The following is a 57,671-nucleotide window of genomic DNA, read 5'->3' as shown; positions in this document are numbered from 1 at the left end:
TTAATACCGCACCACCCAGAGCACCAGCACCGGCGCCAATGGCGGTGTTACGGTCACGTTTAGACCAGTTAGAGCATGCGCTCAGGGACATTGCTACAGTGATTGCCAGAACAGCGGCAGCTAATTTCTTGCTGGTTAAGGTCATAATACTTTCTCCTGAATTATCGATTCACGGAAAGAAGTGCTTTTTAAGTATAGTCAATTTGAATACTTAAATTCCATTTTCCGTAAAAGCTGGTCGCGCAGGGGTTAACATGATCACGCAGGTGATAGTCACTTCCTGTTATATCGCTAACATTAATTTTACGTCTTTATTTTAGCTTATACAGGTAAAAACTCTTAAAGAAATACCAGGATTAATCTCAGAGGCGAGGGCGTGCGCCCGGGAACCGGACGCAAGGGGGGGGCTACAGCGCGTTGTCCACGATATCGACCGTTAAGCCAGCATGTTCAAGCTGAAGGCGATGTTCGTTACTCAGGCGTTTGTCGGTGATCACCCGGCTAAAGCGCGACAGCGGGCCCATGGTGTAAGGATGGACAGCGCCAAATTTAGAACTGTCAGACAACACAATGGCTTCGCACTCTTTTTCCAGCACCGCGTTCACCACGTCAGAACGCATCATGTCTCTGCCGGTGAAGCCAGTTTCAGGCTGCCAGCCATCGATACCAATAAAGGCCTTGGTAAAATGCACCTGCTGAACGTACTGGCGGGTCAATGGGCCTACCATGCTTTCGCTTTTTTTCTGGTAGATACCGCCTAACAGAATCACTTCACAGCGCGTTTCCTTCAGCAGATGCGCGATGTAGCTGCTGACGGTAATAATCGTTACGTCTTTCTGCTCAGCCAGCGTGCGCGCCAGCAGGGCATTACTGCTGCCGTTTTCAATGAACACCGTTTCGCCGTTGTTCACCAGGGATGCCGCAAACTCCGCCAGCTCGCGCTTAAGGGCGTAATTGTTCATCATGCGGGTTTCGACGTCCTCACTGTCCAGCGGAACAGCATAGCCGTGGGCACGACGCAGATAGCTCTGCTTTTCGAGAAGGTTAAGATCCTGACGGATTGTGACTTCGGAAACACCGGTGGTTTTCGCGAGATCGACCACGCTCACGCGTCCCTGATCGATGACCATCTGCAAAATGATTTGTTGTCGAGAATTCATAGCATCCAATACAAAAATGAAACGGGATCAGAAACGCCGTGGCTACACTTCCCACGGGGCTTTAGGTTGAGGGTTTTGTGATGCGGTCTCCGTGCCTTTTTGAGCTAATAACTCCGCTTTTAAGATCTCAAGATTACGGATCGCGGAGTGATAGTCGCCAGCAACCAGAATATCCAGCACAGTATCAATACGTTGTGCCACGGTCAGCACATCAATGTTAGCCATAATCCCACCCCGGAAGCGAAAAGTTAATATTTTCAATGATGCAGAAAATAGGCTCAAAAGAGAAGGGAAAAAATGCACTAACCAAATTACATAAATGAAAGTGATAAATTTCTGTGCCCACATACAGGGGGTTGAATGCGTGGATTAGTCTAAAACTGCGCGCAAGGCGCTTTATTCTATGAGGATTCAGACTATGACAGTTATCAACCAGGCTACCTGTACACTGTTTACCGATACTGAACGTTTCACGCAACTGGCAGGCTATTATGAGCAGGAGCGTCGCACGGTATGGATGATGTTGCGGGCGCAGCCACGCCCCTGTTTTAACCATGCGCTGATAGAAGAGATCATGAATCTCTCCTGGCTGGTTCGCCAGTCGGGGTTTGTGGTCGACTTTTGGGTGACCGGTTCCCTCGTGCCTGATATGTACAACGCAGGGGGCGATCTACAGTTCTTCGTGGAATGCCTGCAAAACGGGCGTCGGGAAGCATTGCGTGCCTACGCCCGCGCCTGCGTGGATTGCGTTCACGCCGCCTCACGGGGGTTTGATACGGGCGCAATATCGCTGGCGATGGTAGAAGGGAGCGCACTGGGCGGTGGATTTGAAGCCGCGCTCGCGCACCATTTCGTTCTGGCCCAACGCGATGCGCGCTTAGGCTTCCCCGAGATTGCGTTTAACCTGTTCCCGGGCATGGGGGGGTACTCCCTCGTGGCGCGTCGTGCAGGCATGAAGCTGGCGGAGGAGCTGATTTATAAGGGCGAGTCTCACACGGCGGAATGGTATGAGCAGCAGGGGTTAGTCGATCTGCTGTTCGAACCTGGCCAGAGCTACGTCTCCGTTCGCACCTTCATCGACACGCTCCAGCCGAAGCTGAATGGCGTACGGGCTATGCTTCGTGCCCGCACCCGCGTTTTACAGCTTCCACGAAGCGAGCTAATGGATATCACAGAGGACTGGGTCGACGCGGCATTTTGCCTTGAGCCGAAAGATATCGCCTACATGGAGCGTCTGGTGATGCTGCAAAACCGCCACCAGGCGGCGGGGCTGCGTAAAGCCAGCTAACGCATGTGTCGCGCCTGATAACGTTTTAGCCATCGCTCGAATGCGGCTGCGGGCATAGGCTTCGCAAAGAGAAAACCCTGCCGCTCGTTGACGCCATTCTTCGTGAGAAAGGCGTCTTCTTTCGCACTTTCCACCCCTTCCGCGATGACCTGCAAATTTAACGCCTGCGCGACGGCCACAATCGCTCTGACCAGCGACTGGGAGATCGACTGCTTATGAATATCCCGCACAAAAGACTGGTCCAGCTTGATGGCATCGATTGGGAAGCGCGCAAGCTGCGAGAGGGAAGAGTACCCGGTACCAAAGTCATCCAGATGGATCTGCGCGCCGAGCTGGCTAAACTGCTGAATGACGGAGAGCGCCAGCTCTTCATTTTCAATCAAACAGCTTTCGGTCAACTCAACGTCGATGGGACAGTATTCAAAGTTAAGGTCGCTCAGCGCCTGTTTTAAATCGCTAAAGATCGTCTGGTCGGCCAGCTGGCGGGCAGAGACGTTGACCGCTACGCGCAGGTTGATGCCTTTATCGCGCCATTTCGCGACCTGACGGACCACATCCAGCATCACCCAGCGGCCAAGCGGCACAATCAAACCAGACTCTTCGGCGTAAGAGATAAACTCCATCGGGGGGATCAGCCCGCGCTCGGGAGACTGCCAGCGTACCAGCGCTTCCAGGCTTCTGACTTCGCCGCGCCAGGTCATTTTCGGCTGGTAATGGATCAGCAACTGGTCATTATCCAGCGCTTTACGCAGGTTGGTATCCAGCCACAGATATTCAAACACGCGTTGGTTCATCTCCGGCGAGAAGACGCAGAACTTGCCGCGGCCGCTCTCTTTAGCGGTGTACATTGCGGTATCGGCGTTGCGAATGACGCTTTCCCGGTCGGTGCCGTGCTGCGGGGCGAGGGCGATCCCTAAAGAACAGCCGGTATAGACTTCGATTAAGCCGATGCGGAACGGTTGGCGTAAGCGCGTTAAAATGCGCGATGCCATCGCCTCCAGCGAACTTTGCGAGGTGTCAGAGGCCATAACGATAAATTCATCACCGCCGAGTCGGGCCAGGGTTTGGCCTTCATCCAGACAACTTAAAATCGCCAGGGCGACGGCCTGTAACAGCTGATCGCCAAACATGTGGCCATAGGCATCGTTTACCTTTTTGAAGTTATCAAGATCGAGGTACACGATGCCAACCTGCGTATCGCCGCGCGCGTTGATGGCATCGGAGATGAGTTCATGAATGGCATTGCGGTTCGGTAAACCGGTGATGGTGTCGGTATTCGCCAGCACGCGCAGACGCTCCTGGGCGCGGCGCTCCTCGGTAATATCCGTGCCGGAACAGATAAGGAAAATTTCATTTTTCCCGCTGCCGCTGTGAACGAATTTGTTCCTGAAGAGAAACAGCCGTTGCCCCTTGCGGGTTTTAATCCAGCGCTCCACTTCATAGGAGCTGCCGTTACGAAAGAACCCTGAAATATTGCGCTTTGACGCCGCCGCTTCGCTACGGCTCATAAACAGCTTGAAGACGTTCTGGCCAATCACTTCTTGTTCTTTCAGGCCGGTGTACTCTTCGCTCAACCGGTTGAAGCGCTGAATATTGCCGTGCTGATCGAGAATAACAATGACGGAGTTGGCCTCCGAGACAACCTGCTCAGCAAAAGAGAGACCCTGCGCGAGATCGCGCGCGACCGAAGGGGTGTCGTTCCAGGCAGACGCCGTGCCGGCCCACTCATGTTTATTGATTTTACGGCCCACAAGGTGAACCGGAACGTCCACGCCGTACAGCGAGAGCGTCATTGATATACTGGAGGTAATAACGGTCAACTGGCGGATCAGTTCTGCCTGCTCATCATCCAGCGCAACCACCTGCGTTATATCGGCGCTTTCGCTGGCCGCCAGATGCAGCGCATTGCTGTCAGCCGTTAGCCTCCACCAGGGGCTGTGCGTGCCCATGTAACGAAACAGCAAGTTTTGCTCCAGATCGTCCATCATGTTTTCTCCCGCAGCTGCACGTTAGCGCAAAAACTATTCATATGCAGTCGACTATTCCGTCGTTGAACAGCGTTAAAACCGAGGTGAAGTGGTTGTTTTTTCCACTTTTCTGATATTAAAACGGGTTTGAGCAAAAAGAGTGCATAACGTATAAAAATTCACGTAACCGAATATGTCGGTGCTCTTTTACTGTAGATAATTCTTGCGGGTTTTGGCGGATGGGCAGGGAAAATAGTCAGAAAAAAAGATGATTTTGCGACGTGCGACGGGCGAAAAAAATGCCGGCCTTCCCGAAAAGGAAACGGCCGACATTTTAACGGCTTATCAAGCGACAGGGCGCGCGATAACGCTGCGGGTTTCCATACGGACTTCCGCGATGTTTACATCGATCACATCCGTGACTTTGTAAACCGTTTCCCCTTTAATCTGCACGGTGCCATTTTCCTGGCTGCAAACCAGTTCATCACGCACTGCATGCAGGAACGGCGCAGGAATGAAGGCGACGGCTCCGTTATCCACCAGACGCACGCGCATACCACCGCGGCTGATATCAATGATCTCCGCCGGGAAGCGGGTATCGGTGCCAGCTTTGTCGTTCAGGAAACGGGCATACAGCCAGTCACCAACGTCGCGTTCTGCCATACGATTCAGGCGGCGGCGCTCGGCCATCTGCAGCGTGGTTTCATCCTGAGGACGCGCGATGGATTCCCCTTTGATGATGGCCTTCAGCAGACGGTGGTTCACCATATCGCCGTACTTACGGATTGGGGAGGTCCAGGTCGCGTAGGCCTCAAGGCCCAGCCCGAAGTGCGGACCCGGTTCGGTGCTGATTTCAGCAAACGACTGGAAGCGGCGAATGCGGCTGTCCAGGAAGCCAGACGGTTGCGCATCGAGTTCGCGGCGCAGTTTGCAGAACCCCGGCAGGGTCAGCACTTCTTCAGGATCGACATGCACGTCATGCGTTTTCAGCAGCGCCGCCAGCGCGTCGGTATTCGCCGGATCAAAGCCGGTATGCACGTTATAAATGCCAAAGCCTAATTTATCGCGCAGGATGCGGGCGGCACAGATGTTGGCCGAAATCATCGCCTCTTCAACGATGCGGTTCGCAATACGGCGCGGCTCTGCCACGATATCCAGCACTTCGCCTTTCTCGCCGAGTACAAAGCGATAATCCGGACGGTCTTTGAACACCAGCGCATGGGTTTTACGCCATTCGCTGCGGTTCAGGCAGACGCGGTGCAGCAGGCGGATTTGCGTGGCGATGGCCTCGCTGTCTGGCGTCCAGCTGCCGGTGTTGTCCAGCCAGTCGGAGACATTGTCGTAGGCGAGTTTGGCTTTCGATTCGATGGTCGCGGAGAAGAATTCAATATCGTCTTCAATGGTACCGTCCGCAGCAATCGTCATGCGGCAGGCAAGCACCGGGCGGACTTCATGCGGACGCAGCGAACAGAGGTCGTCTGAGAGCTCGCGCGGCAGCATAGGGATATTAAAGCCCGGCAGGTAGTTGGTGAATGAGCGCACTTTCGCCATTTCGTCCAGCTTGCTGCCTTCGACAATCCACGCGGTCGGGTCGGCAATGGCGACGGTCAGATGCAGTTTGCCGTCTGCCGCTTCTTCCGCAAACAGGGCATCGTCCATATCTTCGGTGCTAGCGCTGTCGATGGTGACAAAATCCAGGGCCGTCAGATCGCGACGCGTCAGACCTTCATCCTGCATGTCGGTCGCCACGCCGTCTGGTGCTTCTTTTTCAAGATTATGGCGCGCCAGCGTCACCCACCACGGCACGAAATGATCGTCGCCGTAGGTGATGAATTGGGTCAGCTCCGCGTAAAAACCGCGATCGCCTTTCAGAGGATGACGGCGCATTTCAGCTACGGCCCAGTCACCTTCTTTAAAATCATGCTCAACGCCACGCTCGGCACGGCACGGGATGGCATCTTTGAGCAGAGGGTGATCCGGCACGATGGAGAGACGATCGTCTTTCTTGTGTACCTTGCCAACGAAACGCGTCAGGAACGGTTCGATGAGTGCTTCCGGCTCGGCGGATTCCCGTTCCTTTTCAGTATGAATGACGGCTGAAATGCGGTCGCCATGCATCACTTTCTTCATCTGCGGAGGCGGAATAAAGTAGCTTTTCTGACCGTCAACTTCAAGGAAGCCAAAGCCCTTTTCCGTGGCTTTTACGATCCCTTCTGCACGCGGCGTCTGGGAATGCAGTTGCTGTTTAAGCTGCGCTAGCAGCGGGTTGTCCTGAAACATAATGTTCTATTTTCGTAGCCATTGAGCGGCTGACAGTTTTACGCGAATCTCACTGCTACAGCAAGCGGTCTTTGGGTAATGAGTAAGGTTATTCCTCCTGACCGAGCGCGATGCGAAGGCGGTCGAGCCAGCCATAAAACGCGCTGCGTATCAGCAGGTTCAGCGTTACGCTATGAGGCAACCCGCTCGCTCCCAGCGCGGTTAAATGCGCGGCGCTAAAGCGATCCGGCGAGCTGTTTAGCAGCGCCACCGCCGTGGTGAGCGCCGGGAAATCCGGCTCGGCCTGGTCAGGAAGCATGATCAGGATATCGCCCAACCTGTCGAGCAGTGCAGGCTCGTGGCAAAGCACCGTAACCAGCGGTCCGAGCGCCGTTTCCGCCTGCCAGCGCGCAAGTGAGCGGCGTTGTTCGGGGCTGGCATAACGCAACTCGACAGCGGGTAACAGGGAGACCCATACCTGGATGTGCGCGGGCACCGTATGGGGCGATATATGATGCCCGGGCAGCCACCGCACGGGATGGCCAAGCGCCGCCTGAAACACCGCCACGGTGCGCGCCTGAAAACCGATAAAGCCGATTATCTGGTTGATTAACACGATGTCATGCACCGTCAGGCCCACTTCATCGAGCTGCAGCAGGGCCTTATCGCCGATCACGTCGGGAGAACTGGCAAGCTGGCGGGCGTACTGGGTGATTTGGGCGAGGCGTCGGTTACTTTCGCGGGAAGAGTCCGGGCCGGGAAGCGGTGCGAGCAGGGCGGCGTAGTGGTTACAGAGGCGCTGCACGCCACAGGCTTGCGCGACCGTCAGCGCCGTGCTCAACCGGTCATAGGCGCTAAGGGTGCGCAACCGGTTGACCGGCGTATCCAGCGGGAACAGCTGGTGACATAAGGCTCTGGCCGGGGCTAACCAGCCCTGAGCGGCGAGCGCAATCGCGTCAGGGAGCGCTAAGTCAAGCAAAAAACGGTCGTCGACGTTAGCGGCTTCGGGCACCAGAGGCAGCACATCCGACTGCGAATGATTAGACTGGGTCTCGTGATACCAGTGGCCTTTGCCGGAAAAACGGCGCTGTTCCATGGGCGTTCCTTGATCTCAAAAGGGCGATCAATATCCTGGCGTAAGGTGGGTGAGGGGAAAAATATTGTTAGGTGATAACAAATAGCAGAACGGAATAACGACGGGCAGGGCGGGAGAGAGAACTCTCTTCCCTGACGGGAAGAGAGTGACAGCTTATTTAATTTCCAGCTCGTTCATTGCCGCGATGTTGAAACCGCCGTCAACGTGAACCACTTCGCCGGAGATACCCGCGGAGAGGTCAGAGCACAGGAATGCTGCAGAGTTACCCACATCTTCAATGGTAACGGTACGACGAATTGGCGTAACCGCTTCGCAATGTGCCAGCATTTTACGGAAATCTTTGATGCCGGAAGCGGCCAGGGTGCGGATTGGGCCAGCGGAGATACCGTTGACGCGCACGCCTTCAGGACCCATCGCGTTCGCCATATAGCGCACGTTGGCTTCCAGAGAGGCTTTAGCCAGACCCATCACGTTGTAGTTAGGGATAGCGCGCTCTGCGCCCAGGTAGGACAGAGTCAGCAGGGCAGAGCTTGGGTTCAGCATGGTACGACAGGCTTTCGCCATCGCCACGAAGCTGTAGGAGCTGATGTCGTGCGCGATTTTGAAACCTTCACGGGTTACCGCGTTAACGTAGTCGCCGTCCAACTGATCGCCAGGCGCGAAGCCGATGGAGTGAACGAAACCGTCAAACTTCTCCCACGTTTTTGCAAGTTCAGCAAACATGCCATCAATGCTTTCGTCTTGTGCAACGTCGCATTCCAGAACAATGCTGGAACCCAGCTGCGCGGCAAACTCTTCAACGCGGCCTTTCAGCTTGTCGTTCTGGTAGGTGAACGCCAGCTCAGCGCCTTCGCGATGCATAGCCTGTGCGATGCCGTATGCGATGGACAGTTTGCTGGCTACGCCAGTAACCAGAATGCGCTTACCGGAAAGAAAACCCATAGCTTTAATCCTTATATTCATTGCTTATTTTGCCTTGTAATTCATAGTGTTACAGGCAGTATTTCAAAATCATTCGAAATTAGCTCGAAATTATAGCCCACTCACAGCCCCATGTGTCACGATATTTCTCGCCGATCTCCAGAGACGAATGCCCCAGAAGGTGAGGCGCGGGTTCAAAATTTCAGCATTCGTCCAGTATATCACCCGGCAGCAGCTTCACCTCATCCAACCAGCGCGGATGCGCGATCCCTCACGATAGTTACCCTTTTTAACCTTTCCTCGCGCTTTCTAAGAAACGCGCGATGACAATAAAGAACACCGGGACGAAGAAGATCGCGAGAAGCGTACCGCTAATCATGCCGCCAAATACGCCGGTGCCGATGGCGTGTTGTGTACTGTTACTAGCGCCACTGGCCAGCATTAAGGGAACCACCCCCAACGTAAAGGCTAACGATGTCATCAGAATAGGGCGCAGGCGCTGGCTTGCGGCCTGTATCGTTGCCGCCAGGAGGGGGAGCCCTTGACGGTGCAACTGCCGTGCAAACTCCACAATCAATATGGCGTTCTTGGCAGACAGGCCTATCAGGGTAATAAGACCGACTTTAAAGAAAACATCATTTGTCATGCCGGCAACGGACACAGCCACGACTGCTCCGATAAGTCCCAATGGAACCACCAGCATGACTGCGAAGGGTATTGACCAGCTCTCATACAAGGCGGCGAGCACCATAAACACGACCAGTATCGACAGGACGATCAGACCCGGGAGCTGCGACTGAGATTTTATCTCCTGCAATGAACTCCCGGCCCATTCTCCAGCCATGCCCTGAGGTAAATCCCGGGACAAATTCTCCATGACTTTCATTGCGGTACCGCTGGATTCACCTGTAGCTGCACTGCCGGTAATGCGGATAGCAGAATATCCTTGATAACGCGTTAATTGTTGTGGTGCAACGTTCCAGGAAATCGTCGCAAATGTTGAAACTTGCACCATCTGACCCTGGCGGTTTTTAACCGATAATGTCAGGATCTGCTCAGGTTGCATTCGATAAGGCGCATCGGCCTGAATAATCACCTGCTGAACACGTCCGTTGTTCGTATAGTCATTAACGTAGTTTGAACCCATGGTGACGGAGAGCGTCTGGTTGATTTCATCAAATGAGACGCCGAGTGCTTCCGCTTTTTCCCGGTCAATGTTAAGCGCAAGGTTAGTTCCTTCCGGGAGGCCGTCGATATACACGTCACTCAGTTCAGGGCGTTGATTCGCTTTTAGCACCAGTGCATCAGCCGCTTTCTTCAAAGCCTCGTAGCCAAGTCCCGCTCTGTCCTGCATATACCAGGTGAAGCCCGAAGAGGTGCCCATATCTGAAATGGCAGGCGGGAGCAGGCTCATCGTAACGGCATCTGAGACGTCTTCCATGCTGGCCTGCATATGGTCGGCTTCATCCTGTGCTGTAGAACCCTGCCTTTCTTTCCAGTCCTTCAGCGTGGTGAACGCCATGGCTGAATTCGGCCCTGATCCAGAAAACCCAAACCCCAGGATCATAATGTTGCTTTCAATATCCGGTCGGGTCGCAATTTCCTGTTCAAACGTTTTTACCACTTTCAGGGTGCGCTGCATCGTGGCATCAGAGGGAAGTTGGATAGAAGACATAAAATAGCCCTGATCTTCGTCAGGCAGAAAGGATGAGGGCAATGAAGACAATCCAAAAAACAACGCAGCGCAAAGCGCAATATACAGGAGCAGCATTCGGCCTGTTCGTCTCAGAACCGCACCCAGCCCAGATTCGTACCACGTTGTAAGGGTATGAAAACGGGCGTTAAATTTTACCGCGAACTTGCCTCCGCCGTGCTTTTGCGCGCTATGGGGCTTAAGTAACGTCGCACAAAGCGCAGGGGTAAGCGTGAGGGCAAGAAATGCCGACAACAATATGGACACCGCCATGGAAATACAAAATTGCCGATAAATAATTCCGACGGATCCTTCAGCAAAACCCATAGGTATAAAGACGGCGGTAAGTACCAGCGTGATCCCTATAATTGCCGGAGTAATTTCATGCATGGCCTCCCGGGTAGCGTCGCGCGGGGAAAGATTTTTTTCTTCCATTAGCCGTTCAACGTTCTCCACGACCACAATGGCGTCATCCACGATAATCCCTATCGCCAGCACCATGCCAAACATAGTCAGAATATTGATCGAGTATCCACTGAATAGCATCACCGTAAAGGTGCCCAGCAGCGCGACGGGGGCAACAATCGCGGGGATAAGCGTACAACGTATTTTGTGCAAAAACAGCAACATAACGAGGAAGACAAGGACCATCGCTTCCACAAATGTTTGCACTACCTTTATGATGGAAAGCTTTACAAAAGGTGCGGTATCGAAGGGAACCGTAAACGCCATTCCTTCCGGCAACACCTGAGAAAGTTCGTCGATACGTGCACGTACGCCTGACGCCGTGCTCATCGCATTGGCGCCTGGCGACAACTGGATTGCCGCAGCCGTTGCAGGCACACCATTTTCGCGGATACCGAAAGCGTAACTTTGCAGGCCAGACTCAATCCGCGCAACGTCGGATAGTTTCAGCCTTGCGCCAGACGCATCTGATTTTAGGGTAATGTTTCTGAAAGCCTCTACAGAAGTGAGTTGCCCTTTCACAGTAATGGGATAGGTTACGCCTTGCCCTGCAGATGCCGGTTCATCTCCCGTTTTACCCGGCGAAACAAGGGCATTTTGCTGGCCTACAGCGGTAAGGACATCGCTCACCGAAAGCCCGTAGCTGTGCAGTTGCATTGGGTCTAGCCAGATGCGCAGCGCTTTTTCGCCACCAAACAGCTGAACTTTTCCTACACCCGGAACACGGCGCAGCTCGTCACTGACATTGCGGGAAAAATAATCACTTAAATCCGCTTCCTCAAATTTCCCGGTTGTGGATTTCAACCCCACCATCATTAAAAATCCGGAATTGGCTGCCTCGACATTGATACCATTTTGCCTGACTGCCTGCGGTAAACGTGGCTCAACAATCTTGATCTGGTTCTGAAGATCCATCTGCGCCAGCTTAATGTCTGTGCCGGGCTTGAAGGTCACGGTAATAGATGCAGAACCGGTTGTGTCGCTGGATGATTCGAAATAGAGCAAATTATCTACACCCGATATTTCACGCTCAATGAGCGACACCACAGACGTATTCATGATATCGGGGCTGGCCCCCGGGTAAGTGACTGAAATAATGATCCCCGGCGGTGCCACCGCCGGATACTGCGCAACCGGCAACCGAGGTATAGACAGGACACCCGTCAGGACGATAAAAAGCGCCACTACCCAGGCGAATACGGGGCGTTCAATAAAAAAATGAGGCATTAAATTAACGTCCAGCTACGTGAATTTCGTCATCGGTTGATACACCTTTACCGATATCCCTGAGCTGCGAAAATTTCTCAAGAAGCTGCGGTGCGTCATCGCGACTTGTCGCGAACATCCACATACAGAGAACCATCAGTCCATACAGTGCGGCGTTAAGCGTCTTACACGCGAGAATGGCAGTATCTGGGGAACGACATTTGTTATTAAGGTTAATCATTACAGGTAACTGGTATCAGGCTATTTAGTGAGTGGATTTTGAGCAGTTTGGATTGACAGAGAGTCTACAACTCGCCTGTTTAGCGGAAATGGCAGTTTTATGGAGAGAGTGTGGAGCGCAACAACGTGGTTGTTCAAATCATCCTCATAATGAGATACAACGGTGAACCGCAAAAAAAGATAATTAAGTAGCACTCGTAGTAAAACACCAGATCGTTGAAATCAGGTGTGGCGTTCAATAGCACATTGAACGTAAAAATGAGATAAATAAAAATCACCATTAGCCAGAAGGCGATGACAAGTAATTCAATGAATGCGCCTGCTTTATTTTGTATCATCAAAGAAACAACTGACAAAGCGATGCAGCCATAGATAATGGGAGAAGAGGGTAGCGTCGCGGCGACTTTTTCATCCATTTTATGTATCAACACCAGCCAGGTATAAAGCAATCCCCACGACAGCAGCAGAAACAGAGTATATATGCCAATTTTCTTAGTAGAAAAAAATTTCGAAAATTCCAGGTTCATTATCTCAGCCAGATTCAGAAAGCCTTAAAACGGCAGGGTTAATATGCATCATTCCGGAAAAGAAGGGGTTTGCCCGAATAGCTATTCTGACCAGGAATTGTCGAGTCTTTATTGACGGAATATGTACGCTGTGTGGAGGCGTAGCCGGACATTTAAATTAGTGCTGGAAATTTTCATGACCATGGCACTTTTTCCCGGAGGCTGTGTCTTATTATGCTAACGATATCTGATAGCGTGCTCAAAGGGATTTCACCCGCGGAGATAAAATGAACAAAAATACTCTAATCCTTGTTGTTGAAGATGAAGACGAAATTGCTGAAATACTGATGAGTTACTTAGAGCGTTCAGGGATGAAAACGTTGAGGGCCAGACAGGGCGAGCAGGCAATAGCGCTTAATCGCCTTCACAAACCGGATCTTATCTTGCTGGATATTCATCTACCCGTATGCGACGGCTGGAGCGTACTCACGACGCTTCGTCAGGAAAGCTCCGTGCCCGTTATTATGGTTTCTGCCCTCGATCAGGATGTAGATAAACTCATGGGGCTGAGGCTTGGCGCGGATGATTACGTTATCAAGCCATTTAACCCTTCCGAAGTTGTCGCGCGGGTTGAAGCGGTGCTACGTAGAACCAAACCTGCTATTCAGCAGGTGGGGGCCGCGCCTCTCAGAACGCCTTTTATGACGGTCTATCCGGATGATTTCTATGTTGAGGTCACCGTGGGTCCTGAGGTGGTCTCCCCGGTGTTAACGACGACGGAATTTAAGCTTCTTACTTACCTGGTCAGATATCCACGAAAGGTCTGCTCCCGCGAAGAGCTGCTCAACGCCTGTCTGCCGGAAGGCGATACCCTCGACAGAACAGTAGATAGCCATATGAGCAAGCTGCGTAAAAAACTTGAGCTCGCAGGTCTTTATGGCGTTCCTGAGAGCATCAGGGGCATGGGTTACCGGCTTGGGGAGAAAAAATGAACAGAGAGTCTGTCCTGAGTCGTCAGATCTTAACGTATATGTTATTGCTGACGTTTACGATAATTGCCATTTCCATACTGGGCTCCTGGTTTTTTTACTCCTTTATTCTGGATCACCTCCCCGGCGGCGCTGCTGCGGGGGAAGACGAGCAGATGACCCTGTGGGACTGGGTGTGGATTGGGACCGCTACAATAATCAGTCTGGCATTTGCGATTTTTTTAACGATCAAACTTTCCGCGCGAATACTCACCCCGCTAAACGCGGTCGCGTCCAGCCTGAAAAAAATATCGCAGGGCCAACTGGACGCCCGGGCTTATTGTGCCAGTTCAAGTCTGGGCGAGGTTAATCATCTGGTCTCGGATTTCAATGAAATGGCGGAGAAACTGCAGACGCTGGATATACAGCGGAAATCCTGGAATGCTGCCATTGCCCATGAACTCAGAACGCCGGTCACGATTTTACGCGGGCGACTTCAGGGTCTGGTAGACGGCGTTTTTAAACCGGATCCGGTACTTTTTAATAATCTTCTCCGGCAGACCGAAGGGTTAACCCGCCTGATTGAAGATCTTCGGGTTGTCAGTTCCGATGGCGGGGCGGGTTACACGTTGTCTAAATCCAGAACGGATCTCAAAAGGACAATACAGGACGCGCTTGATACGTTTATGCCCGAGTTTAAACGTAATCAATTTACCTTACAGGTAGCGTTGAGGGATCAGCATTGTCTGTTCGACCCAATACGGATCAACCAGTGCCTGACCGTTCTGTTTGACAACGCAATACACTATTCAACTTCGCGGACAATCATCGTGAAAAACGGCGTGTCTGATAAAGGCAATTATATTCTTATTCAGGATGGCGGACCGGGCATCCCTGAGGAGTTCCACGACTTTTTATTTCAACCATTTCAGCGAGATAATGGCGCCAGAGCGTTGAATCCTGAAGGATGTGGCTTAGGCTTATCGGTGGTAAAAGCCATCATGCTGGCCCATGGTGGCGATGTAACTTATACCTTATCCAGGCAAAACCACTCCATATTTAAACTGACCTGGCCCGATTCCTGAGTGCAGGCGGGAGGTTAGTTTCGCCTGCCCGCCAATAGCGGCAAATGCCATATAGCACCTAATTTCGTATCCCATTCCATTGGGGTAATTTTCAGTTTGCCACGCTTCGGACTTAAGGTTATTTCACTAAAGTAAATTTCATCTCTTTTTAGCATGAGGTCAATGCGGCAGTAGTCAATGCCATCAGCCAGCTCCTGAGCGGCCAGCAATGCCTGCCGGAACATTCCTGGTTCGCCTGGCTCAACCGGCGTATTCGGATATTCCATCTGGAAAGGTTGTAAATTCCAGTGTCGGTCGTAGACATTGATAAAATCTCTACCGCTATCATCCGTAAAATCAGCTTCAACATAGTGTGCAACGCCGTGAAAGCAGTGAATACGTAACATTTCGGGTGTGGTGTTCCTGTCCGCTTCATGGAAAAGATCGATATAGGGTTCGCAAAGAATAAAGGGGGTGATGTTTTTATACTGCCATTCTCGCGTTGTGTAATACAAATTTTTCTTCAACGCGAGGTTCAGTTTCTTTCGTGCTTGCCTGTAGTTAAATCGCTCTTTGTTATCACATATTATTGTGCTACCGCTGTCATGATTGCATTTAAGAACAAATTTATTGGGCAGTTTAGAGAAATCAATATGAGAAAATTTGCTGTATACCCCGATTAATGGCACCGTCTTTGCCCGTTGTGTTCTCGCGGCTACGTATTCCCGAACGGCGAGTTTATCGGCAAGCAGTGTGTAGAAGTTATTATGGTCATAAATCAGTCGATAGCATATTTTTTCACTCAGCGTAGTAGGTGATTTTATGTCAGGTTTTTTTTCTGATGTTTTTCTGAGCCTCACGGTATGATAATGCAGATCTGTTATTAAAAAAGAACGGCTTTTTCTGATTAAATACTCGATGTATTTTAAAAAATAAGCGGTGCTGTTCATTTCTTCTCCTTAGCAAAGGCCTGTTATTCTGGAGAAGAATTGTTGATTTAAATTGGCTTATATATGGAGCAGGGATGGAGACGCGGCTAAAAGGATTAAATAGCCCAAGCCGACTATTTAATCCTTATCCTGCAGAGCAATACTAATTAATATAATACCTGGAATACGGGTCCGCGTGCTTAACGGTCTTTTCTCCACGCATCTGCCGTCAGTGCTTCTCCAAAATGCCCGGCGATCAGCCGTTTTGTCAGGTCATGCAGCGGGGAGGCCAGAACGTCTGCCGTACTGCCGCGCTCGACAACCTCGCCCTGGTGCATCACCAGCACCTGATCGCTGATATGCTTCATCATCCCGAGATGCTGGGTGACGTAGATATAAGAGATACCCTGTTTTTCCTGCAATTCCAGCATCAGGTTAATTAACTGCGAACGCATCGACATATCCAGCGAGGCCAGCGCCTCGTCGGCGATGATCACTTTCGGGCGCAGAATTAAAGCGCGCGCAAGCCCGAGACGCTGTTTCTGGCCGGGCGCCAGCATGTGTGGGTAATAGCTTACGTGGTCGGGCAGCAGCCCCACCAGCCGCAAGGTTTCAACAATGCGTTTGCGCCGCGCTTCGGGTTCCAGATCGGTATTCAGGCGCAGCGGGAAATCCAGGATCTGCGAGATCCGCTGGCGCGGGTTGAGCGAGGTTGACGGGTCCTGGAATATCATGCGGATCCGCTGACTGCGAAAAGAGTAGTCGCCAAACGCCAGGGGGTGATCGTCAATCAGCACTTCACCGCCGGTCGGCTCAATCATCCCGGCGAGCATTTTCGCCAGCGTCGATTTGCCCGAACCATTCTCACCGATGATCGCCAGCGTCTGTTTTTCACGCAGCGTAAAACTCAACGGCTTAACCGCCTCCACCGTCTGGCGATGGAACAGCCCTGTCCGGTAGCGAAAGGTCTTACTCAGGTTGCGAACTTCCAGCAAAGTTTCGACCATTTCACTCTCTCTCCATGTTCAGCGGGAAATGACAGGCGTAAAGGTGGTTTTTGGTGCCGGTGAGCCTTGGCGTTTCAATGCATTTGCGCTGAGCATAGGGACAACGCGGCCCCAGACGACAGCCGATCGGCAGTGATTCCAGTAAAGGGATGGCGCCGGGCAGCGTGTTAAGGCGGCTTTTGTGCGGCATGGCGCTGCCAAAATCCGGTATCGCGCGGATCAGCGCCTGGGTATACGGATGGTGCGGGGTCGTGATCAAGTCTTCGCTGAACGCGGTTTCTACCGTCTGCCCGCAGTACATCACGTCGATTTTATCCGCCCACTTGCTGAGCATCTGCAGGTCGTGGCTGATCAGCAAAATTGTGGTGTTGTTGTTCTGGTTAAGCCGGGTCAGCAGACGGAAAATTTGCGCCTGCGTGGTTGGCTCCATCGCGTTGGTCGGTTCATCAGCAATCAACAGACGCGGCTGATTTGCCAGGGCGATAGCAATCATCACCTTCTGACACTCGCCGTCGGTCAGTTCGTAAGGGAAACTGCGCATTGCATCTTTATGATCTTTTATCCCGACGCGGTGCAGCAGCTCAATGGCGCGGCGCTTGCGCCAGCCAACCCGTTGCCACCACCGGCCTTTGTAGGTCCAGCCAGGGATATTCTGCATCAGTTGTTTGCCCACGCGCTCGGAAGGATCGAGACAGGATTGCGGCTCCTGAAAAATCATCGAAACGTTATGGCCCACCAGCTTGCGTCGCTCGCGAGGGGAGAGGCGTTGCAGATCGATATCGTCGAAGCGCATACGGTCAGCGGTGACGCGCCAGTTGTCCTTCGCCACGCCGCAAATGGCTTTTGCGATCAGGCTCTTGCCGGACCCCGATTCGCCCACCAGCCCGCGGATCTCGCCTTCACTCAGGGTGATGCTGACCCGGTCGACGGCTTTAACCCAGCCTTCGCTGGTCTTGAATTCGATGGTGAGGTTGCGGATATCAAGTAAAGGCATTATTCCACCCCCGCAATGATCGCCCGGCGGATCCCGTCGCCTAGCAGGTTGACGAGCAGAACGCTTATCATAATGGCCGCCCCCGGCAGCATGACCGTCCAGGGCGCAACGTAAATCAGCTCCAGCGCATCGCCGAGCATCGCTCCCCATTCCGGAGAGGGTAACTGCGCGCCGAGGTCGAGAAAGCCCAGCGCTGCGATGTCCAGAATCGCCATCGACAGCGCGCGCGTGATCTCTGTGACCAGGCCCGACGCGATGTTAGGCAGCACGGCGAACCACAAAATGTTGAGCGTCGTCGCGCCGTCGAGACGCGCGGCAACGACATACTCTTTCTCCAGCTCGTCATGCACCAGGCTGTAAACCGAACGCACCATGCGCGGCAGAATAGCCAGCCAGACGGCAAACATGGCATGCGTGAGATGCGGGCCGGCAAAAGCCACGACGATAATCGCCAGCAGTAACGACGGAATGGAGAGCAGGGTGTCAAGAATGTGGTTCAGCACCGCGGATCGCAGTCCGCGAGTGGAACCGGCAAAAATGCCCAGCGCCAGACCGCAGATCGTCGCCGCAAAGGTCACCACAAATGCGCCGCCTACCGTTGGGGCCGCGCCGCTTAACAGGCGGCTTAATACGTCGCGCCCGAGATCGTCAGTGCCAAGGAAGAACGAGACTTCACCGTACCGTGACCACGATGGCGGCAGCAGCTGATAGCCAAGGAACTGCTGATCGATACCATAAGGCGCAAACCACGAGCCTAATACACACACCAATACCAGACCTGCACAACCGTACAGGCCGATCATTGCCGTGGTGTCACCATAGAATTTACGCCACACGGTACGTAGCGCACCGGGCGTGCGCTTTTCACTGTATACGCTATCGTAAGGCATACCATTCCTTATGCTTCAGCGGGTTGGCCATGGCACCCAAAATATCGGAAAGAACGTTAACAATAATCACCAGCGAGCCAATCACCATCACGCCTGCGGAGATCGCCGCATAGTCCTGCTGACGGATGGCGTTAATCATCCAGCGCCCCAGGCCCGGCCAGCTAAAGACCATCTCGGTGATCATCGCCAGCGTCAGCATGGTTGAGAATTGCAGCCCGAGACGCGGGATAACCGGCGGCAGGGCGTTGTGAAGAACGTGACGGCGCAGGATCGTCAGGCGAGAAAGCCCGCGCGTGGCGGCGGCTTTGACATAGTTTTGATCGAACACTTCAATGGTGCTGATGCGCATCAGGCGGATCACCTCGGTGGTTGGCGCAACGGCCAGCGTCAGGACCGGCAGCACCATATGACGCAGGGCACTCATAATCATCTCATGACGCCAGATCGAATCAGAAAGCCAGGCATCGACGATCGCAAAACCGCTCACCGTTTTGACCGTATAGAGCAGGTCAAAACGCCCGGAAACAGGCAGCCAGCCGAGCGTCAGGGAGAAGAACAGGGTGAGCAGCAGCGCGAGCCAAAAGACCGGGATAGAGAAGCCGAGCAGGGCGAGGGCGCTGATAAATTTGTCCTGCCATTTGTTGCGGTAGATCCCGGCCAGCATCCCCACCGGGATCCCAACCATCAGGGCGAAACCGAAGGCGAGGATGCACAGCTCCATCGTCGCCGGGAAGACCTCTTTCAACTGTTCGGAAATCAGCTGTCCGTTGATGCTGGAAACACCAAAATCCCAGTGCAGCAGGCCGTTAAACCAGAACAGCCAGGCATCCCACAGCGATGATCCCTGAAGCGGCGCGTGCGGCGTAAAATAGCTCAGGCTGAAGCCAACAAAGGTCAGAAGAAAGAGCGTGACCAGCAGCAGAAGGAGCCGACGTAAGGTAAAGATAATCATGGTTTTTTTACCTCCTGCTCTTTTTCGCGCGACACGCCGGCGAACGAGGCGTTACCAAACGGACTCAGCACCAGCCCTTTAATATCATACCGGTAGGCCTGCAAACGCAGGGAAGAGGCGAGCGGCAGCACGGGCAGTTCACGAGCCAGAATATTTTGTGCCTCGTCATACGCATCGATGCGCGACGCCAGCTGCTGTGAGGAGAGCGCTTTTTGCAGCACCGCATCAAATTCACGGTTACACCAGTGGGCGTAGTTGGTTTGTGAATTGATCGCCGCACAGCTGAGCAGCGGCCGGAAGAAGCTGTCAGGATCGTTACTGTCGGTCGCCCAGCCTGTCAGGGTTAAATCATGGTTCATGTCCATCAGGCGCGCCTCCTGGAAACGACCCTCAACCGGAACGATGATCACTTTGACACCCACCTGCGCCATATCGGCCTGTAGCAGCTCCGCAGTTTTCAGCGGGCTTGGGTTCCATGCCTGAGAGCTGGTGGGCACCCACAACTGCAGCGTCAGGTTTTCCGCCCCGAGCGCTTTAAGCTGTTCACGTGCTTTTGCCGGGTTGTATTCGGTCACTTTAGCGTCGCCATCGTAGGCCCACGAGGCACGCGGCAAAATGGACGCGGCGGTTTCTGCCGTGCCGTAATAGATCGACTGCATCAGGCGCTGATTATTAATGGCCAGCGCCAGGGCGTGACGGATGGCCGGGTTATTCAGCGGCGGCTTATCGGTATTAAATGCCAGATAGGCGATATTCATGCCGGGGCGCAGGGTCAGACGCAGACGCGGATCGTCGCGCAAAATCGTCAGCTGGCTGGCCGCTGGCCACGCGAGCACGTCGCACTCCCCGGTCAGCAGTTTAGACAGTCGACCCGTGCCGCCAGACCCCAGATCGACCACCACCTGCGGCATCATCGGCTTACCACGCCAGAAGTGTTCGTGGCGTTGCAGGCGGATGTACTGGCCTGAACGGTACTCCGCCATCTGAAACGGTCCGGTACCCACGGGCTGACGGTCAAGCAGTTCCTGACGGTCACGTTTGGTCAGCTGGTCTGCATATTCTGCTGACATCACCGAGGCATAATGGGTGGCGAGGTGCCACAGGAACGAGGCGTCCGGGCGCGTCAGCTTAAACTCAACCGTCCGGTTATCCAGCTTACGTACGCTTTTAACGGTATCGGCAAACTGCAGGCTGTCAAAATAGGGGAAATTGCCCCCGTTGACGTTATGCCACGGATGATGACGGTTAAAGATGCGCTGGAAAGTGAAGACGACATCATCGGCATTCAGCTTACGTGTGGGCGTAAACCACGGCGTATGCTGGAAAGCGACATCGTCGCGCAGGCGGAAGCGGTAGGTTGCACCGTTGTCCAGCACTTCCCAGCTTTCGGCCAGCTCAGGCACCAGCCGGTAGGTATAGGGGTCAACGTCGAGCAGACGATCGTACAGCTGCGCGGCAAGCGTATCGACAATCAGCCCGCTGCCCGCTTTTTGCGGGTTAAACGTATCAACTTGCCCGCTTACGCAGTAGACAAAGCCGCTGTCGCGAATATCAGGGAGTGGCGCGCGCTCGGGTGCAGCAAAAGCCAGATTGCTGAACAGACCGAGTGCAAACAGGGACGTTAAAACCAGACGCATAATTTTTGAGGTTTTTAGGTTCGATCTGCAAAGTGTACCGCACTTACACCTGCTTCGTAAAAATGTCTCCGGGTAAGTGCTGATAATGTCAGCGCATTTGATGCTTTTTGAGCAATGCCCTTAATTGATGGTAGGTCAGACCCAGCAGTTCAGCCGCCCGTTTTTGATTATATTTCGCCTGCTTCAGGCTCTGTTCCAGAAGCTGTTGTTCCTGTTGGTGCTGAAACTGACGTAAATCGAGGGGCAGAGTCGGCGCATCTGATCGCGGAGCAGGTGACGCAACCGGCTTCGTCTCGCGCTGGAACGGATCGAGAATGATGTTATCCAGTTCGCTGTCGGCGCTGGCGTGGCGATAAACCGAACGTTCAACGACGTTTTTGAGTTCACGGATGTTCCCTGGCCAGTGATAGCCGAGCAGCGTTTCGGTAGCCTGTTCGCTAAAGCCGGGGAAGAGCGGTAAACCCAGTTCCCGACACATCTGAATGGCAAACTGATCCGCCAGCAGCATGATATCGCTCTGGCGCTCCCGCAGCGGGGGAAGCTGAACGACATCAAAGGCCAGCCTGTCGAGCAGGTCGGCGCGGAATTTATCTTCCTCTACCATCTTTGGCAGGTTGGCGTTCGTGGCGCAGACCAGGCGGACGTTCACCTGCAGAGGCTGGCTTCCCCCGACGCGCTCAAGCTCGCCGTATTCAATCACGCGTAGCAGCTTTTCCTGTACCAGCATCGGCGCGGTTGCCAGCTCGTCCAGGAAAAGCGTGCCGCCGTCGGCGCGCTCAAAGCGGCCGGGGTGACGTTTTTGCGCGCCGGTAAAAGCGCCCGCCTCATGACCGAAGAGTTCGGTATCCAGCAGGTTTTCGTTCAGCGCGGCGCAGTTAAGCGAAATGAATGGGCCATCCCAGCGACCGGACAAAAAATGCAGGCGGTTGGCAATCAGCTCTTTACCTGTTCCGCGCTCGCCGATAATAAGCACGGGTTTATTGAGCGGCGCGAGCCGGGACACCTGCTCCAGCACTTCAAGAAAGCTGTTCGCTTCGCCAAGAAGATTATCTTTGTATTCCGTCATGATGAAATTAACCACTCATTAGCGATATTCACCAGATGAGAGTAGGGCGCACCGGCGCAAAAATCAACCTCTTGTATAAAAATCAATAAGATAAAAAGTTGGCACGAGGATTGTATTAGCTAAACAGCAGGGCATCGCCCGATAACAGAACTATGAGGATTGAATTATGGGTATTTTTTCTCGTTTTGCCGACATCGTGAACGCTAACATCAACTCTCTGCTGGAGAAAGCGGAAGACCCGCAAAAGCTGGTGCGTCTGATGATTCAGGAGATGGAAGACACGCTGGTTGAAGTGCGTTCCACCTCTGCTCGCGCGCTGGCTGAGAAAAAACAGCTTACGCGTCGTATCGAGCAGGCCACCGCTCAGATGAATGAATGGCAGGACAAAGCCGAGCTGGCGCTTCGCAAAGAGAAAGACGATCTGGCCCGCGCCGCGCTGATCGAAAAGCAGAAGCTGACCGATATGGTGGCGACGCTGGAGCATGAAGTGACGCTGGTGGATGACACGCTCACCCGCATGAAAAAAGAGATCGGTGAGCTTGAGAACAAACTCAGCGAAACCCGTGCCCGTCAGCAGGCGCTGGCACTGCGCCATCAGGCGGCAAGTTCTTCCCGCGACGTTCGCCGTCAGCTGGACAGCGGTAAGCTGGATGAGGCCATGGCGCGTTTCGAATCCTTTGAACGTCGTATCGACCACATGGAAGCGGAAGCGGAAAGCCACAGCATCGGCAAGCAGAAAACGCTGGATCAGCAGTTCGCTGACCTGAAAGCGGATGATGAAATCAGCGAGCAGCTTGCCGCGCTGAAAGCCAAAATGAAGCAAGATAACCAATAATAATTGTGCGGCACCCGAGCGTGCCGCCACGCATCGTAAGACAAGGAGTACACATGAGCGCGCTTTTTCTGGCTATTCCACTGACCATTTTCGTGCTGTTCGTTTTGCCGATCTGGTTATGGCTGCATTACAGCAACCGTTCTTCGCGCGGCGAGCTGTCGCAAAGTGAACAGCAGCGGCTGGCGCAGTTGTCCGATCAGGCGAATAAGATGCGCGAACGCATTCAGGCGCTGGAAGCCATCCTGGATGCGGAACATCCGAACTGGAGGGACCGTTAATGGCTGGACTGAACCTGAATAAAAAATTATGGCGTATCCCTCAGCAGGGCATGGTACGCGGCGTATGTGCCGGGCTGGCACATTACCTTGACGTCCCGGTGAAACTGGTACGCGTGGTTACGGTGCTGTCGATTTTCTTCGGTCTGGCATTCATTACCCTGGTGGCTTATATCGTATTGTCATTTGTGCTCGACCCGATGCCTGACGGCGAGCTGGATGCCGAAGGCGCGCCCACCAGCAGCGATCTTCTCAACGCGGTGGATACCGAGCTTGCGGCAGGTGAAAAACGACTGCGCGAAATGGAACGTTATGTCACGTCCGATACCTTTACGCTGAGAAGCCGTTTTCGTCAGCTTTAAGAGAGAGATAATATGAATCAACACTGGCAACAGGCCGGTCAGAAGGTAAAACCCGGCCTGAAAATCGCAGGTAAACTGGTCCTGCTGACGGCGTTACGCGTTGGCCCGGCAGGCGTCGCTGGCTGGGCAATCAAATCTGTTGCCCGTAAACCGGTCAGAATGCTGCTGGCGGTGGCGCTCGAGCCATTGCTGCAAAAACTGGCAAAGCGCGTTTCACGTCGCTTCTTTTCCTGATACCTCCTTCCTTCGCTAACCCGTTCTCCTGATGGAAAAGGGTTAGCGATACCCCTGATATCGTCCTTCCTTTTCCTCGATCTTTGCGGCAGCTCACAATAATGATTTGAGCTGCCTGGCGATCGTGTTTTTCTGGCGCCAGGTCCGTTGACAGATATTTTTCATGGGAGTAGATTGCGCTTCGTGGGACCGCTACCATGGAAATCAATGTGAACGATAAAATTAAGCAATTAATCGGTTTTGTTTATGCCGAATCATTCTCTGATGCGCATTATGCGACGCTGCTGGAAAAAATCTCCAGCGCCAAAAATGTCATTGCAGAAAAGCGTAAAGCCAGTTGGGATGAAAAGGATGTTGTGCTGATTACCTATGCCGATCAGTTTATGGCACCAGGTGAGGGGGCATTATCGGCTTTTACCCGTTTTTATAATAAATGGCTCTCCGACTCTTTTTCTCACGTCCATCTTTTACCTTTTTATCCGTGGTCATCTGACGACGGTTTTTCTGTTATTGATTATCATCAGGTCGCCCCTGAAACCGGGACGTGGCAGAATGTTGCCGAATTAAAACGCTCGGCCAGCCTGATGTTTGATTTCGTGTGCAACCATATGTCGGCCAAAAGCCAGTGGTTCGCAAATTATCTGCAACAAAAGCCAGGGTTTGAAGATTTCTTTATTTCTGTTGATCCGAAAACCGACCTTTCTGCCGTGACTCGCCCACGCGCATTACCGCTGCTGACACCCTTTACCCTTCACGATGGCAGCGTCAGACACCTGTGGACGACGTTCAGCGATGATCAGATTGACCTGAATTTCGCCTCGCCGGAAGTGTTAATCGCCATGGTGGAGGTTCTGCTTCACTACCTTGCCGAAGGTGCCAGCTATATTCGCCTCGATGCCGTCGGGTTTATGTGGAAGACCCCCGGCACCAGCTGCATTCATCTCGAAAAAACGCACCGCCTGATCCAGCTGTTCCGCGCCATCGCCGATGATGTCGCACCGGGGACGGTGATTATCACCGAGACGAACGTTCCGCATAAAGATAATATTTCTTACTTCGGTAACGGCGAAAATGAAGCGCAGATGGTCTACCAGTTCTCCTTGCCGCCGCTGGTGCTCCATGCCGTTCACCGTCAGGATGTGCGGGCGCTTTGCCAGTGGGCAGCGTCCCTGAATCTGCCGTCCACGCGTACCACGTGGTTTAACTTCCTGGCCTCCCACGATGGAATTGGTCTGAATCCGTTACGCGGCATTCTTCCTGAACCTGAAATTCTCTCTCTGGTCGAGAAACTTCAGCAGGAGGGGGCGCTGGTAAACTGGAAAAATAACCCTGACGGCACGCGAAGCCCTTATGAAATCAACGTCACTTATCTTGACGCATTAAGTGCAAAAGCGAGCAGCGATAGCGAACGTATTTCACGCTTTATTCTCGCCCATGCCGTACTGTTGAGTTTCCCGGGTGTGCCTGCCGTATATATTCAAAGTATTCTTGGTTCCCGAAATGATTATGAAGGCGTCGAGAAACTGGGTTACAACCGCGCAATAAATCGTAAGAAATATAGTGAAGGGCAGGTTGATAGTGAACTCAATGACGATAACAGCCTGCGCAATAAAATATATCAACGCCTCAGCGCATTAATTGCTATACGACGCGCCGAAAAAGCGTTCCACCCTGACAGTCAGGCTTATTTCACTCAGCCAACTGAGCAGGTTTTAAAAATAGTGCGCGTTGCGAAAAATGGCGAGCGCATTACGGGTTTATTTAATTTCAGTGATTGTATTCAACACCTGACCACCAATATTGAATCCGGTCAGGAACTGATTGCCGGTGTAATGATAAGCGGGACGGCTCTGACGCTTAATCCATGGCAGGTCATGTGGATTAAAGAACACTAAAAAGGACTCCTAAAATGAAAATGCCCAGAATTGTGCTGTTATCAGCACTGGTTTCGTGCGCCCTGTTAACAGGCTGTGAAGACGATAAAACCTCTGCCGTCACCATCGAGTTTATGCACTCCTCGGTGGAGCAGGAGCGTCAGGCGGTGATCACGAAACTGATCGAAAAATTTGAGAAAGAAAACCCGACGATCACGGTGAAACAGGTCCCGGTCGAAGAGGATGCGTATAACACCAAGGTCATTACCCTGGCCCGTACCGGCGCACTGCCGGAAGTGATTGAGATTAGCCATGATTATGCAAAAGTCATGGACAAAGAGCAGTTGCTGGACCGTGACGCTATCGCAGAGGCCATCAAAGCCGTGGGTGAAGACACCTTCTACGACGGTATCCTGCGCGTGGTGCGTACCGAAGATGGCACCGCATGGACGGGCGTGCCAGTCAGCGCCTGGCTGTCCGGCGTCTGGTATCACAAAGATGCCCTTGCCGCGGCGGGCATTGAAGAGCCACACAACTGGGACCAGCTGCTGAAAGCCAGCCAGGCGCTCAACGATCCGGCTAAAAAGCATTACGGCATTGCGCTGCCCACGGCTGAAAGCGTGATGACCGAGCAGGCGTTTTCGCAGTTCGCGCTTTCTGGCGGTGCGAATGTCTTTGATGCGAAGGGTGATGTCGAAATCGACACGCCAGCAATGCTAAAAGCACTGACGTTTTATAAAGCGCTGGCGGCGACCACCATGCCAGGCTCTAACGACGTCATGGAGATCAAAGACGCCTTCATGAACGGCTCTGCGCCGATGGCCGTTTATTCCACCTACATCCTCCCGGCCGTTTATAAAGACGGCAACCCGGCCAATCTGGGCTTTGTCGTCCCGACTGAAAAATCTTCAGCGGTGTACGGCATGATCACCTCGCTCACTATTACCACGGGCCAAACCGAAAACGAAACCCGGGCGGCAGAGAAGTTTGTCACCTGGATGGAGCAGGCTCAAAACGCCTCCGACTGGGTGATGATGTCGCCGGGCGCTGCGCTGCCGGTTAACAAGCTGGTGGTCGATACCGAGTCATGGAAATCCAACGGCGTGATCAAAGCCTTCGGCCAGCTTCCTTACGAACTGATTGCCCAGTTCCCGAACGTTCAGGTGTTTGGGGCGGTAGGGGACAAAAACTTCACCCGTATGGGCGATGTGACGGGTTCCGGCGTTATCAGCTCGATGGTGCATAACGTCACGGTCGGCAAGCAGGATATCCCTGCCACGTTAAGCAACAGCCAGAAACGACTGGCCGATCTGATCTCACAACGATAGGAGCGCTCTGCGGAAGGGAATTATGAAGACGTTGTTTTCTGGTCGATCAGATATGCCTTTCGCCATGCTGCTGTTGGCCCCCAGCCTGATACTGCTGGGGGGCCTGGTGGCCTGGCCTATGATTTCCAACATTGAAATCAGCTTTTTACGCTTGCCGCTGAACCCGCGCATTAGCGCCGTGTTTGTCGGCCTGGATAACTACATCCGCATTCTGAGTGATGCGGCGTTCTGGCACTCGCTGTGGATGACGTTCTGGTATACCGCGCTGGTTGTTATCGGCAGTACGGGACTGGGGCTGGCCGTTGCCATCTTCTTTAACCGTGAGTTCCGCCTGAGAAAAACGGCGCGCTCGCTGGTGATTTTATCCTACGTCACGCCATCCATCTCGCTGGTGTTTGCCTGGAAATACATGTTCAACAACGGCTACGGCATTGTGAACTATCTGGGCGTGGATCTGCTGCATCTGTATGACCAGGCCCCGCTGTGGTTCGACAATCCGGGCAGCAGCTTCGTGCTGGTGGTGCTGTTTGCTATCTGGCGCTACTTCCCGTACGCGTTTATCTCGTTCCTCGCCATTTTACAGACGATTGATAAGTCGCTGTACGAAGCGGCGGAAATGGACGGGGCAAATGCCTGGCAGCGTTTTCGCATCGTGACGCTGCCCGCCATTATGCCGGTGCTGGCAACGGTCATTACGCTTCGCACGATCTGGATGTTCTACATGTTTGCAGACGTTTATCTGCTGACGACGAAGGTCGATATTTTGGGCGTCTATCTCTACAAAACAGCATTTGCCTTCAACGATTTGGGCAAAGCAGCCGCTATCTCTGTCGTGCTTTTCGTGATCATCTTTGCCGTCATTCTGCTGACCAGAAAAAGGGTAAACCTCAATGGCAACAAATAAACGTGTACTGGGCCGTATCGGTTTTTATCTGGGGCTGGCGGTGTTCCTGATTATCACGCTGTTCCCGTTCTTTGTGATGCTGATGACCTCGTTCAAAAGCGCAAAAGAGGCGATCTCGTTACACCCGACGATTTTCCCTCAGGCGTGGACGCTGCAGCACTACGTCGACATCTTTAACCCGCTCATCTTCCCGTTTGTGGACTACTTCCGCAACAGCATGGTGGTGTCGTTAACCTCGTCTGTCATTGCTGTGTTTCTTGGCACACTGGGCGCGTATGCACTCTCCAAGCTGCGCTTTAAGGGACGTGCCACGATCAACGCGAGCTTTTACACCGTCTACATGTTCTCCGGCATATTGCTGGTGGTGCCGCTGTTTAAAATCATCACCGCGCTTGGGATCTATGACACCGAAATGGCGCTCATTATCACCATGGTGACTCAGACGCTCCCTACCGCGGTGTTCATGCTGCGCAGCTATTTCGACACCATTCCGGACGAAATAGAAGAAGCGGCAATGATGGACGGCCTTAACCGCCTGCAAATCATCTTCCGCATTACCGTCCCGCTGGCGATATCCGGGCTGGTGTCGGTCTTCGTCTACTGCTTCATGGTGGCCTGGAACGACTATCTGTTTGCATCCATTTTCCTGTCCAGCGCCAGCAACTTCACCTTGCCGGTGGGGCTGAACACGCTGTTTAGCACGCCAGATTACATCTGGGGTCGCATGATGGCCGCATCGCTGGTGACCGCACTGCCGGTTGTCATCATGTACGCGCTGTCTGAACGTTTTATTAAAAGTGGTTTGACCGCTGGTGGCGTAAAGGGCTGAAGCGGCCAATTTTAACAAGGAGTGAGTCATGAAGAAGTTAGTTGCGACAGCACCTCGTGTGGCTGCGCTGGTTGAATATGAAGATCGTCCCGTCGCGGCACATGAAGTCAAAATTCGCGCCCGTTTTGGTGCGCCGAAACACGGTACCGAGGTAGTGGATTTCAGAGCGGCGAGCCCGTTTATTGACGAAGAATTTAATGCGGAGTGGCAGATGTTTACCCCGCGTGAAGAGGGCGCAGCACGCGGGATCGAGTTCGGCAAGTTCCAGCTCGGTAACATGATCGTAGGTGACATCATTGAATGCGGTGCCGACGTCACGGAATACCAGACGGGCGACAGCGTCTGCTGCTACGGCCCGCTGCAGGAAACGGTGATCGTAAATGCCGTAAATAACTACAAGCTGCGCAAAATGCCGCAGGGCGCATCCTGGAAAAATGCCGTCTGCTATGACCCGGCGCAGTTCGCCATGAGCGGCGTGCGCGATGCCAACGTGCGGGTGGGCGATTTTGTCGTCGTTGTCGGCCTGGGTGCGATTGGTCAGATTGCGATTCAGCTGGCGAAAAAAGCCGGGGCATCGATGGTTATCGGTGTCGATCCTATCGCGCATCGTTGCGAAATTGCCCGCCGCCATGGGGCAGATCACTGTCTGAACCCTATCGGCACGGACGTCGGTCTGGAGATCAAAAAACTGACCGGAAAACAGGGCGCGGACGTGATCATCGAAACCAGTGGTTTTGCTGATGCGCTGCAGTCTGCGCTGCGCGGACTCGCATACGGCGGCACCATCTCCTATGTTGCTTTCGCAAAACCGTTTGCCGAGGGCTTCAACCTGGGACGCGAAGCCCATTTCAACAACGCGAAGATTGTCTTCTCCCGCGCCTGCAGCGAACCCAACCCGGAATACCCGCGCTGGAACCGCAAGCGTATCGAAGAGACGTGCTGGGAACTGCTGATGAACGGCTATCTCGACTGTGACGATCTGATCGACCCGGTTGTAACGTTCACCACCAGCGCTGAAAGCTATATGAAGTATGTCGATCAGCATCCGGAACTGAGCATCAAAATGGGCGTCACTTTCTAAGCTAAGGAGAGCAAATAATGAAAATCGCAACGCAGAACCAGGCCTTTTTCCCGACGTCGATTATGGAGAAGTTCAAATACATCAAAGAGATGGGTTTTGATGGCTTTGAAATCGACGGCAAACTGCTGGTCGACAACCTTGACGAAGTTAAAGCTGCCATCAGCGCCACGGGCTTACCGGTCACGACCGCCTGCGGCGGATACGACGGCTGGATTGGCGACTTCATCGAGGAGCGCCGTCTGAACGGCCTTAAGCAGATCGAACGCATTCTGGAAGCCCTGGCAGACGTCGGCGGTAAGGGCATTATCGTGCCTGCCGCGTGGGGTATGTTTACCTTCCGTCTGCCGCCGATGACCTCGCCACGTAGCCTGGCGGGCGATCGCAAAGCGGTCAGTGACTCTTTACGCTGGCTGGATGAGCTTGCCGCCCGTACCGGCACGACCGTGTACCTGGAGCCGCTGAACCGCTATCAGGATCACATGATCAACACGCTGGCGGACGCGCGTCGCTATATCGAAGAGAACGACCTGAAACACGTCCAGATCATCGGCGATTTCTATCACATGAATATCGAAGAGGATTCGCTGACGGAGGCTCTGCACGCCAACCGCGACCTGCTGGGTCACGTACACATTGCCGACAACCATCGCTATCAGCCGGGGAGCGGCAGCCTGGACTTCGCTACGCTGTTTGACCAGCTGCGCGCCGACAATTATCAGGGCTACGTCGTTTACGAATGCCGCGTACGTGCCGATGATCCTGCACAGGCTTACCGGGACTCGCTCACTTATTTGCGTGATTGCTAAGGATGATAAGCGTGATGAGTGCTTCTACACCTTCGTCTCTGCGCGTCGCCATTATTGGCGCCGGGCAGGTTGCAGACAAAGTGCATGCCTCGTATTACGCAACGCGCAGTGATGTTCAACTGGTGGCTGTCATGGACAGCCGCCTTGAGCAGGCACAGGCGTTTGCGGAACGTCATGCCATCCCTTCGGCATGGCAGGATGTGCAAGAGATGCTGCGGGCGGTTAATCCCGACGTGGTGAGCGTTTGCTCGCCTAATCGCTTTCATTTTGAACACGTCATGGCGGCGCTGGAGGCAGGTTGTCATGTGATGTGCGAGAAACCGCCTGCGATGACCCCGGAGCAGGCCAATCTGATGCGCATCGCCGCGCGCAAAGCGGGAAAAGTGCTGGCGTATGATTTTCACCACCGTTTTGCCCGCGATACGCAGCTGCTGCGCGAGGCTGTGCAAAACGGCACCTTAGGGGAAATCTATTTCACCTCCGCGCAGGCGTTGCGCCGCTGCGGCGTGCCGGGCTGGGGCGTCTTTACTAATAAAGCTCTCCAGGGCGGCGGACCGCTGATTGATATCGGTATTCATATGCTGGATGCCGCGATGTATGTACTCGGTTTCCCGGCAGTCAAACGCGTGACGGCGCACAGTTTTCAAAAGCTTGGCACCTGTAAACACAGCGGGCAGTTTGGCGAGTGGGACCCTGCGCAGTACACCGTTGAAGATGCTCTTTTCGGGACGGTTGAGTTTTGCAATGGCGGCATACTGCGCCTGGATACGTCCTTTGCGCTGAACATCCGCGAACAGTCGATCATGAATGTCTCATTCTGCGGAGAAAAAGCCGGCGCAACGCTGTTCCCGGCACATATTTACAACGATGAAGCGGGCGAGTTAAAGACGCTGATGCAGCGGGAAGATGCGGATGATCAGCGCCATTTACGCAGCATGGATGCCTTTGTTCGCCATGTTTTGGGCGAGCCTGTTGCGATTGCCGATGCCGAGCAGGGACTGGTGATCCAGCAACTGGTTGCGGCGCTGTACGAATCGGCTGAGAAAGGGGAAAGCGTGACGTTATGCTGAACCTCTCTGTATTAACCGATCCGGGCTTTGACCCACACGGCCTGAATAAATATGCCTCCATAATGGCATGTGGTAATGGCTATATGGGGATCCGCGCCACCCACGAAGAAGATTACACCCAGCAAACGCGCGGCATGTTCCTGGCCGGGCTGTACCATAAAGCCGGGCGTAACGAAACCAACGAACTCATTAATATTCCGGATATTACCGGCATTGAGATTGAGCTTGATGGCGAGCATTTTACGCTGCTGTCAGGGGAGATCCACAGCTGGCAGCGTGAGCTTGCGTTTGCAAACGGTGAGCTGCGACGCAGCGTGCTCTGGCGTTCGCCTGCGGGCAAAACCTACCGTCTGGAAAGTCGCCGTTTTGTCTCCTTAGATCAGCTGTCGCTGGTGGCGATGCAACTCTCCATCACCCCCGTTGATGCAGCGTCGAAAATCGTATTGAAAACCGGCATTGATGCCACGCAAACCAACAGCGGCAGGCAGCATCTGGACGAAGTTTCCGTCAGGGTCTTTGACCCGAATTTCATACAGGGCGTGTATGAAACGCAGGATCGCGCCAGCGATGTAGTGGTGTCGACCTTTTGCCAGCTCTCGTCCGAGAGCGAAAGCTGTTTCGCGGCCAAAAATCGTCGCGTGACGTGCCAGCATGCGCTTGAGGTTGCGGCGGGTGACACTGTCACCCTGGAGAAAATTTGCTGGGTTACCTGGCGAAGCGAAAAAGCGCTCTCGCAGGACGCGTTCGCCCGACATGCCCTGGCAGAGCTAAAAGTCTGTGCGGCACGAGGCTACGAGGCTTTACTCGAAAGCTCAACATGTGCCTGGGAAAACGTCTGGCGCGACAGTCGCGTAGAGGTGGAGTCAGACTCCTGGCAGGATCAAATGGCGCTGGATTATGCAGTCTGGCATCTGACGACGATGACCCCTGCCCATGATGAACGCAGCAGCATTGCAGCAAAAGGGCTGACCGGCGAGGGCTATAAAGGGCACGTTTTCTGGGATACCGAAATCTTCCTGTTGCCTTTCCATCTGTTTACCCGTCCTGCGACGGCTCGCAGCCTGCTGCGTTATCGCTGGTTAAATCTCTCCGGCGCACGGGCGAAAGCTCGCCAAAACGGCTGGCCCGGCGCGCTGTTCCCGTGGGAAAGCGCCGCAAGCGGGCAGGAAGAAACGCCCGAATTTGCCGCGATTAATATCCGAACCGGCGTACGCCAGAAAGTCGCTTCCGCGCTGGCGGAGCACCATATTGTGGCGGATATCGCCTGGGCCGTTGTTGCTTACTGGCAGGCCACGCAGGATGAAACCTTCATGCGCAATGAGGGGCTGACGCTGCTGATGGAAACCGCACTGTTCTGGATCGGACGGGCCACGGAGGTGAACGGGCGTCTTGAAATTCAGGACGTGATCGGCCCTGACGAGTATACGGAACACGTTAATAATAACGCTTATACCAACTATCTGGCCTGGCATAATGTCGACAGTGCGCTTAAGTTTGCCACGAAGTTTGGACGGCAAGATCCTCAGTTCATCGATAAGGCGAACCGTTTCCTTGCGCGTTTATGGCTGCCTGAGGCCGGCGCGGACGGGGTCATTCCGCAGGATGATACGTTCCTGACAAAACCTGCTATTGACCTGAGCCGCTATAAAGCGAAAGCAGGCAAGCAAACCATACTGCTTGACTACTCGCGCGCGGAAGTCAACGAGATGCAAATCCTCAAGCAGGCGGACGTGGTGATGCTCAACTATCTGTTGCCGGAGCGGTTTACGCCTGCGCAGTGTGCCGCCAACCTGAGCTTCTATGAGCCGCGCACGATCCACGACTCGTCGTTAAGCAAAGCCATTCATGGCATTGTTGCCGCACGCTGTGGTGATATCGAGCGGGCCTATGCCTTCTGGCGCGACGGTATCGCCATTGATTTGGGCGATGATCCGCACAGCAGCGACGATGGCATTCACGCCGCCGCGACGGGCGCGATCTGGCTGGGCGCTATTCAGGGCTTTGCGGGACTGAACGTTGTGGAAGGGGAACTGCATCTTGCCCCGCAGCTTCCGTCACACTGGCGCAAACTTGCCTTCCCGCTGCGATGGCGCAACGCGCGGATGTCCTTCACCTTTGCAAATGACGTCCTGACCCTTGAAACCTCCGCACCCGTTACCTTTACGCTGTGGGGCAAAACTCTGACCGCATCAGGCGTGCAGTCCTGGTCTTATCAGGATTTTATTTTGTCTGACATTGGGACCGCTACCACGGAGGCGCGCAGTCATGCTTAAGGCCGTTGTATTTGATTTAGATGGCGTCATCACCGACACCGCACACCTGCACTTCCTGGCCTGGCGTGCCGTGGCGGCGGAGGTCGGTATCACCATCGACGAGCATTTTAACGAACAACTGAAGGGCATCAGCCGCATGGATTCCCTTCAACGGATCCTGCAACACGGCGGGAAAGCAGAGGCGTTTGACGATGGGCAGCGTTTGATGCTCGCGGGTAAAAAAAACGATCTCTATGTGCAATCGCTTGGGTCGCTGACGCAGGACTCATTGCTGCCGGGGATGGGGGAGGTGCTGGCGGACATACGTGCAGCGAAGGTCAAGACTGGCCTGGCCTCTGTTTCTCTCAATGCGCCGCGTATTTTGCAGGCGCTTGGCATTCACAAGGCGTTTGATTTTTGTGCCGATGCCTCGCGCATCGCCCGCTCAAAACCTGACCCGGAGATTTTTCTTGCGGCCTGTGCGGGGCTGAACGTCCGCCCGGAAGAGGCTATCGGTATTGAAGATGCTGCCGCTGGCGTTGAGGCAATCAACGCGGCGGGAATGTTGTCGGTGGGCATTGGCTCAGGCCTGACGCATGCTGGGCTACAACTTCAGTGCACGCAGGAATTGACCTGGAAATGCCTGCAGGATTTCTGGACTTCCCGGACCGTATCGAAAAGGAACTAACAATGGCTCAACTCTCTTTAAAACACATCCAGAAAATCTACGATAACCAGGTTCATGTGGTTAAAGATTTCAACCTTGAGATCGAGGATAAGGAATTCATCGTTTTCGTCGGTCCGTCTGGCTGTGGTAAATCGACAACGCTTCGCATGATCGCCGGTCTGGAGGAGATCAGCGCAGGCGAGCTGGTGATTGACGGCGTGTGCATGAACGACGTGCCGGCCAAGTCGCGCGATATCGCGATGGTTTTCCAGAACTACGCGCTTTATCCGCACATGACGGTCTATGACAACATGGCGTTTGGCCTGAAGATGCAGAAAATTGCGCCTTCGGTCATTGAAGAACGCGTCAACTGGGCCGCGCAAATCCTCGGCCTTCGCGATTACCTTAAGCGTAAGCCCGGCGCACTGTCCGGCGGTCAGCGTCAGCGCGTGGCTTTAGGACGGGCGATTGTACGCGAGGCGGGCGTGTTCCTGATGGATGAACCGTTGTCTAACCTGGATGCCAAACTTCGCGTGCAGATGCGCGCTGAAATCAGCAAGCTGCACCAGAAGCTCAACACCACCATGATTTACGTCACCCACGATCAGACGGAAGCCATGACCATGGCCACCCGCATCGTGATCCTGAAAGACGGGATCATCCAGCAGGTGGGGGCGCCGAAACTGGTTTATAACGAACCGGCAAACATGTTTGTGGCCGGGTTTATTGGCTCGCCTGCGATGAACTTTATTCGTGGGGCCATTGACGGCCAGTATTTTGTCACGGAAACGCTGCGTCTTGAGATCCCCGCAGACAAGCTTGCCGCCCTCAACGCAAAAGGTTACCAGCGCAAAGCGATGGTCTTTGGTATCCGCCCGGAAGATATTCTTACGCCACAGCATAGTGGTGAGGCTATTACCGCGAAGATCAGCGTCGCTGAACTCACCGGGGCAGAGTTTATGCTTTATGCCGCCGTCGGCGGACATGAACTGGTTGTCCGTGCGGGTGCCGCCAATGATTATGCAGCCGGAGATAATATCGGCATTCAGTTCGATATGAATAAGTGCCATTTCTTCGATGCAGAAACCGAAGAGGCTATTAGATAAAGAAGTATCAGCCGGGAATGCAAATTTCCGGTTTTTTTGGTTGTTAATTATAAAGGAATATTTTAATGAGTACTCTACTAAAAAGTGCTGCGTTTGTTTTATGCGCAGGGGTTAGCTGCGCACAGGCAACAGAAACAGCAAAGCAGTGGGATTTTAATATTGGGGCCATGTATGAAATCGAAAACGTCGAGGGTCAGGGCGACGATAAAGATGGATTATATGAACCTTCCGTATGGTTTAATGCCACATGGGATGCATGGACAATATCTCTCGCCATGTATCAGGAGGGGCCTGTCGATTACAGCAGTATGACCCGGGGAACCTATTTTGATCGCCCTGAAATAGAGTTGCGCTATCGCTTTATTGGGACAGATGATTTTACCTTTGGTCTCACCGGCGGTTTCCGAAACTACGGCTATCACTTTAAGGATGAGCACGGTGCGAAGGACGGCAGCGCGAATATGCAGCGCTATAAAATTCAGCCGGACTGGGATATTAAATTAACCGATGACTGGCGCTTTAGCGGTTGGTTATCCCTGTACCAGTTTGCTAACGATCTGGAAAAAACCGGCTATGCTGACAGCCGCGTTGAAACGGAAACGGGCTTTACCTGGACCCTTAACGAAACATTCTCCGCGAAAGTGAATTACTATTTAGAGCGTGGTTTCAATATGGACAGTTCACGTAATAACGGCGAATTTTCCACGCAGGAAATCCGCGCTTATCTGCCGGTTTCATTAGGCCAGACCACGCTGACGCCGTATACCCGGCTTGGTCTTGACCGTTGGTCAAACTGGGACTGGCGTGACGATCCAGAGCGCGAAGGCCACGATTTCAACCGCCTGGGCCTGTTGTATGCCTACGATTTCAATAATGGTCTCTCCATGACGCTGGAATATGCCTACGAATGGGAAAACCATGATGAAGGCGACAGCGATCGTTTCCACTATGCGGGCGTGGGCGTGAATTACGCGTTCTGACCGGTCTGTCACCAGGGGCGTGTGCCCCTGGTGTTAGCGTAGCGACGCGGTAAACGAAAAGTGGGTATCCACCAGGATTTTTTGCGGGGCAGGTGTACCGGCAATACGTTTAAACAGCAGGTCGCAACTCTCTTCGCCCAACTTCTGCGTGGGGATATCAAAACCGCCTGGGGCCGGGGTCAGTATGAGGGACAGCATCGGATCGCTGTATCCCGCCACGGCCAGCTGCTCGGGGATCATCAGGTTCAGCTCGTCTGCGGCGCGGTACAGGCTTAGCAGCTTCATACTGTCAGTGGCGAACACCGCATCCGGGGGATTCGCGGATGAGAGCAAGCGACACGCTGCCGCCAGTGCGCTCTCGTGGGTATAACCGCCATCGATCATCCAGTCGGGATGAATGTCTATGTGGTTATGTTCAAGGCTGGCCTTATAACCCGCCAGACGGTCTATTGAAACATGATAATCAAGCGGGGCGTGTAGACAGGCTATTTTGCGATGCCCCTGTTTAATAAACGTCTCGGTGAGTGTGAAACTATCACGGAAGTTATCAGTGTCGACCGAGCAGATATTGTTATATTCGCCTTCCACTTTACCAATAACGACAACGGGCACGCCGTATGCATCCAGCCTTGAAAAATAGGATTCATTGGCTGGCGAACTCAGCATGATGATCCCTTTAATCATTTTTTGCTTAATTTTGCTTTCGCATTTCAGTAAATCATCTTCACTGTTTTTCGATGTCTGCAATATAACGTCAAAGCCTTCCTGCTCCGCTTTCGCCGTTATTGCATGAAGTACGTCAGAGAAAAAAGGATTGCCCGCCGTGGTTTTTGTCGATCGTGTTGAAATGACCATAATGGCATCAAAGCCAGAAGAGGTCAGGGCGCGAGCAAGTTTATTCGGTTGATAATTTAAGGCTTCAATCGCCTTTTGCACTTTTTCGAGCGCTTCAGGAGAGATATTGGTTTGTTTATTCAATACTCGTGACACGGTTGATTTCGAAACGCCAGCAACCCGCGCAATATCATAGATGGTGGGTGACATACACCTTACTCACTTCTACTGACAGCAATGACGTTCATCTTACTGGAGAAAAAACGGCAATAGCAATAATTATGAATTGATAATCAACGATCTGCCCCAATTTATTGTATTCTGAAGCAAGTCATTACAGGCTTCCAGGCAATGAAGGACGGCGATGAAGCGACTTAAAAACGAACTTAACTCTCTGGTCAACCGTGGCGTGGATCGCCATCTGCGTATCGCCGTCACGGGGCTGAGCCGCAGCGGTAAGACGGCGTTTATCACCGCCATGGTTAATCAGCTGCTCAACTTGCACGCAGGTGCGCGATTGCCGCTGTTGAGCGCGGTAAGAGAAGAGCGTCTGCTGGGCGTGAAGCGTGTACCGCAGCGTGACTTTGGTATCCCGCGTTTTACCTACGATGAAGGTCTGGCCCAGCTGTACGGCACGCCTCCGGCCTGGCCTACGCCCACGCGCGGAGTCAGTGAGATCCGCCTTGCGCTGCGCTTTCGCTCCAGTGAATCCCTGATCCGGCATTTTAAGGACACTTCCACGTTGTATCTGGAAATTGTGGATTACCCCGGTGAATGGCTGCTGGATTTACCCATGCTGGCGCAGGATTATCTCAGCTGGTCTCGTCAGATGACCGGCCTGCTGCAAGGCCAACGTGCGGAATGGTCGGCGAAATGGCGACAGCTATGCGAAGGTCTGGATCCGCTCGCCCCTGCCGACGAGAACCGGCTGGCGTTAATCGCCGAAGCGTGGACGGACTACCTGCATCAATGTAAACGGGAAGGGCTGCATTTTATCCAGCCCGGGCGTTTTGTTTTGCCGGGCGATCTGGCGGGTGCGCCTGCGCTCCAGTTTTTCCCGTGGCCTGACGTTGACGGTATCGGTGAGTCAAAACTGGCGCAAGCGGATAAACATACCTATGCCGGCATGCTCCGCGAGCGTTACAACTACTACTGTGAAAAAGTGGTCAAAGGGTTCTATAAGAATCACTTTTTACGCTTCGACCGCCAGATTGTGCTGGTGGACTGCCTTCAGCCGCTTAATAGTGGGCCGCAGGCGTTCAACGATATGCGTCTCGCGTTAACGCAGCTGATGCAAAGTTTTCATTACGGCCAGCGCACGCTGTTCCGCCGCCTGTTTTCTCCGGTTATCGACAAGCTGCTGTTTGCGGCAACCAAAGCAGACCATGTGACGGTCGATCAGCACGCCAATATGGTGTCACTGCTCCAGCAGCTGGTGCAGGATGCGTGGCAAAACGCCGCGTTTGAGGGCATCAGTATGGATTGCCTGGGCCTGGCCTCGGTTCAGGCGACGCAGAGCGGATTGATTGACGTCAACGGCGAGAAAATCCCGGCCCTGCGGGGGCATCGCCTGAGTGACGGTGAACCGCTTACCGTCTATCCTGGTGAAGTTCCTGCACGCCTGCCGGGACAGGCTTTCTGGCAGAGCCAGGGTTTCCAGTTCGAGGCTTTCCGTCCGCAGATGATGAACGTTGACCAGCCGTTACCGCACATTCGCCTGGATGCCGCGCTTGAGTTTTTGATAGGAGACAAATTGCGATGACGGAATCGTTGAAACCGCGCATTGATTTTTCCGGCAAGCTGGAACAGGAGCAGGCAGAGGTCTTTAAGTCTGCGCACACCTTCAGCGGCACGCAGGCCGAGAATTTTGCTCCCGCCCGGGTCGATGAGCCGCTGGTCGAAGACGGGCAGGCGGAAGCGGTGATTGACGCCGCGCTGCGGCCCAAACGCAGCCTGTGGCGCAGGATGGTGATGGCCGGACTGACGCTGTTTGGAGTGAGCGTGGTCGGGCAGGGTGTGCAATGGGCGGCTAACGCCTGGCAAACCCAGGACTGGGTGGCGCTCGGTGGCTGTGCGGCGGGTGCGCTGATTGTCGGCGCGGGCGTGGGGTCGGTTGTCACCGAATGGCGCAGGCTCTGGCGTCTGCGGCAGCGTGCTCACGAGCGCGACGAGGCACGAGACTTGCTGCACAGCCACGGCACGGGAAAAGGGCGGGCGTTCTGCGAAAAACTGGCAAGCCAGGCTGGGATCGATCAGTCCCATCCGGCGCTGCAACGCTGGTATGCCGCTATTCATGAAACCCAGAATGACCGGGAAGTGGTGACGCTCTACTCCCATATGGTGCAGCCGGTGCTGGATGCGCAGGCGCGCCGTGAGATCAGCCGCTCGGCGGCAGAGTCGACCCTGATGATTGCCGTGAGCCCGCTGGCGCTGGTGGATATGGCGTTTATCGCCTGGCGTAACCTGCGTCTGATCAACCGTATTGCCAGCCTGTACGGGATTGAACTTGGCTATTACAGCCGTCTGCGTTTATTCAAACTGGTGCTCCTGAATATCGCCTTTGCCGGTGCCAGCGAGCTGGTGCGTGAAGTTGGCATGGACTGGATGTCGCAGGATCTGGCTGCGCGCCTGTCGGCCCGCGCTGCGCAGGGCATTGGCGCAGGTCTGCTCACCGCACGTCTGGGCATTAAGGCGATGGAGGTGTGCCGTCCGCTGCCGTGGATCGACGGTGATAAGCCGCGGCTGGGGGATTTTCGCCGCGAACTGATTGGTCAGCTTAAAGAGACGCTCAATAAAAAACCCGTGGCGTGATGCTTTTGTTCACTAATCGTGCTGGCTGTCAATATTTGTTGACAGCCACCTTCCCGAACACCGTGATCTGACATATCATTTTAGTGTTAATGGCTTAAACGGTGAATTTCCCATGCGTCTGGAAGTCTTTTGTGAGGACCGTCTCGGTCTGACCCGCGAGTTACTCGATCTCCTTGTTTTACGTAGCATTGATTTACGTGGCATAGAGATTGACCCTGTCGGGCGAATTTACCTCAACTTTGCCGAAATTGAATTTAATACCTTCAGCAGCCTGATGGCGGAAATCCGCCGTATCGCTGGCGTTACGGATGTGCGTACCATCCCCTGGATGCCTTCAGAGCGTGAGCACCTCGCGCTCAGCGCATTGCTGGAGGCTATGCCTGAACCTTTCCTGTCGCTGGATTTGAAAAGCAAAGTTGAACGCGTCAACCAGGCCAGCTGTCAGCTTTTCGCGCAGAGTCAGGAGAAGCTTAGCAATCATCACGCGACCCAGTTGATCCCCGGCTTTAATTTCCAGCGCTGGCTGGACAGCAACCCGCAAAACACCCACAGCGAACATGTCGTGATTAACGGGCAGAATTTCCTGATGGAGATCACCCCGGTGTACCTGAAAGGGGAAAACGACGCGCGCGTCTTAACCGGTGCGGTGATCATGCTCCGTTCAACCGTTCGCATGGGCCGCCAGCTGCAAAATCTTTCCAGCCAGGATGTGGGTGCGTTTAGCCAGATCGTTGCGGTCAGCCCGAAGATGCGTCATGTAGTCGATCAGGCGCGCAAGCTCGCTAACCTCACTGCGCCGCTCCTGATCACCGGGGATACCGGTACCGGCAAAGATTTGCTGGCACACGCGGTGCATCAGTCCAGCCCGCGTGCGGCTAAACCGTATCTGGCGCTGAACTGCGCTTCGATTCCGGAGGATGCGGTTGAGAGCGAACTGTTCGGCCACGCGCCGGAGGGTAAAAAAGGCTTCTTCGAGCAGGCGAACGGTGGCTCGGTGCTGCTGGATGAGATCGGCGAAATGTCGCCACGCATGCAGGCCAAGCTGCTGCGCTTCCTGAACGATGGCACCTTCCGCCGCGTCGGGGAAGATCATGAGGTACATGTGGATGTACGCGTGATCTGCGCTACCCAGAAAAACCTGGTCGAACTGGTGCAGAAAGGGGTATTCCGCGAGGATCTCTATTATCGCCTGAACGTGCTGACGCTGAACATTCCACCCCTGCGCGATTGCCCGCAGGACATCATGCCGCTGACCGAGCTGTTCGTGGCCCGTTTTGCGGACGAGCAGGGCGTACCGCGCCCGAAACTGTCCGCTGATTTAGGCACTGTGCTGACGCGCTACGGCTGGCCGGGCAATATCCGTCAGTTGAAAAACGCCGTTTATCGCGCGTTGACTCAGCTCGAAGGGTACGAACTGCGCGCGCAGGATATCCTGTTACCGGATTACGATGCCGGAACCGTGTCCGTGGGCGAAGAGGCGATGGAAGGTTCGCTGGATGATATTACCAGCCGCTTCGAACGTTCGGTGCTAACGCAGTTATACCGTAGCTACCCGAGTACCCGTAAGCTGGCTAAGCGTCTGGGCGTGTCGCACACGGCGATTGCCAACAAGCTGCGTGAGTATGGTCTGAGCCAGAAGAAGGGCGAAGAATAAATAAAAAAGCCTCTGCAAAGAGGCTTTTTTGTTATTACGCTTTCAGCACGTCGAGAGCGGCGGTGTAATCCGGCTCGGTGGTGATTTCGTTAACCAGCTCGCTGAATACAACGGTGTCGTTTTCGTCGATGACCAGAACAGCACGGGCCGCCAGACCTTTCAGCGCACCTTCGGAGATAGCCACGCCGTATTGCTCAAGGAATTCCGGGCTGCGCAGGGTGGAAAGGGTGATAACGTTGCTCAGGCCTTCGGCTCCGCAGAAGCGAGACTGGGCAAACGGCAGGTCAGCAGAAATGCACAGCACCACGGTGTTGTCCATTTCGGTCGCCAGCTGGTTGAATTTACGCACGGACGCGGCGCATACGCCGGTATCAATGCTTGGGAAAATGTTCAGGACTTTACGTTTGCCGGCAAACTGGGCCAGCGTGACGTCGGACAGGTCTTTCGCTACCAGAGTAAAAGGCTGCGCTTTGCTACCAGACTGAGGAATGGAACCTGCAACAGCTACCGGGTTGCCCTGGAAATGGACGAGTTGTGACATAGATATCTTCCTGTTTACAAATAGTTAACGTCGTGGCTAGTGTATGCCAACAGCAGATAACACGGCAAACCAATTTTTCGCCTTACCGGGCTGCAAGGAGTCAATGATGAGAAGCGTTAAGGTCTATGAAGAAGCCTGGCCACTGCATACCCCGTTTGTGATCTCCCGCGGCAGCCGTAGCGAAGCCAGCGTTGTCGTGGTGGAGATAGAAGAAGAGGGCGTGAAGGGCGTGGGAGAGTGTACGCCTTATCCGCGTTACGGGGAGAGCCTCGCCTCGGTGATGGCGCAAATTATGATCCTGGTGCCCGAGCTGCAAACCGGGTTGACGCGTGACGCGCTCCAGCAACGTTTACCTGCCGGCGCAGCCCGTAACGCCATCGACTCTGCGCTCTGGAGTCTTGACGCAGCACAGCAGCAATCCTCTTTGTCCGCCATGCTGGGCGTGACGTTGCCAGAGTCGCTCGTCACCGCGCAAACCGTCGTGATTGGCGAACCCGAACAGATGGCCGCAAGCGCAAAAGCGTTGTATGAGACTGGCGCGCGGCTGCTCAAGGTGAAACTCGACGATCGGTCATTGAGTGAGCGTATGGTCGCCATTCGTGAGGCCGTGCCGCAGGCAACCCTGATCGTTGATGCAAACGAGTCGTGGCATAGTGAAGGACTGGCCGCACGCTGCCAGCTCCTGGCCGATTTAGGCGTCGCCATGCTGGAGCAACCTTTACCGGCGAATGAGGATGCGGCTCTGGAGAATTTCATTCATCCGTTGCCGATCTGTGCAGATGAAAGCTGTCATACCCGTGACAGCCTGTCGCAGCTAAAAGGCCGGTATGAGATGGTGAACATCAAGCTCGATAAAACGGGCGGGTTAACCGAAGCGCTTGCCCTTGCGCAAGCGGCCAGAGAGGAAGGATTTGGCTTAATGCTTGGCTGCATGCTGTGCACCTCCAGGGCGATCGGCGCAGCGTTACCGTTAGCAAATCAGGTGCGCTTTGCCGATCTCGATGGCCCAACCTGGCTTGCTGTGGATGTCTCACCTGCGCTGAGCTTTTCCACCGGGGTGCTTCACCTTTGAGGTTGCCACTGCAGAAGATCTACCATCGCCTTGAGGTACTTCTCGCTTGCCTCATCGGACGATATCGGCGGGAATTCTGCGGTAATGCAGTGTAACCCCAGATCGACGCACCAGCTGCCAAAGGATCCCGGCGTTTCGTAGCCAACGCTTGTCACCAGCGGCAGGGAAAACGCGTCAGCAAGCCACTGACCCAGCGCCGTGTGGCGGGGATCTTCAATGCAGGCCAGCGGATCGTGAAAAGAGACCACCCACGCGGGGTGGATCTTATGGATAAGCTGGCACAGCGCCTGGGTTTCCGGTTCAGAGCCGGGCTTTTCTCCCGTCAGTAAAACAACGTCACGCTCCCGGGCCGAGCTGTTCCAGCGATACACCGTCTCACCGGCACGCCAGTTAGCCGCCGGGAAATTACGATTTAAATCGATCCCTCTCGCATTTGCCCGTAGTCCAAGCTGACAGCCGTCCGGGTTGACGGTCAAAATGACGTGATGGCGACGCAGTTCCGGAGCAAGAGTGCGCAGCGCGCAGGATAAGGTCACGATGGAGGAGTTCTCATCCCCGTGTGTACCGGCAATAATTAAACCGCTATCGCGATCGGCCTCAGGAGCAGGGAACCAGATCAGCGGTGCGCCTAAAAAGGAGCGGCCATAATGCTCGGTTCCTGGCGGGAAAGCGCCGCGTTCTGTTCGGGGTCTTGTCAGTGCCATAGGAAATCCTGATGAAGAAGTCTTTACAGGCAGTGTTGTGCAAAATCGGGGGTAAATCAATGCGTTTCCTGTGCGGCTTAAAATTGTCAGATATCAACTTTCCGGGTTAAGGTATTTGCATTTCTCTGTTTCGAAACAAATAATTACGCAACTGCTGTTAGCTGACTTCTTAAAGGGGATCTTATGAAGCATCCTGTTTCGCTGCTTTGTTCTGCGCTGTGGCTGTGCGGACTCTCTTCACTCTCTTATGCTGCTGATGTGCCACAGGGAACTGTGCTGGCGCAAAAACAGGAACTTGTCCGACATATTAAAGATGAACCGGCTTCGCTGGATCCGGCGAAAGCGGTGGGATTACCGGAGATTCAGGTGATCCGCGATCTGTATGAAGGGTTGGTTAATCAGAATGAGAAAGGGGAATTAACGCCCGGCGTGGCAACGCACTGGCAAAGCAATGATAACCGTGCCTGGACCTTCACGCTTCGTGACAACGCTAAGTGGTCCGATGGTACGCCGGTAACGGCGCAGGACTTTGTCTATAGCTGGCAGCGTCTGGTCGACCCGAAAACCACTTCGCCATTTGCGTGGTTTGCTGCACTGGCGGGCATTACTAACGCCCAGGCAATCATCGACGGTAAAGCGGCACCTGATACGCTTGGCGTAACGGCTGTTGATGCCAAAACCCTACGCGTTCAGCTCGATAAACCGCTGCCGTGGTTCAGTAACCTGACGGCAAACTTTGCGTTTTTCCCTGTCCAGAAAGCCAATGTCGAAAGCGGCAAGGAATGGACGCGCCCTGGTCAACTGGTCGGTAACGGCGCGTATGTGCTGAAAGACCGCGTCGTAAATGAAAAACTGGTGGTCGAACCGAATGTCCACTACTGGGACAATGCGAAAACGGTACTGAAAAAAGTGACGTTTATTCCCATTAACCAGGAGTCATCGGCAACCAAACGCTATCTGGCAGGTGATATTGATATCACCGAATCTTTCCCAAAAAACATGTACCAGAAGCTGCTCAAAGATATTCCTGGACAGGTTTACACCCCGCCGCAGCTGGGCACCTATTACTATGCCTTTAACACGCAAAAAGGCCCCACTGCGGATGCCCGCGTGCGTCTTGCACTGAGCATGACGATCGATCGCCGCATTATGGCCGAGAAGGTATTAGGCACGGGTGAGAAGCCCGCCTGGCATTTCACGCCGGACGTGACGGCAGGGTTTACTCCGGAGAAATCACCTTTTGAGCAGATGACGCAGCAGGAGCTGAACGCCCAGGCAAAAACCCTCCTGCAGGCCGCAGGTTACGGTCCTCAGCGCCCACTGAAGTTAACCCTGCTGTATAATACCTCCGAAAACCATCAGAAGATTGCCATTGCGGTGGCGTCTATGTGGAAGAAAAACCTGGGCGTTGACGTCAAACTGCAGAATCAGGAGTGGAAAACCTACATTGATAGCCGCAATACCGGCAATTTTGATGTGATCCGTGCGTCATGGGTAGGAGATTACAACGAGCCATCGACCTTCCTGTCGCTGCTGACCTCGACCCATAGCGGGAATATCTCCCGCTTTAACGATCCTGCGTACGATAAGATTATCAACCAGGCGACGCTGGAAACCACCGCCAAAGCCCGTAACGTTGATTACAACATGGCTGAGAAAATTCTCGCGGAAAAAGCGCCTATCGCACCTATCTATCAGTACACCAATGGGCGTCTGATTAAGCCGTGGGTTAAAGGTTATCCGATTAACAACCCGGAAGACGTAGCGTATAGCCGCACGATGTATATTGAGAAGCACTGATGTGTGCGGGTTGCCTGCTAATGTCAGGCAACCCCTTCTGCAGCGCCTGGCCGCTATTCAGAAATGATTGCTTAAAAGAGATGTTGAAGGGCGAAAGACACTCATTTTAATCGTTTCCTACAACGCCTCAATAGACGGATAAAGACTGTTTTCAAAATATTCGACGACGTACCAGATCTCGCCGCTAAAAATAAACCATAGCCCAAATATAATAAGGCTTAAAATAGTTAAGATGAGTATTATTTCTGTTTTTCCCATCGCAGACTAACCCACCTGTATTCCATTTTCCGAGGTGGGCATTGTAGCGGGGGTTTCTGTTTTACTCCAGTTTCATGCGGCAAGGACTTTATTGCGGCCATCGTTTTTGGCGCGGTACAGTGCGTCGTCTACACGCTTGAACAGCGCATCAATATTCTCACCCTGATTGTGCCGCGCCACGCCAATGCTGACGGTAAAACGTGGCAGCCCCGGGATCGTAATATGCGCCACCGTGGCGCGGATGGTTTCGGCTATTTGCATCGCGGTTTCGAGCGGGGTACGCGGCAGCAGAAGCACAAACTCTTCACCTCCCCAGCGGAAGACATAATCATCTTTCCGGCAGCAGGTCTCCAGCGTTCTCGAAAGCGAAATCAGCACTTCATCGCCTTTGAGGTGTCCGAACACATCATTTATGTCCTTGAAACGATCGGTATCCACCAGCAGCAGGCTGAATTGCTGCTGCGCGGGAAGATGGGAAGGGTTGGTTTGCTCCGTAATGGCATAAAACTGGCGACGGTTAAGCAGACCGGTCATCGAATCACGGAGTGCGGCATGTTCCAGCTCCTGTTCGAGCCTTTTTTGCTCGGTAATATCATGAATGATGCATAGCATCAGCTTGTCGCCGTAGATCTCAATAGGCCCGGCATACGTTTGCACGTGGCGGGTCGTGCCGTCGGCAAGACGATGTACAAAATTGAGCGGTTTATGGCCGCCGGGCAAACGGGCAATCTCGGTCATAACGGGCAGAATATTACGGCCCAGCGTGTTGATCTCCCAGGTGTGTTTGCTGCATATCTCATCGTGGAGATAGCCGTAAAAATTCAGCGCGGCGAGATTCGCATCCACAATTTGACCGTCTCTGGCAGGGTCGATGAGCAACATCGGCGCGCTGTTGGTGAGGAAAAACCGTGCGTAAAATCCCTGTTTCTTGCGTTGATAGGTCGCCGAACGGCTGGCCTTGAGTCCGGCGGATGGCTGCTGTGGAAGACCTTCAAACAGAATAATGTCGCCATAAGGCTCAATATGATTCAGCGTGAGCCGGCAGCTCAACGTGGTTTCCTGAGCATCACGCCAGACTGTCCAAATCTCAATAATTTCCCGATCGGTTTTCAGGTCGGCGACATACATAGAAAGAACGGTTTGGGCACTGGCGGAATATATTCCTCTTCGCATTTCGTTGAGGGTCTTATTACGCATAACCTTAGCTGCCGCGGCGTTGGCAAAAAGTATCTGTTCTGAAACAGGAGAAATCAGCCACACGGGCGTGGTAATCAAATGCAGCGCATCGAAGCTGTGTTGCGACATAGAAAAATCCTGTTCATCGGCACGCGGTGCCTGACGATCACGCCGGAATTATTTCGCGTGGGTTCTTTTGAAACATACCTTATTCAATCACATCAAGCATGATTTTTTTGTGAAACATAAGATGAATCAGAATGTATTTTCCCTATGGGGATAATTTGTTTATCTGAGTTTTTTTGCAAAAGCAGCCAGGGTACCTGTTCTGCCGGTAACGGTCGGGAGAACAGAAAACCCTGAAGGTAATCACAGCCCATCTCCGCCAGCGCGGCCTGTTGTTCTTCTGTTTCAATTCCTTCTGCGACCACGCTCATTTCCATGGTGCGGGCAATATTAATAATAGTTTCAACCAGTTTTCTGCTTTTTTCATTTACCAGCATTGAGTTGACAAAGCTTCGGTCGATTTTTAGTTCTTTAGCCGGAAGGACGCTCAGCATCAGCAGGTTGGAATACCCCGTACCAAAATCATCAATTGAAACGGTGATCCCGGCCTGGTTGAAGGCATTAAGCAACTCAATGCTGCGATCGAGATCTTTGAGCGCGGTACTCTCTGTCACTTCCAGAATGAGCCGGGATGGCGCGAGGTTATATTTTTGCAGCATGGATGAAATAACCTGGAATAAATCCTGCTGTTCAAATTGTACTGGCGACAGGTTGAACGACAATGTCCACTGGCTGAAACCCTGTTCCGTCCAGAAATGCAGCTGTCGACAGGCGGCTTCAATGGCCCAGTTTCCCACCGGCACGATCAGCCCCGTTTGCTCCAGCGACGGTAAAAACAGGTTTGGAAGTAAAACGCCTTGCTCCGGGTGTCGCCAGCGCAGCAGCGCCTCGAAACCATGGATCGCATTTTGATCGGCGATATAGGTTGGCTGATACCAAAGTTCAAACTGATCGCGTTCAAGCGCCTGGGAGAGCTCCTGCAGGAAACCCGGCTCTGCCGGGATGACGGTGGACATCTGTGCCCGGTACACCGCCCATCCGTTACGTCCCTCCCGTTTGATGTGTTGCATGGCCGCATCTGCTTTGAGTTTTAGCTCATGCAGCGTTTCGCCATGCTCGGGATAGAGGCTTACTCCCGCACTGAGGGTGACGCTCAGCGTATGTCCACACACGGATAGCGGTCGACGGATATCTTCAAGCAGGGGAGTAAGCAGCAGGTTCAGCTTCTCATCGTCGTAGTCCGGGAGCAGCAGAATGAATGCATCGCCTCCCAGCCTGGCCAGCGTGATCTCCCGGCTTAGCCTTGCCGTAATTCGCTGTGCAACGGCAATGAGCAGCTCGTCACCGACGTGGTGACCCCAGGTATCGTTCACCCGTTTAAAATGGTCGATATCGAGAAATACCACGGCAAACGATTTTTTATTGAGAAGCGCACTGTGCAGACAATCCTGTAGCCGGATATCCATCTGATGCCGGTTGGCAAGGCCGGTGAGGGCGTCAAAACGCGCCTGCAGTTCGAGCTGACGGTTGAGTTGCTGCAAATTGTCGGTCAGCCTTGCCGTGCGCCAGTGAGAGTCCACCAGCGAGATAATCAACATGATCCCCAGCAGGCATAACGTCGTTACGGAGACCCATATCGATAAACCCAGTTCGCTGATGCCGCCCGGCACGGTGTGTTCCATCTCGTGAAAATGGGCGGCGCTCATGCCGGTATAGTGCATGGCGCAGATCGCCGCGCCCATCACCAGCGCGGCGACAATGCGGTTGATAAAGACGCCTTTCCGTTTGTCGCGCAGGTGGAAGGCGAGCCAGAGCGCAACGCCGGACGCAGCGACGGCAATGATGACTGAGAGCAGAACGATACGCCTGTCCCAGATGATACCGCCTTTGAGCATCAACGCTGCCATACCGACGTAATGCATCGACACGACGCCTGCACTGAGAATGAGCGTGGCAAAGATCAGGCGTAAGGGTGAGAGCGATTTTCCGCGAACGGCAATGTTGATGGCCAGTGTAGACGCCAGGACCGCCACGCCGAGTGAGGTGAGCGTGAGCCAGAGATGATAACTCATGATCATCGGCATGTTCATCGACAGCATACCAATGAAATGCATTGACCAGATCCCAATACCCAGCGTGATCCCGCCCGCCATGCGCCAGAACATCGCGGCCTTACGCCCAGAGAGAGGGATTTTTCCCGCGCTGTCCAGCGCCACAAACGAGGCGATAAATGCCACCAGATACGAGATGGCGATTAATACCGGGTCCCACGATACATTGAGCATGCTGCCATCCCACGCCAAAAGGAGTTACAAAGTTCGCCTGTCGGGCATACCTTTTCTGTGCCAGTGACATGCGGGTTTAAACATGGTGAGTCAGTTATTGGGTAACATAACCCGTCGTATTAAAAATAACCCATCAAAAATATGATATATATTATCTTTAATAGCCTGTTAAGCATCGCTACACAATACAGGAGGTTTACATCATTGCTCCTTAAGTATGCCTGCAAATATCTGGCGTCCTCAGAGATAATGTTATCGCTTGAATATGCCATAAACCAGCAGGACAGGATGTCGAAGCCAACATTTCAAGTAATACGATGCTTTATTTCGCCTTAAATGAAATTTCTGCAATCATGCGGCAAAACTGCAAAGCAGCGCAGATCGTGAGGACAAACTTTGCTGCCAGTGCTATATACCTTAATGCCGACCAAAATATAAAGTTGTGGGAATCATCATGCTAAGAAATATTAGTGTCAGAACTTTTATTATCTATTTCCTTTTATGTGTTTTTTTGGTAAATGCAGGTGTGGTTGCTTTAATTTCAGACAGGTCAATGCTTCTATTATCCTCCATTATTTTAAATTTCATCGCGTTATTTTCACTTTGGGCGTACATGACAAAATATCTTGTGACGCCGATCAACACTGTGAAAAAAAGTATTGAAGAAGTGACGTCGGGCAATCTGGCCGTCTCTATCCCGGAGTTTGGCAATAACTGTGCCGGACGTTTAATTCCCGGCATCAACAGCTTATCCAGCAATATTGCCACTCTGGTTCGGGAGATCCGTGCCTCCTCGCAAACCGCCATGACGCTATCAGAGCAACTCTCCTCACGCAGCGCGCAGCTGTCGGTGAAGACGGAGCAGCAGTCCGCCTCTCTGGTGCAAACCGCAGCCAGCATGGAACAGATGGCCGCCAGCACTAAAAATAACGCCGACAATACCCGCCTGGCCAGCGAGCAGGCGAATGTTGCGACGATGCAGGCGCGCAAAGGGGGAGAGCTGATGGGGCAGGTTGCCAATAACATGCAATCTATTACCGAATGCGCCCAGCAGATGACGGAAATTATCAGCCTTATCGATGGCATTGCCTTCCAGACGAATATTCTGGCGCTTAACGCTGCGGTTGAAGCGGCTCGTGCCGGTGATCATGGAAAAGGGTTTTCCGTGGTGGCGGGAGAAGTCAGGAGCCTGGCGCACCGCAGCGCCGAGGCGGCAAAAAACATCAAGTCACTGATTGACGTTACCAGCAACAACGTGACCCAGGGAGCGACCGTCGTCGCGCAGGCAGAAAGAAATATGCATGAGATTGTCGCGGGCTCGGGCAACGTCAGCCGATTAATGGACGATATTTCCTCCTCAACCGCTGAGCAGGAGAAAGGGATTTCGCAAATTACCCTGGCGCTGTCCGAACTGGAGCGCGTAACCCAGAGCAACGTTGCCATGGTGGAGGAGCTGAACGGCTCATCTGATGTGCTGCGTAATCAGGTTATTGAGTTGCAGACCCGCACCCGCAACTTCCGTCTTGATAACAGCGACCAACCGGGGGTGCAAGCGCCGCAATCCCTTCGCCCGTTAGTGTTCTCTCCGCGCCCGGGGCATTCTCATTAACTAATATAAAAGCCTGGCGTGCCAGGCTTTTTACGACCGCACCCGCGTCCAGCCATTTCATCCTTGCTGCTCCGTCGTATAAAACGCCTGTCTACACCACCCAGGTATAAAATGTACATTTCCTGAGCTATTTCAGCGCGATGGGGAACATAATTATTGCGTAACGTTATACGAAAGCTAGACTGACTGCGAACGAGATGAAAAGGTGGAGGCGCAGTGGAGAGCATTAAAGGGTCTGAACTTAACGTTCCTGATGCGGTGTTCGCGTGGATGTTCGACGGCCGCGGTGGTGCGAGGCCCCTCGAAAATAGCGATGAAATCAGCAGTGAGCATCCCTGCTGGTTACACCTCAACTATACCCATCCCGAGAGCGCCGAGTGGCTGGCAATGACGCCGCTTCTGCCCAACAGCGTCCGTGATGCTCTGGCAGGAGAAAGCCTGCGCCCACGGGTCAGCCGGATGGGCGAGGGGACGTTGATTACGCTGCGCTGCATAAACGGCAGCACTGACGAACGCCCTGACCAGCTGGTGGCGATGCGCCTGTATATGGACGAGCGCATTATCATCTCCACCCGCCAGCGTAAGGTGCTGGCGCTTGACGATGTCGTTAACGATCTGAAAGAGGGCACCGGCCCGACGGATTGCGGTAGCTGGCTGGTTGATGTGTGTGATGCCCTGACCGATCATGCCAGCGAGTTTATCGAAGAGCTGCACGATAAAATTATCGATCTTGAAGACAATCTGCTGGACCAGCAGATACCGCCGCGTGGTTTCCTGGCGCTGCTGCGCAAACAGCTTATCGTGATGCGTCGCTATATGACGCCTCAGCGCGATGTCTATGCGCGGCTCTCCAGCGAGCGTTTAAGCTGGATGAATGACGATCAGCGTCGACGGATGCAGGATATTGCGGACAGGCTGGGGCGCGGGCTGGATGAGATCGACTCCTGCATTGCCAGAACGGCGGTGATGGCAGATGAAATCGCCCAGGTTATGCAAGAGTCATTGGCGAGACGAACCTATACCATGTCGCTCATGGCCATGGTGTTTTTACCCAGCACATTTTTAACCGGGCTGTTCGGCGTTAACCTGGGTGGGATCCCCGGGGGCGAGTACCGGTTCGGCTTCTCCGTTTTTTGCATCATGTTAGTGGTTTTAATTGGCGGTGTTGCATGGTGGTTGCATCGTAGTAAATGGCTGTAAATTTACGTTTTTTCGATGCGAAGATGGCCTTAAAACGACATTTTAATTGAGCGAAGTCAATAAACATCTACCCCGTAAGGTGCACTATTACTCCCGCAGGTGAATGCAACGTCAAGCGATGGGCGTTGCGCTCCATATTGTCTTACTTCCTTTTTTGAATTACTGCATAGCACAATTGATTCGTACGACGCCGACTTAATGAGTCGGCTTTTTTTTTGCCTCCAGCTTCTTAACGTCTACCCTAAAAGAGTCTGTTCCCAACCTGGAGGAGAAGATATATGCGATCTAACCTGCAACACCTGAACCCACATCAGTCCGATCCGGTACCAACCGATCCCACCCCAATACCCGATCCTGTTCCGCGCCCACAGCCGATGCCCGATCCGCCGCCCGATGAAGAACCGATTAAATTGTCGCATCGTTAGCAGAGATCTGCGAGGATACGCGCCATCTGACTGCGATGATGACCACGAGAGTATATTGTGACCGCTTTTTCTACCCTGAATGTTCTGCCTGCCGCCCAACTCGAGAACCTTAATGAGTTGGGCTATCTCACCATGACCCCAGTCCAGGCTGCGGCATTGCCTGCTATTCTTGAAGGCCGTGACGTGCGTGTGCAGGCCAAAACCGGCAGTGGGAAAACGGCTGCATTCGGTCTGGGGCTGTTACAGCGTATCGATGCCGGGCTATTCCAGACGCAGTCTCTGGTACTGTGTCCCACGCGTGAGCTGGCGGATCAGGTCGCTGGTGAACTGCGTCGTCTGGCGCGCTTCCTGCCGAACACCAAAATCCTGACCCTGTGCGGCGGACAACCTTTTGGTGCGCAGCGTGACTCCTTGCAGCATGCGCCGCACATCATCGTGGCAACGCCGGGACGTCTTCTCGATCATTTGCAAAAAGGCACCGTTTCACTTGATGCGCTCCAAACGCTGGTCATGGACGAAGCGGACCGTATGCTGGATATGGGCTTTAGCGATGCCATCGATGAGGTGATCCGCTTCGCCCCGGCGGATCGTCAGACCCTGTTATTCTCGGCAACCTGGCCAGAGGCCATCGCGGCCATCAGTGGTCGTGTGCAGAACGCGCCGCTCACCATCGAAATTGATACTGTGGACGCGCTGCCCGCCATTGAACAACAGTTCTTTGAAGTTTCCCAGAAGGGCAAAATTGCCTTGCTGCAGAAAGTGCTGAGCCAGCATAAGCCTGCGTCCTGCGTGGTGTTCTGCAACACCAAAAAAGATTGCCAGTCGGTGTGTGATGCCCTTAACGCCGCCGGACAGAGCGCGTTGTCCCTGCACGGCGATCTCGAACAGCGCGATCGTGACCAGACGCTGGTCCGTTTTGCTAACGGCAGCGCCCGCGTGCTGGTAGCGACCGACGTGGCGGCACGCGGTCTGGACATTAAATCGCTAGAGCTGGTCGTCAACTTCGAGCTGGCATGGGATCCGGAAGTGCACGTTCACCGTATCGGACGTACTGCCCGTGCAGGCAATAGCGGCCTGGCCATCAGCTTCTGTGCGCCGGAAGAGGCTCAGCGCGCCAATATTCTGTCTGAAATGCTGCAGCTTAAGCTCAACTGGGTGAACGCGCCTGCCAGCGTCAGCATTGTTCCTCTTGACGCTGAAATGGCGACGCTTTGCATTGATGGCGGTAAAAAAGCCAAAATGCGTCCGGGCGATGTACTGGGCGCGTTGACGGGTGAGATGGGTCTTGACGGGGCGGATATCGGGAAGATCGTGGTTCATCCGGCACACGTCTATGTGGCCGTGCGTCAGTCGGTGGCGCATAAAGCATGGAAGCAGTTGCAGGGCGGTAAAATTAAAGGAAAAACCTGTCGCGTTCGCTTGCTGAAGTAACACTAAAAAGCGTCTCAGAAACCCTTTCTGAGACGCTAATGCATTATTTTACTTCCACCACATTCAGGCGTAGTTCATCGAATTGCGTATCGTCTTCTTCCGGCTGCCAGCCTGCTGGCTGCATCGGGATCTCTTCACGGTCAAATGCCAGATCGCCGCCATCCACCACGTCAGAATCATGGTTGATGCCTTTGAAATCGAACAGTTCAGTATCGGCCAGATGGGAAGGGACCACGTTCTGCATAGCGCTGAACATGGTTTCGATACGGCCAGGGTAACGCTTGTCCCAGTCGCGCAGCATGTCGCCAATCACCTGACGCTGCAGGTTTGGCTGAGAGCCGCAGAGGTTACATGGAATGATCGGGAATGCTTTGGCCTGTGAAAAACGCTCGATATCTTTTTCACGGCAGTAGGCCAGCGGACGGATCACGATATGCTTGCCGTCATCGCTCATCAGCTTAGGAGGCATGCCCTTCATTTTGCCGCCGTAGAACATGTTCAGGAACAGCGTCTGCAGAATATCGTCGCGGTGATGCCCCAGCGCGATTTTGGTCGCGCCCAGCTCCGTTGCCGTGCGGTACAAAATACCGCGACGCAGACGAGAGCAGAGCGAGCAGGTGGTTTTCCCCTCAGGGATCTTCTCTTTGACGATGCCGTAGGTGTTTTCTTCTACGATTTTATACTCGACGCCCAGGTTCTCCAGATACGCTGGCAGAATGTGCTCCGGGAAGCCCGGCTGTTTTTGGTCAAGGTTGACCGCCACCAGGGAAAAGTTCACCGGCGCGCTTTGCTGAAGATTGCGCAGGATCTCCAGCATGGTATAGCTGTCTTTACCGCCCGACAGGCAGACCATGATGCGGTCGCCTTCTTCAATCATGTTGAAGTCTGCAATGGCTTCGCCCACGTTACGGCGCAGTCGCTTCTGCAGTTTATTCAGGTTGTACTGATCTTTCTTTGTATTTGATTGATTATCTTGCATTTATTACTACCTTTGGAACCAATAGGGGCATAGCAGGGCAACTTTTTTTCAGCGTGCCGGCGTGTCGCCTGCTCACCATTTCATTCTTCGATCCACGCACCGTAGACGTCATAAACCCTTTGCGCGTTTTCATGCCCCATCTGGCTGGCTAAAAAGACGGGTTGGCGCTGGCAGATAACATCCAGCAGGCAAAGTATGCCGCGTATGGTACGGATTCCGGCGGCGAATACCAGCACGTTTTACAGCGGGGTTAAATCTGGAGTCGATACTCGATAAAGCGTAGCTGGCATTATGCTCTTCTACTGAAGGTCTGGAAGGGCGACGCTATTTGGTCATCGTATTAATGGATAAAAAACGCCCCCGCAAGGAGGGCCAGAGGAGTCTCAGTTCACTTGCTCTTTTTTTTATCGATGTTTCCCTGGAGATGGCATTCTCCAACATCAGAGTCCTGAATAGCCTGGCAGTCAGTCAGTAAACATCAAGCATAAGCGGCAGATATTGGGATTTTCTTTATGGTGAAACGTGGCTGGAACCTCACATCTTCGGCAGGTCCGGGAAGTGACAGTCTTTACATAACTCATCTGTTGATGGGCACGATAACGGATATTCCCATTTTTCCAGGCTGTGTCCTGTCTGCCTCAGATGATTTTTATGATATTCCCGGCCTCTTTCAATTTTGTGTAGGTAAAGCCTACCGCCCCATAAAAAGAGACAAAAAGGAATATTAAAGCAAAGAGCATGACGTAGAAGCTGACATCTCCTTTTACCGAAAATTGGTAAATTGCAAAGAAGCAGAGTAAGACGAAGGTCGCCAGCGAGGAGAGCGCGATTGCAGAAAAAATAGAGATCATGAGCGGGTCGTCCTGACGTTAACTTATGTCAAACCATTCTAACCACAGTCAGGGGTAATACCAACGTCCTGCATTCACTGTGTTTATGGGGTATTGTCGATAAACAATCAAGATGTCAGGTAATGACGACGCTTGAGGGCATGCGTCCCCCCTTGATTAAGGATAGCGTTGCATCGACCCGTTAAACTCACAGCCAGGAGCGGACATCTAAGCCGTTTCGGGGAGTTATGTGCTTAAGCAATGTCGCGATCGCCTTCGTCGGCCAGGTACGCCAGATACTGTCACGGGTTTGAGTGTGTGCAAAACGCCCATACAGAGAAAGGGGAGTCGGCTTTGCGTTGACATGACCACGGCCAGGCCATGGACTTGGCTGTCCGGGTTATGTCATGATGCACATTAGTTAAATTTTTGTATAATTAGATGCAGGTTAACGTAGAGACGAATGGCTTGTATGTTCAGGGGATGAATAGTGGCGTATCTGGATTATCTATTAACGTTTATTGAAAGCAATCCGGCGCTGGCTATTGGTTTCAACCTGGTTCTGCTGATTATATCCGGGTTTTTCGCACACCTGATGTGCAAATTTCTTTTGATTAAGATCGTCAGACGTGTATTTTTTGCAAGCCATAAACAGGATGTACCGCTCGAGAAAGATCGTCGCATTGCCGAAAAGCTTTCCAATTTCGTTCCGGTGCTCATCGTTTATTATGTTCTGCAGTTTATGCCGAATATGCCCGCGTCGTTGGTCACGGCCATAAACACCATCTGCGGAATATTGTTCTTTGTCTTTTCGTCGGTGTTTTTCAATGAGATGCTGGATATCGTTAACAGCTCTTATTTACGAAAAACCAAACGCAAAAATCACTCTATAAAAGGCTACATTCAGATAGGGAAGATTTTGGTTCACATCATCGCCGCGATTATGATACTCGCGGTGATGTCGAACAAATCGCCTGCCATCATTATTTCCAGCCTCGGTGCGGTTGCCGCGGTACTCATGTTAGTGTTTCAGCATACGCTGCTTTCGCTTGTGGCAAACGTCCAGCTCTCCTCAAATGACGTTC

The 57,671-nt window shown here is 53.5% G+C and carries 51 protein-coding genes and 2 pseudogenes (2 of these 53 only partly in view); 28 read left to right on the top strand and 25 right to left on the bottom strand.

Annotated elements, in window-relative coordinates:
* From osmB to FFS28_RS02910, 3 genes are all read right to left on the bottom strand, one after another.
* A protein-coding gene (gene osmB, locus FFS28_RS02920) for an osmotically-inducible lipoprotein OsmB (protein WP_006175660.1) crosses the window boundary here: on the bottom strand, nucleotides 1-145 show its 5' portion. The gene continues 74 nt to the left of window position 1, outside the view; 145 of the gene's 219 nt are visible here — the first part of the coding sequence; it begins with the start codon at nucleotides 143-145; its stop codon lies off the left edge, out of view.
* 262 nt (nucleotides 146-407) lie between these two features.
* Complete coding sequence (gene yciT, locus FFS28_RS02915) at nucleotides 408-1,160, bottom strand: DNA-binding transcriptional regulator YciT (protein WP_137848717.1); 753 nt, start codon at nucleotides 1,158-1,160, stop codon at nucleotides 408-410.
* A gap of 42 nt (nucleotides 1,161-1,202) precedes the next feature.
* Complete coding sequence (locus FFS28_RS02910; protein WP_042319923.1) at nucleotides 1,203-1,385, bottom strand: YciZ family protein; 183 nt, start codon at nucleotides 1,383-1,385, stop codon at nucleotides 1,203-1,205.
* A gap of 193 nt (nucleotides 1,386-1,578) precedes the next feature.
* On the opposite strand from FFS28_RS02910, the gene FFS28_RS02905 reads away from it, so the two are divergent.
* Nucleotides 1,579-2,448, top strand: coding sequence for a crotonase/enoyl-CoA hydratase family protein (locus FFS28_RS02905; RefSeq protein ID WP_042319921.1), 870 nt, complete (start codon nucleotides 1,579-1,581; stop codon nucleotides 2,446-2,448).
* On the opposite strand, the gene pdeR is transcribed toward FFS28_RS02905, so the two are convergent.
* The 7 genes and pseudogenes from pdeR to crrC form a co-directional block, all read right to left on the bottom strand.
* On the bottom strand, nucleotides 2,445-4,436 hold the full coding sequence (gene pdeR, locus FFS28_RS02900) for a cyclic di-GMP phosphodiesterase (RefSeq protein WP_137848716.1): 1,992 nt from the start codon (nucleotides 4,434-4,436) through the stop codon (nucleotides 2,445-2,447). The genes FFS28_RS02905 and pdeR overlap by 4 nt on opposite strands.
* 324 nt (nucleotides 4,437-4,760) lie before the next feature.
* Entirely contained in the window at nucleotides 4,761-6,695 is a 1,935-nt protein-coding gene (locus FFS28_RS02895; RefSeq protein ID WP_137848715.1) for an exoribonuclease II, read from the bottom strand.
* An 88-nt stretch (nucleotides 6,696-6,783) separates the two neighbouring features.
* Nucleotides 6,784-7,770 (bottom strand): CMD domain-containing protein, encoded by a 987-nt coding sequence (locus FFS28_RS02890; protein ID WP_137848714.1) that lies wholly within the window; start codon nucleotides 7,768-7,770, stop codon nucleotides 6,784-6,786.
* A gap of 153 nt (nucleotides 7,771-7,923) precedes the next feature.
* A complete protein-coding gene (gene fabI, locus FFS28_RS02885) occupies nucleotides 7,924-8,712 on the bottom strand; it encodes an enoyl-ACP reductase FabI (protein WP_137848713.1) in 789 nt (262 codons plus the stop codon).
* 268 nt (nucleotides 8,713-8,980) lie between these two features.
* Nucleotides 8,981-12,076 carry a multidrug efflux RND transporter permease subunit gene (locus FFS28_RS02880; protein ID WP_137848712.1) on the bottom strand — a complete coding sequence of 1,032 codons (3,096 nt, stop codon included), beginning with the start codon at nucleotides 12,074-12,076 and terminating at the stop codon, nucleotides 8,981-8,983.
* A gap of 4 nt (nucleotides 12,077-12,080) precedes the next feature.
* Nucleotides 12,081-12,200 (bottom strand): annotated as a pseudogene (locus FFS28_RS21915) (ABC transporter six-transmembrane domain-containing protein); the annotation flags it as partial.
* Between the two features lie 229 nt (nucleotides 12,201-12,429).
* Complete coding sequence (crrC, locus tag FFS28_RS02870) at nucleotides 12,430-12,822, bottom strand: colistin resistant protein CrrC (protein WP_137848710.1); 393 nt, start codon at nucleotides 12,820-12,822, stop codon at nucleotides 12,430-12,432.
* Between the two features lie 266 nt (nucleotides 12,823-13,088).
* Between crrC and FFS28_RS02865 the strand changes: the two genes are divergently transcribed.
* Both FFS28_RS02865 and FFS28_RS02860 read left to right on the top strand, forming a co-directional pair.
* Nucleotides 13,089-13,793 carry a response regulator gene (locus FFS28_RS02865; RefSeq protein WP_137848709.1) on the top strand — a complete coding sequence of 235 codons (705 nt, stop codon included), beginning with the start codon at nucleotides 13,089-13,091 and terminating at the stop codon, nucleotides 13,791-13,793.
* Nucleotides 13,790-14,854, top strand: a complete 1,065-nt coding sequence (locus FFS28_RS02860) for an ATP-binding protein (RefSeq protein WP_137848708.1) — start codon at nucleotides 13,790-13,792, stop codon at nucleotides 14,852-14,854. The genes FFS28_RS02865 and FFS28_RS02860 overlap by 4 nt, the downstream gene beginning before the upstream one ends.
* A 14-nt stretch (nucleotides 14,855-14,868) precedes the next feature.
* Here FFS28_RS02860 and FFS28_RS02855 read toward each other — a convergent pair whose 3' ends face one another.
* From FFS28_RS02855 to pspF, 7 genes are all read right to left on the bottom strand, one after another.
* Nucleotides 14,869-15,783, bottom strand: coding sequence for an ATP-grasp fold amidoligase family protein (locus FFS28_RS02855; protein WP_137848707.1), 915 nt, complete (start codon nucleotides 15,781-15,783; stop codon nucleotides 14,869-14,871).
* A gap of 179 nt (nucleotides 15,784-15,962) precedes the next feature.
* On the bottom strand, nucleotides 15,963-16,769 hold the full coding sequence (gene sapF, locus FFS28_RS02850) for a peptide ABC transporter ATP-binding protein SapF (protein ID WP_006175637.1): 807 nt from the start codon (nucleotides 16,767-16,769) through the stop codon (nucleotides 15,963-15,965).
* A gap of 1 nt (nucleotide 16,770) precedes the next feature.
* A complete protein-coding gene (gene sapD, locus FFS28_RS02845) occupies nucleotides 16,771-17,763 on the bottom strand; it encodes a peptide ABC transporter ATP-binding protein SapD (RefSeq protein WP_137848706.1) in 993 nt (330 codons plus the stop codon).
* Nucleotides 17,763-18,653 carry a putrescine export ABC transporter permease SapC gene (gene sapC / locus FFS28_RS02840; RefSeq protein WP_058608682.1) on the bottom strand — a complete coding sequence of 297 codons (891 nt, stop codon included), beginning with the start codon at nucleotides 18,651-18,653 and terminating at the stop codon, nucleotides 17,763-17,765. Before sapC ends, sapD begins: the two co-directional genes overlap by 1 nt.
* Nucleotides 18,640-19,605, bottom strand: a complete 966-nt coding sequence (gene sapB, locus FFS28_RS02835; protein ID WP_058608683.1) for a putrescine export ABC transporter permease SapB — start codon at nucleotides 19,603-19,605, stop codon at nucleotides 18,640-18,642. Before sapB ends, sapC begins: the two co-directional genes overlap by 14 nt.
* Nucleotides 19,602-21,242: an ABC transporter substrate-binding protein SapA gene (sapA, locus tag FFS28_RS02830; protein WP_137848705.1), complete on the bottom strand. Its 1,641-nt coding sequence runs from the start codon at nucleotides 21,240-21,242 to the stop codon at nucleotides 19,602-19,604. Before sapA ends, sapB begins: the two co-directional genes overlap by 4 nt.
* Nucleotides 21,243-21,330: 88 nt before the next feature.
* Entirely contained in the window at nucleotides 21,331-22,308 is a 978-nt protein-coding gene (gene pspF, locus FFS28_RS02825; protein ID WP_088208380.1) for a phage shock protein operon transcriptional activator, read from the bottom strand.
* A 166-nt stretch (nucleotides 22,309-22,474) separates the two neighbouring features.
* On the opposite strand from pspF, the gene pspA reads away from it, so the two are divergent.
* From pspA to FFS28_RS02750, 15 genes are all read left to right on the top strand, one after another.
* A complete protein-coding gene (gene pspA, locus FFS28_RS02820; RefSeq protein ID WP_102890762.1) occupies nucleotides 22,475-23,143 on the top strand; it encodes a phage shock protein PspA in 669 nt (222 codons plus the stop codon).
* Between the two features lie 53 nt (nucleotides 23,144-23,196).
* Complete coding sequence (gene pspB / locus FFS28_RS02815) at nucleotides 23,197-23,421, top strand: envelope stress response membrane protein PspB (RefSeq protein ID WP_006175623.1); 225 nt, start codon at nucleotides 23,197-23,199, stop codon at nucleotides 23,419-23,421.
* A complete protein-coding gene (gene pspC / locus FFS28_RS02810) occupies nucleotides 23,421-23,780 on the top strand; it encodes an envelope stress response membrane protein PspC (protein ID WP_006175609.1) in 360 nt (119 codons plus the stop codon). Before pspB ends, pspC begins: the two co-directional genes overlap by 1 nt.
* Before the next feature lie 12 nt (nucleotides 23,781-23,792).
* Complete coding sequence (pspD, locus tag FFS28_RS02805; protein ID WP_058608687.1) at nucleotides 23,793-24,014, top strand: phage shock protein PspD; 222 nt, start codon at nucleotides 23,793-23,795, stop codon at nucleotides 24,012-24,014.
* A 197-nt stretch (nucleotides 24,015-24,211) separates the two neighbouring features.
* Nucleotides 24,212-25,909, top strand: coding sequence for a sugar phosphorylase (locus FFS28_RS02800; RefSeq protein WP_137848704.1), 1,698 nt, complete (start codon nucleotides 24,212-24,214; stop codon nucleotides 25,907-25,909).
* Between the two features lie 14 nt (nucleotides 25,910-25,923).
* Entirely contained in the window at nucleotides 25,924-27,216 is a 1,293-nt protein-coding gene (locus FFS28_RS02795; RefSeq protein ID WP_137848703.1) for an ABC transporter substrate-binding protein, read from the top strand.
* Nucleotides 27,217-27,238: 22 nt separating this feature from the next.
* A complete protein-coding gene (locus FFS28_RS02790; RefSeq protein WP_042319913.1) occupies nucleotides 27,239-28,120 on the top strand; it encodes a carbohydrate ABC transporter permease in 882 nt (293 codons plus the stop codon).
* Entirely contained in the window at nucleotides 28,107-28,949 is an 843-nt protein-coding gene (locus FFS28_RS02785; protein WP_006175599.1) for a carbohydrate ABC transporter permease, read from the top strand. The genes FFS28_RS02790 and FFS28_RS02785 overlap by 14 nt, the downstream gene beginning before the upstream one ends.
* 28 nt (nucleotides 28,950-28,977) lie before the next feature.
* On the top strand, nucleotides 28,978-30,030 hold the full coding sequence (gene ycjQ, locus FFS28_RS02780; RefSeq protein ID WP_137848702.1) for a D-guloside 3-dehydrogenase: 1,053 nt from the start codon (nucleotides 28,978-28,980) through the stop codon (nucleotides 30,028-30,030).
* A 17-nt stretch (nucleotides 30,031-30,047) separates the two neighbouring features.
* A complete protein-coding gene (ycjR, locus tag FFS28_RS02775; protein WP_137848701.1) occupies nucleotides 30,048-30,836 on the top strand; it encodes a 3-dehydro-D-guloside 4-epimerase in 789 nt (262 codons plus the stop codon).
* A gap of 11 nt (nucleotides 30,837-30,847) precedes the next feature.
* Nucleotides 30,848-31,906 carry a D-glucoside 3-dehydrogenase gene (ycjS, locus tag FFS28_RS02770; RefSeq protein WP_137848700.1) on the top strand — a complete coding sequence of 353 codons (1,059 nt, stop codon included), beginning with the start codon at nucleotides 30,848-30,850 and terminating at the stop codon, nucleotides 31,904-31,906.
* Complete coding sequence (locus FFS28_RS02765) at nucleotides 31,900-34,179, top strand: glycoside hydrolase family 65 protein (protein WP_137848699.1); 2,280 nt, start codon at nucleotides 31,900-31,902, stop codon at nucleotides 34,177-34,179. Before ycjS ends, FFS28_RS02765 begins: the two co-directional genes overlap by 7 nt.
* Entirely contained in the window at nucleotides 34,172-34,846 is a 675-nt protein-coding gene (pgmB, locus tag FFS28_RS02760) for a beta-phosphoglucomutase (protein WP_137848698.1), read from the top strand. The genes FFS28_RS02765 and pgmB overlap by 8 nt, the downstream gene beginning before the upstream one ends.
* A gap of 2 nt (nucleotides 34,847-34,848) precedes the next feature.
* Entirely contained in the window at nucleotides 34,849-35,931 is a 1,083-nt protein-coding gene (locus FFS28_RS02755) for an ABC transporter ATP-binding protein (RefSeq protein WP_137273281.1), read from the top strand.
* A gap of 65 nt (nucleotides 35,932-35,996) precedes the next feature.
* A complete protein-coding gene (locus FFS28_RS02750) occupies nucleotides 35,997-36,911 on the top strand; it encodes an OmpG family monomeric porin (protein WP_137848697.1) in 915 nt (304 codons plus the stop codon).
* A gap of 33 nt (nucleotides 36,912-36,944) precedes the next feature.
* Here FFS28_RS02750 and FFS28_RS02745 read toward each other — a convergent pair whose 3' ends face one another.
* Nucleotides 36,945-37,955, bottom strand: coding sequence for a LacI family DNA-binding transcriptional regulator (locus FFS28_RS02745; RefSeq protein ID WP_137848696.1), 1,011 nt, complete (start codon nucleotides 37,953-37,955; stop codon nucleotides 36,945-36,947).
* A 154-nt stretch (nucleotides 37,956-38,109) separates the two neighbouring features.
* On the opposite strand from FFS28_RS02745, the gene FFS28_RS02740 reads away from it, so the two are divergent.
* From FFS28_RS02740 to tyrR, 3 genes are all read left to right on the top strand, one after another.
* The gene (locus FFS28_RS02740; RefSeq protein WP_006175583.1) at nucleotides 38,110-39,507 is read left to right on the top strand and encodes a YcjX family GTP-binding protein; all 1,398 of its coding nucleotides are present in this window, start codon (nucleotides 38,110-38,112) and stop codon (nucleotides 39,505-39,507) included.
* Entirely contained in the window at nucleotides 39,504-40,556 is a 1,053-nt protein-coding gene (locus tag FFS28_RS02735) for a YcjF family protein (RefSeq protein WP_137848695.1), read from the top strand. The genes FFS28_RS02740 and FFS28_RS02735 overlap by 4 nt, the downstream gene beginning before the upstream one ends.
* Before the next feature lie 112 nt (nucleotides 40,557-40,668).
* Entirely contained in the window at nucleotides 40,669-42,210 is a 1,542-nt protein-coding gene (gene tyrR, locus FFS28_RS02730; protein ID WP_006175580.1) for a transcriptional regulator TyrR, read from the top strand.
* Between the two features lie 34 nt (nucleotides 42,211-42,244).
* Here the strand turns inward: tyrR and tpx are convergent, their stop codons facing one another.
* Nucleotides 42,245-42,751, bottom strand: coding sequence for a thiol peroxidase (gene tpx, locus FFS28_RS02725; RefSeq protein WP_006175578.1), 507 nt, complete (start codon nucleotides 42,749-42,751; stop codon nucleotides 42,245-42,247).
* Between the two features lie 106 nt (nucleotides 42,752-42,857).
* Here tpx and ycjG point away from each other — a divergent pair, with 106 nt between their 5' ends.
* A complete protein-coding gene (gene ycjG, locus FFS28_RS02720) occupies nucleotides 42,858-43,823 on the top strand; it encodes an L-Ala-D/L-Glu epimerase (RefSeq protein WP_137848899.1) in 966 nt (321 codons plus the stop codon).
* Here the strand turns inward: ycjG and mpaA are convergent.
* Nucleotides 43,814-44,527: a murein tripeptide amidase MpaA gene (mpaA, locus tag FFS28_RS02715; RefSeq protein WP_006175574.1), complete on the bottom strand. Its 714-nt coding sequence runs from the start codon at nucleotides 44,525-44,527 to the stop codon at nucleotides 43,814-43,816. The genes ycjG and mpaA overlap by 10 nt on opposite strands.
* A 183-nt stretch (nucleotides 44,528-44,710) precedes the next feature.
* Here mpaA and FFS28_RS02710 point away from each other — a divergent pair, with 183 nt between their 5' ends.
* The gene (locus FFS28_RS02710) at nucleotides 44,711-46,327 is read left to right on the top strand and encodes a peptide ABC transporter substrate-binding protein (protein WP_101737626.1); all 1,617 of its coding nucleotides are present in this window, start codon (nucleotides 44,711-44,713) and stop codon (nucleotides 46,325-46,327) included.
* Between the two features lie 117 nt (nucleotides 46,328-46,444).
* On the opposite strand, the gene FFS28_RS21665 is transcribed toward FFS28_RS02710, so the two are convergent.
* The 3 genes from FFS28_RS21665 to FFS28_RS02700 form a co-directional block, all read right to left on the bottom strand.
* Nucleotides 46,445-46,585: an Ecr family regulatory small membrane protein gene (locus FFS28_RS21665; protein ID WP_042319897.1), complete on the bottom strand. Its 141-nt coding sequence runs from the start codon at nucleotides 46,583-46,585 to the stop codon at nucleotides 46,445-46,447.
* Between the two features lie 72 nt (nucleotides 46,586-46,657).
* Nucleotides 46,658-47,890 carry a GGDEF domain-containing protein gene (locus tag FFS28_RS02705; protein ID WP_137848694.1) on the bottom strand — a complete coding sequence of 411 codons (1,233 nt, stop codon included), beginning with the start codon at nucleotides 47,888-47,890 and terminating at the stop codon, nucleotides 46,658-46,660.
* Nucleotides 47,891-47,982: 92 nt separating this feature from the next.
* Nucleotides 47,983-50,112 carry a putative bifunctional diguanylate cyclase/phosphodiesterase gene (locus FFS28_RS02700; protein WP_137848693.1) on the bottom strand — a complete coding sequence of 710 codons (2,130 nt, stop codon included), beginning with the start codon at nucleotides 50,110-50,112 and terminating at the stop codon, nucleotides 47,983-47,985.
* 613 nt (nucleotides 50,113-50,725) lie between these two features.
* Between FFS28_RS02700 and FFS28_RS02695 the strand changes: the two genes are divergently transcribed.
* The 4 genes from FFS28_RS02695 to dbpA all read left to right on the top strand — a co-directional run bounded on the left by FFS28_RS02695 (nucleotide 50,726) and on the right by dbpA (nucleotide 54,777).
* Nucleotides 50,726-51,721 (top strand): methyl-accepting chemotaxis protein, encoded by a 996-nt coding sequence (locus FFS28_RS02695; protein WP_502704960.1) that lies wholly within the window; start codon nucleotides 50,726-50,728, stop codon nucleotides 51,719-51,721.
* Nucleotides 51,722-51,937: 216 nt separating this feature from the next.
* Complete coding sequence (zntB, locus tag FFS28_RS02690; protein ID WP_006175542.1) at nucleotides 51,938-52,921, top strand: zinc transporter ZntB; 984 nt, start codon at nucleotides 51,938-51,940, stop codon at nucleotides 52,919-52,921.
* Nucleotides 52,922-53,199: 278 nt separating this feature from the next.
* Nucleotides 53,200-53,346, top strand: a complete 147-nt coding sequence (ynaL, locus tag FFS28_RS21660) for a proline-rich small protein YnaL (protein WP_171007371.1) — start codon at nucleotides 53,200-53,202, stop codon at nucleotides 53,344-53,346.
* 57 nt (nucleotides 53,347-53,403) lie between these two features.
* Nucleotides 53,404-54,777 (top strand): ATP-dependent RNA helicase DbpA, encoded by a 1,374-nt coding sequence (gene dbpA, locus FFS28_RS02685; RefSeq protein ID WP_006175540.1) that lies wholly within the window; start codon nucleotides 53,404-53,406, stop codon nucleotides 54,775-54,777.
* 43 nt (nucleotides 54,778-54,820) lie between these two features.
* Here dbpA and ttcA read toward each other — a convergent pair whose 3' ends face one another.
* Both ttcA and FFS28_RS21800 read right to left on the bottom strand, forming a co-directional pair.
* The gene (gene ttcA / locus FFS28_RS02680) at nucleotides 54,821-55,756 is read right to left on the bottom strand and encodes a tRNA 2-thiocytidine(32) synthetase TtcA (RefSeq protein WP_058608701.1); all 936 of its coding nucleotides are present in this window, start codon (nucleotides 55,754-55,756) and stop codon (nucleotides 54,821-54,823) included.
* Between the two features lie 80 nt (nucleotides 55,757-55,836).
* A pseudogene (locus FFS28_RS21800) lies at nucleotides 55,837-56,014 on the bottom strand (tyrosine-type recombinase/integrase); the annotation flags it as partial.
* A 1,062-nt stretch (nucleotides 56,015-57,076) separates the two neighbouring features.
* On the opposite strand from FFS28_RS21800, the gene FFS28_RS21790 reads away from it, so the two are divergent.
* Nucleotides 57,077-57,671, top strand: the start of a protein-coding gene (locus FFS28_RS21790) for a mechanosensitive ion channel family protein (RefSeq protein ID WP_137848691.1). Its footprint extends 662 nt past the window's final position; only the first 595 of its 1,257 coding nucleotides appear in the window; it begins with the start codon at nucleotides 57,077-57,079; its stop codon lies off the right edge, out of view.

Source organism: Enterobacter sp. 2VL (genome assembly GCF_005503595.1).
Lineage (GTDB): Bacteria > Pseudomonadota > Gammaproteobacteria > Enterobacterales > Enterobacteriaceae > Enterobacter > Enterobacter cancerogenus.
Note: the sequence above shows the minus strand (reverse complement) of the source record. Positions and strands in the feature narration are given on the sequence as shown.

Coding starts and splice junctions, on each gene's coding strand:
- yciT (WP_137848717.1), bottom strand. CDS start 1,160: ATGAATTCTCGACAACAAATCATTTTGCAGATGGTCATCGATCAGGGA.
- FFS28_RS02910 (WP_042319923.1), bottom strand. CDS start 1,385: ATGGCTAACATTGATGTGCTGACCGTGGCACAACGTATTGATACTGTG.
- FFS28_RS02905 (WP_042319921.1), top strand. CDS start 1,579: ATGACAGTTATCAACCAGGCTACCTGTACACTGTTTACCGATACTGAA.
- pdeR (WP_137848716.1), bottom strand. CDS start 4,436: ATGATGGACGATCTGGAGCAAAACTTGCTGTTTCGTTACATGGGCACG.
- FFS28_RS02895 (WP_137848715.1), bottom strand. CDS start 6,695: ATGTTTCAGGACAACCCGCTGCTAGCGCAGCTTAAACAGCAACTGCAT.
- FFS28_RS02890 (WP_137848714.1), bottom strand. CDS start 7,770: ATGGAACAGCGCCGTTTTTCCGGCAAAGGCCACTGGTATCACGAGACC.
- fabI (WP_137848713.1), bottom strand. CDS start 8,712: ATGGGTTTTCTTTCCGGTAAGCGCATTCTGGTTACTGGCGTAGCCAGC.
- FFS28_RS02880 (WP_137848712.1), bottom strand. CDS start 12,076: ATGCCTCATTTTTTTATTGAACGCCCCGTATTCGCCTGGGTAGTGGCG.
- crrC (WP_137848710.1), bottom strand. CDS start 12,822: ATGAACCTGGAATTTTCGAAATTTTTTTCTACTAAGAAAATTGGCATA.
- FFS28_RS02865 (WP_137848709.1), top strand. CDS start 13,089: ATGAACAAAAATACTCTAATCCTTGTTGTTGAAGATGAAGACGAAATT.
- FFS28_RS02860 (WP_137848708.1), top strand. CDS start 13,790: ATGAACAGAGAGTCTGTCCTGAGTCGTCAGATCTTAACGTATATGTTA.
- FFS28_RS02855 (WP_137848707.1), bottom strand. CDS start 15,783: ATGAACAGCACCGCTTATTTTTTAAAATACATCGAGTATTTAATCAGA.
- sapF (WP_006175637.1), bottom strand. CDS start 16,769: ATGGTCGAAACTTTGCTGGAAGTTCGCAACCTGAGTAAGACCTTTCGC.
- sapD (WP_137848706.1), bottom strand. CDS start 17,763: ATGCCTTTACTTGATATCCGCAACCTCACCATCGAATTCAAGACCAGC.
- sapC (WP_058608682.1), bottom strand. CDS start 18,653: ATGCCTTACGATAGCGTATACAGTGAAAAGCGCACGCCCGGTGCGCTA.
- sapB (WP_058608683.1), bottom strand. CDS start 19,605: ATGATTATCTTTACCTTACGTCGGCTCCTTCTGCTGCTGGTCACGCTC.
- sapA (WP_137848705.1), bottom strand. CDS start 21,242: ATGCGTCTGGTTTTAACGTCCCTGTTTGCACTCGGTCTGTTCAGCAAT.
- pspF (WP_088208380.1), bottom strand. CDS start 22,308: ATGACGGAATACAAAGATAATCTTCTTGGCGAAGCGAACAGCTTTCTT.
- pspA (WP_102890762.1), top strand. CDS start 22,475: ATGGGTATTTTTTCTCGTTTTGCCGACATCGTGAACGCTAACATCAAC.
- pspB (WP_006175623.1), top strand. CDS start 23,197: ATGAGCGCGCTTTTTCTGGCTATTCCACTGACCATTTTCGTGCTGTTC.
- pspC (WP_006175609.1), top strand. CDS start 23,421: ATGGCTGGACTGAACCTGAATAAAAAATTATGGCGTATCCCTCAGCAG.
- pspD (WP_058608687.1), top strand. CDS start 23,793: ATGAATCAACACTGGCAACAGGCCGGTCAGAAGGTAAAACCCGGCCTG.
- FFS28_RS02800 (WP_137848704.1), top strand. CDS start 24,212: ATGGAAATCAATGTGAACGATAAAATTAAGCAATTAATCGGTTTTGTT.
- FFS28_RS02795 (WP_137848703.1), top strand. CDS start 25,924: ATGAAAATGCCCAGAATTGTGCTGTTATCAGCACTGGTTTCGTGCGCC.
- FFS28_RS02790 (WP_042319913.1), top strand. CDS start 27,239: ATGAAGACGTTGTTTTCTGGTCGATCAGATATGCCTTTCGCCATGCTG.
- FFS28_RS02785 (WP_006175599.1), top strand. CDS start 28,107: ATGGCAACAAATAAACGTGTACTGGGCCGTATCGGTTTTTATCTGGGG.
- ycjQ (WP_137848702.1), top strand. CDS start 28,978: ATGAAGAAGTTAGTTGCGACAGCACCTCGTGTGGCTGCGCTGGTTGAA.
- ycjR (WP_137848701.1), top strand. CDS start 30,048: ATGAAAATCGCAACGCAGAACCAGGCCTTTTTCCCGACGTCGATTATG.
- FFS28_RS02765 (WP_137848699.1), top strand. CDS start 31,900: ATGCTGAACCTCTCTGTATTAACCGATCCGGGCTTTGACCCACACGGC.
- pgmB (WP_137848698.1), top strand. CDS start 34,172: ATGCTTAAGGCCGTTGTATTTGATTTAGATGGCGTCATCACCGACACC.
- FFS28_RS02755 (WP_137273281.1), top strand. CDS start 34,849: ATGGCTCAACTCTCTTTAAAACACATCCAGAAAATCTACGATAACCAG.
- FFS28_RS02750 (WP_137848697.1), top strand. CDS start 35,997: ATGAGTACTCTACTAAAAAGTGCTGCGTTTGTTTTATGCGCAGGGGTT.
- FFS28_RS02745 (WP_137848696.1), bottom strand. CDS start 37,955: ATGTCACCCACCATCTATGATATTGCGCGGGTTGCTGGCGTTTCGAAA.
- FFS28_RS02740 (WP_006175583.1), top strand. CDS start 38,110: ATGAAGCGACTTAAAAACGAACTTAACTCTCTGGTCAACCGTGGCGTG.
- FFS28_RS02735 (WP_137848695.1), top strand. CDS start 39,504: ATGACGGAATCGTTGAAACCGCGCATTGATTTTTCCGGCAAGCTGGAA.
- tyrR (WP_006175580.1), top strand. CDS start 40,669: ATGCGTCTGGAAGTCTTTTGTGAGGACCGTCTCGGTCTGACCCGCGAG.
- tpx (WP_006175578.1), bottom strand. CDS start 42,751: ATGTCACAACTCGTCCATTTCCAGGGCAACCCGGTAGCTGTTGCAGGT.
- ycjG (WP_137848899.1), top strand. CDS start 42,858: ATGAGAAGCGTTAAGGTCTATGAAGAAGCCTGGCCACTGCATACCCCG.
- mpaA (WP_006175574.1), bottom strand. CDS start 44,527: ATGGCACTGACAAGACCCCGAACAGAACGCGGCGCTTTCCCGCCAGGA.
- FFS28_RS02710 (WP_101737626.1), top strand. CDS start 44,711: ATGAAGCATCCTGTTTCGCTGCTTTGTTCTGCGCTGTGGCTGTGCGGA.
- FFS28_RS21665 (WP_042319897.1), bottom strand. CDS start 46,585: ATGGGAAAAACAGAAATAATACTCATCTTAACTATTTTAAGCCTTATT.
- FFS28_RS02705 (WP_137848694.1), bottom strand. CDS start 47,890: ATGTCGCAACACAGCTTCGATGCGCTGCATTTGATTACCACGCCCGTG.
- FFS28_RS02700 (WP_137848693.1), bottom strand. CDS start 50,112: ATGCTCAATGTATCGTGGGACCCGGTATTAATCGCCATCTCGTATCTG.
- FFS28_RS02695 (WP_502704960.1), top strand. CDS start 50,726: ATGACAAAATATCTTGTGACGCCGATCAACACTGTGAAAAAAAGTATT.
- ynaL (WP_171007371.1), top strand. CDS start 53,200: ATGCGATCTAACCTGCAACACCTGAACCCACATCAGTCCGATCCGGTA.
- ttcA (WP_058608701.1), bottom strand. CDS start 55,756: ATGCAAGATAATCAATCAAATACAAAGAAAGATCAGTACAACCTGAAT.